We start from the raw sequence: 57,671 nt of genomic DNA on the forward strand, positions 1-57,671 counted from the left end.
AGAGCGAATAATAACCATTAGATCACAGACGATCAGTGCAATAAAGTACATTTTTCGTACAACTTGAAGTAATAAGAAAATAACGAAAAATATGCTTTTTGGAGAAATTCTACAGCCTCAACGCCCTAATAACTGGCGCGTAGGTTGGCGTTGTTTTTGCCATGTTTTTCTTTTGCAAAAACGATGACAACTGTTATGCGTCCAGTTGATTAGCTTGTTAGGCATTTTTTATAAAATCTACAACTTCTAGTAATTTTGTTGAAAATGCTAATTGCTCAGTACCGTAATATTCAATAAAAACACCACACAAATAAAGAGCAGGGTTTGCTACATTGGGTATAATCCAAAGTCCTCCACCGCTTAAGCCATTTGGCTTTATAGGAGACTCGTTCCCTGTTTTTTTTCCATAAGCACTGCAAATATGCCACTCTGATTTTTTGCTATATTTTAACCAGTTGTCAAAATCTAGTTTTATATACGATGCAAATGAATAAGACTTTGCATTAAAAACTGGCGATATCCGTAAAGCCTTACCTTGCTTATTTTTTGATGCAGGATACCCATTAACAAAACACAAATGTGAACTATTAATTTCATTTTGCATATATAAGTTTTTTTCAGGCAATGCCATTATTTTACTGGAAGTGATAATTTCATTGCCTAATTCAGTGAATGCAATGTCAAAATGCTCTCCTCCATTAGAAGAGGAGTAACACCATTCTGTATTTATTTGAACATACTTACCGTTAACATCGATTATAAACGGACTTTTTTCTTGCTGAACATCAAGTAAAACATGAGCGGCTGTAATTAAAAAGTATTTACGATCTAGTTCGATTACAACAGATGTTGCAATTAAATCAGGCTTCCCATTTTTTGCTGTAATAAATACAGGGTATGTAAACTCTTCGGCTCTCTTTTCAGCATTTGATATAAGCGCATTAATTACTTTAATGGGTAAATCCTCGATAAATAAACTTGATGCCTAACGCCGCAATAAACGGCGCGTAGGTTGGCGCTGTTTTTGCTGGCTTTTTGTTTTTAGCAAAAACCGCGACAGCCGTAATGCGTCCGATTTAATTGCCTTGTTAGCAAGATTAGCCACGAACCAATACTACTAGCGATAACTACCAACGCTCTTTCTTTTTATTAAACATTTTAGGCGCTCGAATAGCGACAATAAATGCAAACAATGAAATTACACCCATATGTAAAAATCCAGATATTGCATAAATTCCAAATGCATTACTAATGTGATGCGCAGTAAAATAGACCAACAATGCAGCTGTAATTAGGTGTTTTGTAGGGATAGTTTTCTTGACTATTAATTGCCCCATAAGAAAACCGAAGCCACCAAAAAGACCAAAAAGAGCACAACTAATGCTAAATAGTATTAAGCCAACGTCTACGCCTGCTTTATAAATTGCAAAATATCGAAATGGGCTACTAATTAAAATTATTAATAAACCAAAAATTAGTGATTGTTTTTTGAAACTCATACTGTTGCTTGATAAAGAATTTTGTCGAAGATCCATACTACCTCTTGATATTGCTAACGAGGCTGTAGAATTACTCTTGCAGCCAAATACCATTAAAAAACGAGTTCCTATAACACAGTCTAAGCTATTTAAAGTGCTTAGGTAATGCATTTGTAACTCCCAAATACGTCCTAAATTTCAAAAAAAGAGTTATTCTACAACCTCAACGCCTTAATAACTGGCGTGTAGGTTGGTGTTATTTTTGCGGTTTTTTCTTTTGCAAAAATGATGACAACCGTAATACGTCCAGTTGATTAACTTGTTAAATGTTATTAATTCGTAGCCAAACCGAAGTCATTATTAAGCTCCACCCATTTTGACATTAATACATAATACGGTATTTTCTCCTTAATTAACTCAGGAGAATATTGGTATATTATGGGAACTTTGTAACGACGGTTATTACTGATAAACATAATAATATCTTGTTTTGATGTGGCTTTATTTTTATGTTTTACGAAGCCCAATTTAGAATAAAATTTATACAATTTTTTTGTGCAACGCAGACAAATTCCAAAATCCAAATCGACTTGAGAGCATATAAACTCTTTTATAACTTTTGAACCAAATCCACAACGACGACTATTTGCATCAACTCCAAAAAATTCTAAACTTTTCTGTTCTTTATTTTTACCACCAAAAGAAATTAATCCATAAGCGTATTTACCATCTTCAATAGCGCAAAAAAAAGTTCCTTGCCCATATGAAATCAATTGTTTTATGTGAAAATAAATTAATTCTTTTTGTGATACTCCCGACGAAAACATTTCATCAGTAAATAATGAAAGCTTCAAGACAGAAGTAAAGAAAAGATCATGATTGTTATCTATATCTTTTTGACATGAAAAAAGTGAAATGTCCAAACTAGCCTCTCTAAATCGATTAATATAAATTTTACATTTAACGCCGCGTTCACCGGCGAGTATGTTGGTGCTGTTTTTGCTGCCTTTTCTCTTAGCAAAAACCGCGACAACTGTATCGAGTCCGAGTGCAACGCCTTGTTAGGCGATACTCAGATAGTTGCACGTACCTCTTTCATTGGATAAGTTTCCTAGCCCATTCTCTACGTAAATCTTGAAGATTGAACGTACCACTTCTAAAGGAATATTTAGAGATTCTGCCAACTGAATCCCGTCTATCCATACGCCAATGTTGCAGTTCTCAACAAGATCATAAAGCTCAGACATATTCGCCTGTTTTTCAAATAATCTCGCTAGATAAAGTGTAAATGAAGGATCAACTAATTCTATTCCTTGCGCATATGGGCTTCCGAGATGCATTTCTCTTTTTAAGTAACCCTTTGACTCAAATACCGCAAGTGGACGAGAATACTGTTTGTATACTTCATTACTAAGCTCAATACTGTCTAGGCATTCATATAGTGCTTTGCATAGTTGCGGTGAACTATCGCAACAAGCACTAATTGGGTCTTCTAAATTATCCAGTCGACGGTTTATTTCAATGCCGTCTAATTCAGATTGCAATTGAAGAAAAACAGCCGCCACGGGATTAAATGCACTTCCCACCCTTACAGCCCTACAGAACCAATCGACTTTACTAACCATTTAACCTCCTGTACGCCTAACGAGGCTGTAGAATTTCTCCATTTTCAGAAAAAACACACTTTCTCGAAATTTAATTTACTTTTAAAACAATAATTTAAAAAGTATAAATTTTCATAAATTTATAAAAAACGAGTTATTCTACAGCCTCAACGCCGCATTAAGCGGACTAAAATTGTTGGTTATAATGTGTAGCGAAGCGAAACCTAACCAACTGTTTTAGTTCCGTTTAAATGCCTTGTTAGCTCATTAGTTTGCTAGTACATTTAGCTCTTTAATTTTTTGAATAAATGGTGGGAATTTCGAATTTACAACTGCACCTGAATTAGATGAACCAAATGAAGATACTGAATATGTATCTATTTGCATCACTTTCATCTTCACATCATGTCCTTGTGCTACTTTAATAAAATCGGCGAGAGGCATGACTAAACGACGAGTTGACCAATCACCATATTCAGTAAATGAACTAGCTTCTTTGATGTTTTCAATGAATTGACCGTCGACATTGAAAGCAGCACCCATCACATTAGTAATACCATCCACGCCAACATCAATAAAAACAACTTCTGGAAATTTTTTGTTCCATTGAAAACCCAAGGTATGCCAAGCCTCAGACAAACTTGAAGCTGCACTAACTGGTGGTTGAATGATACTAACTGAACCATCAAATTGATTTTGTTGAATAGACAATGAGGGTGTAAGTGAATCATTGATACTGCTGCAACCTGAAATTAAATTAAAGGTTAAGATTAATAAAATTATACGGATTAACATGATTTTTCCTGATTGAAGTGAGCTAACGCCTTAATAACTGGCGTGTAGGTTGGCGTTGTTTTTGCGGTTTTTCTTTTGCAAAAACAATGACCAACCGTAATACGTCCAGTTGATTAACTTGTTAAATGGCCTAAATTTCACAATGAATTGAAGCTGCAATTCGGTGTGTCGACCATTATTGGTTTGGGTGTAGTTCCGCTCCCTCAATACTAATACGAGTGGAGCATAGCAATCATTCCATTGGCACTAAAGCGGCTAACTCAAAGGAACTGCAACCTGTGAATTTTAAATGAAGCGAGCTGATGAACGAAGCCAAACCGCGTTTCTATTTAATTTGCACGAGACGGTTTTGATCACTCAAACACGCTACCGCACTTGATGATAAATTAATGCCACAAGTAACGAACTACATTTTAGGTATTGATCTAAAAACAGATCCTAACACCTTAAAATGAAACTAATGAAACAAACTTCGCAAACTACTTTGTACAAATTAGACTTGAAAATCATAAGCCTAATAAAGTTCAACAAAAGCCACTTAACGCCTGCAATAAACGGCGTTTAGGATTGGCGGTGTTTTTGCGGCTTTTTGCAAAAACAGTGACAAGACTAAAACGTCCGATTTAATTGCTTTGTTAGTTTACTGCGATTGATTAAGGTTTTAACTTAGCCAATACGAAATAATTAATGCGTATTTGGGTTTACTTGAAACACAAACACATTGATTTTCTTAAAGATTTTAACGCGAAGTTGCTCCACTTTAAATTGAACAACTTTGCACTTTATAGCTGGACGTTCGGCAAATTAAATTAGCCCGTTTAGCACAAGGTGAATTACAAAACATCCCCTTTTAATACCGCGATTATCATTGCCAATTTGCAGTCTTTAAGCAAAGATAGATCGAAGAACAAAATACAAAAAACAACGGCTACCGCACCCTAAAACAATCAAAAAGTAAAAGAGCAGAAACTAACGCCTTGCTAAGCGGACTAAAATAGTGGGTTAAAATGTGTAGCGAAGCGAAGCGTAACCCACTGTTTTAGTTCCGTTTAAGCAACTTGTTAGGTGAATTATTTGCTAGTTTAAAAAACCAAAATCTTTTCTAGTTTCCTTAACTAATAACCCATATAGACCAAAGCCAGTGAAAAGGATGTTTATTACTCCTAGCGACAAAAAGATGAAAGACACTAAAGTTAAATAATACGCCCACCTTTTGCAATTTTTTAGCCCCTTATGGATGACATAAGCACCACCAATTTGTATGAATGCCAAAGCAATTAAGACAAAGCCACTCGATGAATCCACGTTATATGACTTTGCGTAAGAAAACGAAAATACAGCATACCCCAGCAACATTAAGGCCATAAGGATTGAAATAATCCACATTGGAACAATTGCGTATGATATTTTACTAGACTCAGTGTCCATAATTAACTCCATATTCACCTAACAGCTTTATAAGCATCACTATGCACGAAAAGCCGCGATACCTATCTCATAACAAATAATCACAACAATATCTATTTAATCTCAATAAATCAATATTTTAAGTGACAATCTAATAAATTTCACTTTGGGATAGGTGTTAACGTGCCATCTATCCCATTTCAAAAAAAAGAGCTTAACCTATTAATTTATAAACTAAATTCAGTAACCCTTAAATATAACCTGCAGGGTGATACCTATCACTGGAAAAATCTTTAAAATGGCACCCTACAAATCAACGGAATCACCCATTAATAAGTTCCGGTCATGCCGGTATGTAAGTTTCTCAGAGTGTTTTTAACTAGGTATCAGGAATGTTTCATATCATGAGCCGACAGCCGACAGCCGACAGCCGACAGCTCGCCACTCATAGCTCGCGGCTATCGCACAATGAATCTTTCAGTTTTTCCATACCCTGATCGATACTGACGATAGGTTGATAACCAAGATCCTTTTTAGCGGCGCTGATATCAAAATAATGGCTGGTGGATAGCTGCCGTGCGACAAAACGGGTAATGGGGGGCTCTTGTTCTTTATTGAGTTTTAAATAAACCCATTCCAGCGTGGCGCCAATAAGATAAGCAAGGGGGGCGGGGATGCGTGCGTTGATTGGTTTTAAACCTTGGCAGGCGAGAATTTTATTAAGCATCTCGGCCATTAATATCGGTTGATCGTTACTGACGAAATAAGCTTTTCCTGCGCAGTTTGATGTTGGCTGATTTAGGCTGACCGCTGCTAAGAGATGCGCGTAAACCGCATTATCAATATAGATGGTATCAACCAGCTTATCTGTTTTACCGACCAGTTTAAGCCGTCCCGCTTTGGCGCGTTGTAATACGCGGGGCACCAGGTGCGGATCGCCGGGCCCCCAAATAAGGTGCGGGCGAAGGGCAAGAGTTTTAAGCGTTTCTGAATTTGCAGCGAGTATTTTTTGTTCGGCAATGGCTTTGGATAAGGCATAAAAATTTAAAAAATGTGTTGCGTAGGGATGTGATTCGTCGATTGCGTTTTCATCTTTGCCCACAAAGGTCACGCTAGGGGTGCTGGTATAAACCAAGCGCCTTATATTAAGCGCCTGACAAACACTGATAATATTTTCTGTGCCGCTGACATTAGCATCAAAATAAGACGCTTTACTGCCCCAGACGCCGGCCTTAGAAGCAACATGAAAGACCAAGTCAGCGCCCTGCATGGCATCAGTAAGAGCTTGTTTATCACAGATGTCTCCCTTAACCATGAGCACGCCCATTTGCTCAAGTTCGGGGTAATCGCCACGGGCAAAACCAACCACATTAATACCAGCAGAGCATAAAAATCGGCATAGGGCTTTACCTAAAAAACCGCCTGCACCGGTCACAAATACTTTGTTAACCTGGGTCGATAAACGCCTTAAAACCAGCTGTTGTTTTTCATCTAAGTCGCTGAATGTTGGAATGCTGTTGACTGACATAACGGCTTCTACTTAATTTGTTAGTTGTGTTTGTGCCCAAACGGCCAATTTTTCACGGTATATTTTTGCATTATGGCGAATATCCATGGGGAAGCTTTTATGAATTAAAAACAGAGTGATACCCTTGGTTTGAGAATGCTTATTGGCTATTTCCCGCAAATCTGCAAATAATTTTTCAGGCGCTTGGGCGGATCTGTTGTGCAGCTCAATACATAATAAAGGGGCTGATTTTCCGTCTGTCTTGACTGTAACCAATGCGCTGCGTTTAATGGCCGAATGGGAATTAAAAATACGCTCGCAGGAAATAGAATAATATCTTTTTTCAATTTCAAGGTGGTTTGAATCAACCCGATGCGCCTTTCGACCACACATCCATAATTGTCCATCGGCGTCCAGATAACCCAAATCACCCATACGGTGGCGCGCATCTGTAACATCATCTATTTTAGCGGCAAGCGAGGCGTCGTTGCGCTGATAATAACACTGGCTTACCTGCGGGCCTTGAACCACAATCTCACCTATTTCATAGGGTGGAAGGCTAAGATCATCCTGCCATGTGCTGATAATTTTTTCGCTAATGTTAATAATAGTAACGGTCATATTATCAACCGGATAACCGACACAAATTCCGCCGCCTGCATCTGTCTGTTTGGTGGTTTTAAGTAAGGCAGAGCTGGCAATTTTACTGACCGGTAAGGCTTCTGTTGCGCCGTAGGAGGTGAGGATTTCTACACCGGAATTAAGTAAAGTCGTGAAGCGTTTAATAGAAGACAATGTTGCCGGTGCACCGGCTGAGATAACCCGCTGCAGACTCGAAAGTTTAATAGCTTTGGACTTACCGGCACGGCCTAATAACTCTATCAATGCCGGATTGGCGAAAAGATTAGTACAGTGGTATTTGTTAATAGCCGCAAAAATATAATCGGGGTTGGCTGTGATAGGTTTACTGGCATCCATTGCTGGAATGATGGAAGCCATGCCCAGCGCCGGACCAAAAAGTGAAAACAATGGAAAGGTCGCTAAATCTCGCTCGCCGTGTGCTATTTTGTAATCATTTTTTAAAACCGTGATTTGTGCTTCAAACATGCGGTGGCTATAAACAACGCCTTTCGGTGAGCCGGTACTGCCGCTGGTAAATAAAATGGCAGCCATCTGGTGTTGCGCAAGTTTCACCATGGGGTAGGGGTCTTGTCGAGGGCAATGGTCGATTATTTTATTTAAGCTAGCGCCTCCCCAAATACTGGCGCCACCGACGGTGATATTGTATTTAACGGAGTCTTTTCCCCAACCTAATAAGCGCCGGGCAATATGCGCCTTGGGAATACCGATAAAGGCGTCCGGATTTACTTCTGCGATACACTGTTTGAGGTTTTTAATGCCCATTCCGGGATCTATTAATACCGGGACTATGCCCGCTTTAAACAGAGCAAAGGTTAATGCAAAAAAGTCTAAACCGGGCTTGACCATCAGAACCGCTTTATCACCACTTTTCAGGCCAAATTGATTGAGCGCATGGGCAATTCGATCGCTGCGCTTATTGAGCGTGAAAAAATCAATTTCCTGGTAAGTCAGCTTATGGAACTGTTTTTTTTGAACAGCAACAGCCAGCGAGTCAGGGAAGTCATTTGCCGCATTGATTAAATGACGGCAAAGGTTGAAGGTTTGATGATCGGACATAAGTTAAGGATTTTCTGCCATAAATGTTTCTATCAGCGGGATCACCTGCTCGCTGGCATCTTCTAAAATATAATGACCGCAATCGGCAAATTCATTGATCTGTGCATGGGGCATTTTTTGTTTCCAGATATCCAGGAAATATTTATCGAAGATAAAATCTTTCAGTCCCCAGCAGATGATGGTGGGAATTTTCTGAAAGTGAACCAGGCTGTCGCCGATATCCGAAACCAACTGATAATTTTTATGATGCGGTAACAGCGGGATATCCTGGACGAATCTTAGCGTTGAGATGCGATTTTTCCATGAATTAAAGGGCGCGACATAAGCCTGGCGAATCTCTTTTGCCATGGGTTTACGTTTCACTCCCACGTAGGATGCGATCGATGAAAAAGCATTCAATCCGCGTATTAACACCGTACCCACAAAGGTATTGCGACAAATATATAATGGGATGGGGAAAGATTTTTTTTCAGGAAGATGAAAAGCGCCGGTATTTAAAATAACTAAACGTTTAATACGCTCGGGGTGTCGCGCCGCGTAACCCATCCCTATCATGCCGCCCCAGTCATGAACGACTAAGGTGATATTGTTTTTAATATTAAGCGAATCCAATAATGCTTCCAGGTCATCAATGCGATTTTTGAGGGTGTATTCATAATCTTTATCCGCTGGTTTATCAGATAATCCGCAGCCGATATGATCAGGGACAATACATTGATAATTGGCGCTTAAGGATTTGACTAAGTTGCGGTAATAAAAAGACCAGCTCGGGTTGCCGTGTACCATTACAACGGGCTCACCTGAACCTTCGTTGAGATAATGATACTGCTGACCGTTACGATTCAAATAATTGCGTTTAAAAGGGAATAAAGTATCTAAATTCATGTTACCACTCAAGTCCTAGCATCATGCAGTTAAGTCCGCTGCCTATGCCTAAAAAGCTTACTTTATCGCCTTTAATCAGGAAACCCTGATCATGCGCTATAGCCGCGGTCACGGGCAGTGAAACGGTGCCCATGTTGCCCAGTTTTTTGAAAGTTGGAAACTCTTTATGCGCAGGTATCTTTAAGGCGGCTAACACCTGTTTTTGATTTGCCGAACCGACCTGATGGCAAATCACTTTATCTACTTGATCGACAGACCAGCTACGCTGATCTAAAAAGTGTTGCCAGGTATTTAACGCCAGTGCCACACCTTCTTTCAGAAGCGGCACTGCATTGGTGCGCATATATTCACGGTGCAGTTTTAAACCGACCGGCTGTGAGCCCCATTTACATAAGTCATAGTGCTCGGGAGCCGAAAGATGGCTTGCACCCAGTAATTTATGTTGACGGGTATTTTTAAGCGGCAGTGATCCGTCGGTTAATAAAACCGCCACTGCACCAGAGCCACCGGTTAAGGTGGCTAATGATTGCGAAAAATTTTGAATGGTTTTATTTTCAAGCATATTTTCAATCGTTATATCAACGATATGCCGAGCTGATTCACAGGAGACCACTAATCCGGCTTTGATTTGCCCAAGCTCAATACGATTGGCAATGTCTAATATGCCCGATAACACCCCTAGGCAGGCATTACTGATATCATAGATAGCGGTGCTGCTGTTAACGCCGAGTGCGGCAGCAATGCGGCACGCCGTTGCCGGCTCGTGTTGATCCCGGCATACTCCGGTATAAATAACCGCACCCAGATCATTAATATTGACACCGGTTTCTGCGATTGTTTTGTGTGCCGCCGCTATCGCACCATCGGATAAAATATGATCCGCGGGCCACCAGCGTCGTTCTTCGATACCGGTTAAAGCCGCAAGTTGTCCCATGGGTATACGCAGCTTTTGGTACAAAGGCGCAAGGCGCGATTCTAATTCAAAGCTTGAAATGACCTGGGGAGCCAATTCGTAAGATAAACTATTGATAAAAACGTTAGAGTATTTCATTAATGTGCTTTATTTTTCATAATTTTACATAAAAAGAGTCAATATCGACCAATCTAGCCATACTGTCAAATCGAGCGCGTAGATTACCGTAAATTGTTAACAGTTACAAAGTTCTATAAAGAAGCGAGCAGCACTTTTTAGGTTTTTTGCTTTGCTAACAATCAAATTAGTAACGCAGTGGCTTTCCTTTTTTTAGATAGTTTATCCACTGCCTGTTAACCTGCAGCGCATTTAAGACTTCCTGCCCAAAGGGTAAAGGCTCTTTATTTATCTGGCTCGCTAACATTTCAGCTAACAGCGGAGCTGTGCATAAACCCCTCGAGCCTAATCCGGTCAACAGGTATAAATTAGGGTGAAAAGGGGCATTGCCCGGGTTAAGCTTTTTAGCTGCATTTTTATAAAAAATCTTAGTGGCCTGATAATCGGCCATGGCTCCCGCGTAGGGGAAGTGATCTCGTGTGGTGCAGCGCAAACCCACATGCGCATCCTGATGATCGATCTTTATCTGCTCTGTCCATGCCTGTCCGGGAATACATTTTTCTAATTTATCTTTGTTGTCGCGTTGTTCCTGCGGAGAAAAATCCTGGTTAAGGTCATGGCGTTTGAAGGTTGCCCCCATGCAGTGTTGTTGATTATTCGCCGGGGTTAAATATCCCTCATGACAAAGTGTTATTCGTAACGGCTTAATTTCTGGGTTGGTCGGAATATGGGTGACTTGACCGCGAGCTGCGGAAAGTGGCAGCGCTTCACATTGTTTAAAATTAAGGGTGTTATTAGCCGTTGTCAGTACCAGCAGTGAATGTTTTACGCTGTGCTCGGCGAAATGTAAATTCCAACCGTTTATCGACTGTGCCGTATTTAGTCCCGGATTGTCTGACGGGCTTTGCTCAAAGGTTAATAATTCTTCATTTAGGTAAACGCTTAGGTCGCCTTCATTTTTTGCCTGCTCGAAGATTGCCTCCACCAGTTGCTTGGGACTTAACCAGCCGCCTAGGGGATAATGTAATGATTTTTGTGCAATTGACAGCTGCGCAATGTTATCTGTTTCAGTTTCGCTTAATTGCTCCACTAATGCTTCGGGAAGACCTGCCTGTAAAATTTTGTCGAGTTTTTTGGCGGCAGTTGGATCGTAGTAGAGCTGCAGTAATCCTGAAAAGTCATGATCAAGCGGCTGTGTTTGATCTAACTGTTTAATGTAATTTCGACTGTATAAAAATGCATTAGCGAAAAATTGACTTAAGGAGTCGTGCTGTTTGTTCAGAAGAGGGTATAAAGCGCCTTGCTGGTTACCCGATGCGCCAAAGGCGAGGGTCGACTCTTTGCAGTATAAGCTGACTTTATAACCGCGGCGGATCAGGGCTAATGATAAACAAGCACTGGCAATCCCTCCGCCGATAATTGCAACATCGGTTATTTTGTGTCCGGGATTGTCGAATTTTGCAGGGCGGTAATGTTGTCCATGTTGTTTAAGTTTATTGTCAGCGTTTGCGTTGGCATCGACATGAGCGACTAACATCTCTCTTTTTTTACCGTATCCTTTTTGTTTCCCCACTTCAAAACCCGCTTTAATTAATCCTTTGCGGACAAAGCTGGCCGCAGTAAATGTCGCGAGGGTGGCATTTGCTTTACAGGATAAACGGATTAATTGAAACAGTTCGTCGCTCCACATGGCCGGATTTTTACTGGGCGTGAATCCGTCCAGATACCAGCAGTCAAAAAGTCCGGAATCATAAATATGTAATGACGGTAGCGTTTCTGCTATATCGCCAAGCCATAAATCCAGAGTAATATTAAACTCATTTAATGCTATACGATGGCATCCCGTTAGAGCAAGCGGGTACTGCTCCAAAAGGGGAGTTATAAATGCGCTTAATTGCGGCCATTGCTGTAATGCAGTGATTAAATCCGACTTGGTTAAGGGGTATTTTTCAAAACTGCTAAAATGTAACTCTTTGAGGGGACTATCGGGATTTAATTGACTAAATTCAGCAAATTTATGGCAGGTAAGTAGAAAATTCAAGCCGCTACCAAAACCCGTTTCGGCTATTGAAAAGTGTTGTTCTGAATAATTTACCCAGCGTTTTGCTAAATTATTTCCTTCAAAAAACACATGATTTGCTTCATTAATTCCTTGCTCTGTGTTGAAATAGACATCATCAAATTGTCTTGAAAAAGGTTCTAACTGATCAGACCAGTGTATTTGGGCATGCTTAATTAACTTGTATTTAGCGTCAGACAATATATATTTCCCATTAAATGCGATAATTTAGTTTAATTTATTAGAGTTTAATTGATCTATTGTACCCCTTAGATCCATCATATAATTAGTCCCTCTAGCAATAAAGGCTTAAAAATGAAAAGAGCAGTAATTACAGGTATTGGTATTGTTTCTAGTATTGGTAACAACAAAGAAGAAGTTTTAGCGTCCCTTAAAAGCGGAAAATCAGGCATCACCTTCTCGGAGCAATTTGCCGAGATGAAAATGCGCAGTCAAGTTTGGGGCGATCTGAAAATCGTACCTAAAGATCATATTGACCGCAAAATTATGCGTTTTATGGGTGATGCTGCAGCTTATGCTTATCTTTCTATGGAACAAGCTATTGCCGATGCGCAGTTGACCGATGAAATGGTTTCTGATGAACGTACTGGTTTAGTGGCCGGATCCGGCGGTGGTTCTTCAAAAAACCAGGTTGAAGCCTGCAAACTTATGGTCGAAAAAGGTGTGCGACGTGTCGGTCCTTACATGGTTCCCCGTACTATGGCGAGCACCACATCTGCCTGTCTCGCAACACCGTTCAAAATTAAAGGTATTAACTATTCAATGAGCAGCGCCTGTGCGACAAGTTCTCACTGTATTGGTAATGCACTGGAACAAATTCAATTAGGTAAACAGGATATTGTGTTTGCTGGTGGCGGTGAAGAATTAGACTGGACTATGGCATGTGAATTTGATGCGATGGGCGCACTATCAAGCAAATTTAATGACACCCCTGCAAGTGCTTCGCGCACTTATGATAGCAAGCGTGATGGTTTTGTTATCTCCGGCGGTGGTGGTATTGTTGTCGTTGAAGAGCTTGAGCATGCTTTAGCGCGTGGCGCTAAGATTTATGCTGAGATCGTCGGTTACGGCGCAACATCTGACGGTTATGATATGGTTGCACCATCGGGTGAAGGTGCTGTTCGCTGTATGCGTCAAGCACTGGCAACCGTTGACGGTGACGTTGATTACTTAAATACCCATGGAACTTCTACCCCCGTTGGGGACACCAAAGAATTAGAAGCGATTAATATCGTATTCCCTGAGAACGCACCAAAAATCAGTGCAACTAAATCTCAAACGGGTCATTCTCTTGGCGCCGCGGGTGTTCATGAAACTATCTACAGCTTGCTGATGATGGAAAATGATTTCATCTCACCTTCTATCAATATCGAAGAAATAGATGAACAAGCGGTGAATCTGCCAATCGTGGCCAATAAGGCTATTGATGCAAAACTTAACATTGTTATGTCAAACAGTTTTGGTTTTGGTGGTACAAACGCAACATTGGTCTTTAAACGCTTCTCTAAATAGTTTAAAGCTGATTAAATAGATAAAGGAGCTTATAGCTCCTTTTTTTGTCGCTATTTATTCTGTTATATTATTATACCAAAAGAGTAAAACGGGAGATCACCCTTGCCGGGTAAGATTATCCCTAACTGTGTTGTGAATTATATTGAAAGCATTCTATTCTTCACCACTTGCTGGTCAGTTAACACTGTTCAAAATCGTTTCATCGGATTTTGTTGAGAATAAGGTTCGAATGCGATTCTCGCCTTGTTAGTGTTACTTTATCCCTGCAATCATTAATATCTTAATTAATCTTTTTGGTATCAGGAAAAAAATGAATATATATATTGATGAAAATATTCCCTACGCGCGGGATTTTTTTACTGACCATGGCAATCTGCATCTTTTCTCGGGTCGCAAGGTCAGCGCCGAACAGCTCATTGATGCTGATGTTTTACTGGTTCGTTCTATTACTCAGGTTAATGAAAAGCTACTCAGATTAAATAAAAACCTTAAATTTGTTGGCACTGCGACCATTGGTACCGATCATATTGATCAGACTTACCTGAAAAAAAGAGGTGTTGCCTTCAGCAGCGCACCGGGCTGTAACAAAGTATCTGTCGCAGAATATATTTTAAGCAGTTTACTGGTACTGGCAGAGCAGAAACAATTTATTTTAAACGATAAAAGTATCGCGATAGTCGGCGCCGGCAATACCGGCAGCGCGGTATACCAACGTTTAAATGCATTGGGAATGAACTGTAAACTTTACGATCCGCCGTTAGAACTGGCGGGTGATAAAAGGCAATTTTGTACCTTTAAAGAGGTACTTGAAGCGGATATTATCAGTTTACATGTGCCGAAGGTTGTAGGGGGAGAATTTCCAACGGTACATTTGTTTGATCAGCAAGTCTTAAGTCAGCTTAGTCCCCGGCAGATATTATTAAATGCTTCCCGCGGTGATGTCATTGACAATCAGGCTTTATTAACACTTGCCGAGCAGGGCTTAACGCCGATTTTAGTGCTTGACGTGTGGGAAAATGAGCCGCAGATTAATCAACAATTATTACCCTATGTGACCATTGCAACACCGCACATTGCAGGATACAGCCTCGATGGCCGATTACGCGGTACTGAAATGTTATACCAGGCACTGTGCGATTTTTTGCAGCTCAAGGTAAAACATACAACGTCCGATTTTGTTCATCGTGCAGCCATCAATAGGGTTTCTATTTCCCAAAAAGTCGATCAACCATTACTGAAATCATTAATACATCTGATCTTTGATGTGCGCCGGGATGATGCCCTTTTCAGAGAAATGATTGAACAAGTTGATGGTTTTGATACCATGCGCAAAACATACCAAGAACGCCGCGAACTATCGACTTTAACGGTTGATTCAAGCGCTGAACAAAATACATTATTACAGTTGTTAGGTTTTTCTACCAACGTACAAAATGAGACAAAGGAAACACATGAAATCTGAATATAATATCGCACTGGTGGGTGAATTAAACGGTTGTATCGAAACAACATTGGAAGTTCTGGCTCAACGTGACTTTCCCGTTGGTAAAGTATTTCCTTTAGTCAATGCTGGCGATATATTCAAAACCAACAGTAGCTCGCCATCCGATGAAGATTTTGAAGAAAATGAAAATGAAAACGAATTTGAATCGAATATTAATTCAGTGATGTTTTCGGGAAAAACCGTTGATGTGATTGATATTGAAACTTTTGATTGGCAGCAGGTTGATATTGCTTTTTTCTTAACCGATATTGAAACAACAAAAAAATGGGCGACTGTCGCAAGTGAATTTTGTGTTGTTATTGATAACAGCGGGACCTTTTTAGAAGATGAAAATGTTCCTTTGCTGCAGGTTGATGTGAATGAAGAAAGTTTAGCCCGTTACACCGAGAAAAATATTATCTCGATTCCGAGCAGTGAATCTGCACAATTAAGCCTTGCTATTAAACAGATTCAGCAAGAGGTTGGGTTAGTGCGTATAAACGTGTGCAGTTACCATTCGGTTTCCGTTGCCGGTAAACCAGGAGTGACAACACTGGCCGGTGAAACGGCGCGTTTATTAAATGCAAAAACCGTTGAAACGTCTACTTTCCCGCAACAAACTGCATTTAATGTATTCCCGCAGGTAGGTGAATTAAATGAGGAAGGTGTTAGTTTCGGTGAGTTACGATTGGTAAATGAGATACGTTCATTATTAAATGATCCTTCGATTATCGTTTCATCCACTCAGGTTGTAGTGCCGATGTTTTACGGTTGTGCACAAGCTGTCCATTTACAGACACATTACCCCCTTGATTTAGAAGAAGTTGCCCATGCTTTACATCATACTGAAGGGCTAAGTTTAGCCGATTCCGTATGTGATTATCCGAATATGATCGATAATGTTGTGGGTAATGCTGACGTTAAAATAGGCCGTTTACGCAAAGATGTATGTGATGCCAGTGGTATAAATCTTTGGGTGTGTGCGGATAATGTTTATTTTGGAGTGGCGACTAATGCTATCAAAGTTGCTGAAAAACTGATTCAAACATACATTTAAGCTATTGTTATTATTGTTTAAGTGGGCTAGATCTCAATTCTAGCCTTACTCTTTTTTTTTTACATAATAGTGGGTCCCGTTGGTTTATTATTGATTTTTATATTAGAATTCAAAGTGCATTCGGATATAACCCGTTAGATTGCTTTTATCAAGGAATGACAATGAAGCGTTTACTATTAATTATTACCTGCTGCTCCCCCTTGATTTTATCTCCTGCTAGTAGTTTCGCACTTGATTCAACCATTGTCACAGCAGCAGAAAATATTGTTTATAAAAAATACGGCCCAATTCGCTATTATGAATCTCTCTGGTCGGTATCAAAAAAATTGCGCCCCAGTAACCTGGTCAGTATTCAACAGACACTCGTTGCCATTTATAAATTGAACCCGAATGTTTTTTTAGCAGGTGATATTAATCTTCTTATTGAAGATTCGGTGATTAAGGTACCGACAGAGTCTTTTATAAAAAAACAAAGTAATCAGGATGCAATTAACCTGATTAACAAGTATTCAGACAAGCAGAAAGTGCCAAGCAACACAGTGGTTGCAGAAACAGCTGTCTCAGAAACAGTGGCCGCAGAAAAAAACGCAGATGCTCTGCGAGCAACCTCTGGCTCTCTTTCTAAGTCGCAAGCGCTGGAAGTTAGCGATCAATCATTAACTGCTTCGTTAATCGATGAAAAATATTTACCGGCCCCAAACTCAGCGGTTAGTCAGTCTTTAATAAAAATACAAACGCTGCAAACAGAATTAAACATGGTTAATGAGCAATTAGCCGCGACAACAAAAATAAATCAGGAATTTAAATCAAAACTGCAGCTGTTAATCGATGAAATAGATCTTCTGAAAGATAAAATCGAAGGTGAAAGTGCAGCTCAACTGTCGCTTTTAGAACTCGTTGAACAATATAAATCTGAGTCCATTTCAGCCCCACAGCCGGTTATTAATCATGCACAAGTACAGGGACAAAATGGATCATGGATATCAGGATCATTAAGCAATGTATTGCTTATTGCAGGCTTCGGATTATTGTTTATGACTTTCATTTTTTCACTGCTATTTCGTCGTAAGGCAAAATACTTATTGGATGAAAAACCAAAATGCATTAACGGACCGGATAAATCTTTTGTTGCTTCCCCTGAACCAAGCTATGACGAGCAGAAACCACAACAACCTATGCCTGCAGATATTAAATCCGGCACTCCCTTTGATAAGGGGCCGGATGAAGTTGAGCAATTACAAGACGCTGCCGCCCAAGCCGAACAAAACCACAAAAAGGCTAAGGAGCCTGTGGAAAAAGAGCAACTCACAGAGGCTATTAACTTAAAAAATGCTGAAGCCTATATTGATATTGAAACAATATTAAAAAACAGTGAAAAAGACAGCCCGGATGATATTTATACTGAGTTTGATTTTGATCTCGGCCTAGATGAATTCCCTGATATGTTAGGAGAACATAGCGCAATTGATATTGATGATGATGAGTACGGTATTAGTGCTCACCTGGATTTGGCCCGTGCTTATTTGGAGATAGATGATAAGATAAGTGCCAGGAAAATATTGATGGCTGCGATAAAAAACAGCAATGTGGAACAGCGTCTAGAAATCAATAAATTACTCACTCTCCTTTAAGGGGCTGCCCCCTTTGATGATAAAAGCGTGATTGATAGGTTGTTCCCATCACCTCAGTATCAAATCAACACTATTAGAAACCGCAACGTGCGGTTTTATGCTGATCTTTACGCAGATATTTAAGAGACCATTTTATGAAACCAGTTATCCTTGATGTTCAAGGTTATGAATTAGATTCGGAAGAGAAAGAAATCTTAACGCATCCTTTGGTTGCCGGGGTGATACTGTTTACGCGTAATTATCACGACCTCAAACAATTAAAAGCGCTGGTAAAAGCGATTCGTCGGTATGCTAAAAATGAACTTATTATTGCGGTTGACCATGAGGGGGGGAGGGTACAACGATTTAGAGAGGGTTTTACCCGGTTACCGTCAGCGGGTTCATTAATTGAAAATAATGATCTGAAAACGGCCTGCGAGTTAGCCTTTAGCAGCGCATGGATAATGGCCAGTGAATTGATCGCCTGTGATATTGACTTAAGTTTTGCCCCTGTTTTAGATTTAAACGGTATTTCAGACGTTATTCAAAATAGAGCCTTTTCATCCTCGATAACAGAAACGGTGACTATTGCCGAGGCTTATATTAATGGAATGAGAGCTGCCGGTATGGCCTCCACGGGCAAACATTTTCCCGGCCATGGCAGTGTTAAAGCTGATTCTCATAAGGCTTTAGCGGTTGATTCACGCAGCGAACTGGAAATATTCACTAACGATATTAAACCTTTTGAAACTCTGATTAAAAAAGGGGCGCTAGATGCGGTAATGCCATCACATGTTGTTTATTCTCAATGTGACTTGCAACCTGCAGGTTTTTCATCCTACTGGCTGAGTGATGTTTTAAGGACTCGATTAGCCTTCAAAGGGGTGGTTATCAGTGATGATTTATCGATGCACGGCGCCAGTTTTGCAGGAGATCATTTAAGCCGCGCAGAAATGGCAATACAGGCAGGATGTGATTTAATATTAGCCTGTAACGATAGACCTGGTGCTGTTTCTATTCTGGATAATCTTAAGGTAAAACAGACGGCTGAATATCATGCTGTTAATCAATTACGCTGTCTTAAAAATAAATTTACATTACCTTTAAATAAAAATCCTATTTGGATCAAAAACCAGCAAATGTTAATGCCGCTTAGCGAGCAGTTCTAATAAGTGAAGTGCAATGCTTGCACTCTGCGTTAATTTCAATAAACTTGTTGAATAATTAAAATAAGAAGGTTGGGAGACTACAATGATCATTTACATACACGGTTTTGATGCAACGAGTCCGGGAAACCATGAAAAGGTGATGCAGTTAAAGTTTATTGATGATGATGTGCGTTTTGTTCATTACAGCACTATTCATCCTAAGCATGATATGAGCCATATTTTAAAAGAAGTGCACAAACATATTCAAAGCAGTGACGATAAAGCACCTTTAATTTGTGGTGTTGGACTGGGCGGGTTTTGGTGTGAACGAATTGGTTTTCTTTGCGGTATTAAACAAGTTATCTTTAATCCTAATTTGCATCCTGAAGATAACATGGTTGGAAAAATAGAGTGGCCGGAAGAATATTTAGATATTGAAACTAAATGCGTCAGTGATTTCCGTGCTAAAAACAAAGATAATTGTTTATGCATTCTTTCCCGAACCGATGACGTTATTGATTCAACCGAAAGTGATTATGAGTTGACAAAATTCTATCAAATAATATTTGATGAAAAGCAGGGACATAAATTTCAAGATATATCGCATCATCTGCAGACAATCAAGAAGTTCAAAGAACAATAAATCTCAGCAAATGGCAGTCATCATTGCCATTTTTTATCTTTTTTTTGTCTCATCCTCTTTACTTAATTTTTTAATCTAGCGATAATCACCTCACATATTTGATCTGGATCACTATCAGCAAAGATCCTCATTCTATTACCTTAATACACTAAAATTGATAACCATCATGAGCTTGTTTCTTCGGAGTATGGGGGATGATTTTAATGCCCTTTTAGCAAGGTCATTGTTATTGAGTAGTGCAGTAATGTAATCGAATCTGACTGGCTAAATATAATAAATTTAGACTATTAACAAAACTTGAGGTGTATATGGATAAAATAGTGATCGTTGGGGGAGGAGCAGGTGGCCTTGAATTAGCGACGGAACTGGGTCATAAGCTGGGACGGAAAAAAAAGGCTCATATTACGCTCGTCGATAAAAACAGAACTCACTTATGGAAACCTTTATTGCATGAAGTTGCAGCCGGCTCCCTTGATGATGGAATTGATGCCTTAAGTTATCGTGCGCATGCAAAAAATCACGGTTTTAGTTTTCAACTTGGCGCGCTGTCTGATATCGATCGGGACAATAAAGAAATACAGCTAGCTGAACTGTTAGATAATGACGGTATCAAGATTTTACCTGAATGCCGCATTAGTTATGACACTTTAGTGATTGCCCTTGGCAGCGTCAGTAATGATTTTAATACGAAGGGCGTGCGCGATCATTGCATCTTCCTGGACAGTCCGCAACAGGCAAAAAAATTCCATCACCGTATGTTGAATAAATATTTACAACTTGCCGTGCATGAAACTAAGAAAGTAAGTGTCGCTATTGTCGGAGCAGGAGCAACGGGTGTTGAATTGTCCGCTGAGCTTTATAACTCTTTAGAACAAGTGACCAGCTATGGTTTTGAAGATATTAAAACCTCGGATCTTAAAGTCAGCCTTGTTGAAGCGGGTGATAAAATTTTACCGGCGCTGCCTGAAAGAATTTCCAGTTCAGCACACCAGGAACTTTTAAAATTAGGTGTTTCTGTGCGTACCAATACCATGGTTGTCGAAGCAACTGCAGGCGGATTGCTCACTAAAGACGGTGAATTAATCGAAGCTGATTTAATTGTTTGGGCCGCCGGAATCAAAGCGCCTGATTTTATGAAGGAGATAGCCGGATTAGAAACGAACAGGGTAAATCAACTGGCGGTTAAGCCAACATTGCAAACTACTTTAGATGATAGCATTTATGCAATAGGCGACTGTGCGAGCTGTCCTTTGCCAAGTGGCGGTTTTGTGCCTCCTCGTGCTCAATCGGCGCATCAAATGGCTTCTTTAGTGGCTAAAAACATTAGAGCATCACTTAAGAATAAACCCTTATCTCCCTATAAATACACGGATTATGGTTCATTAGTGTCATTAAGTAATTACAGTACCGTGGGCAGTTTAATGGGGAATTTAACTAAGGGATCGATGAAGGTCGAAGGGGCTCTCGCCCGCTTAGTATATATTTCACTGTATCGTATGCACCAGGTTGCGCTTCATGGTTATATTCGTACGGGTTTAATTACGCTGGTCCAAAGTATTAATAAAATATTACGTCCGCGTTTAAAATTACACTAAATTACACTATAAATGTAAAACGTCTGAGAATGTAATAAAAAAACGGGGATTAATCCCCGTTTTTTATTATAACCAAACCGCTTTCCCACTTTCTAATTTATCCATGTTCAAGCCTTTCAGCTATGGCTGCTGCGTTTAAAACAGTCTTTAAGCTGTTTGCTGCGCAGGCAATATAAAAGTACCCAAATGGCAAAAACCAGCTGCACAGAGGCGATAAAAGAATACTGGAAATGTTTGCCCGACAAATAATACAACTGCAGTGCCAAGTCACTCACCACCCCTACCAATAATAACGGATAACTACTCTGCCACAATATTGAGAAGTATCGATGTTTATCATGATCCCTGCCCGATAAAAAAAACAACAACAGGGCGATACAACCCGAGGCTAAACCTAAATAAAAATGGATTTTGTTTGGATAAAATAGCAGTAACAATGGATTGCCAGAATCGCGTAAAACCACTGAAATAATAAAGACTGTCCAGGTTCGCGCCAGAAACAGCAATACCAGATAGAAAAATTTTGGCGGTTTTAAATTACCAGAAGGGCTGTAACAGTCCAGAGGGTAAAGTCTGATATTCATGAACACATCATTTTCAAAACACCGTTCATCTTGTCTTCCTGCTATATTAAAAATAAAGAGACGTCTGAAAAAGTCAGAAGTCTCTTTATGCTATGTTTGTTTATACCACGCCTCTTAATAAGAGGGCTATTTTATTCAGCCGAAATACACATAGGGCAATAAGCATAATGTCCCTGCGGATCATTAAAGCGGGTTAATATCGCGGTTTGAGATTCCAGGGTACTCAGGGTTTTGTATAAAGCTGAGTTGATATGCAAACTCTGGGGCATGATTTTGACTGCACTTACCAACAGTTCATTAATGAGCTGTTGTTTGGTTGACAGTACAGGTTGAATAAGCTTCACGTCGTAATCCTGTAGCTTGGCCAGGCTGGCAGCTTTATAGATAGCATCTTGTAAAGTACCCAATTCATCTACCAAACCAAGTTCTTTTGCATCAACACCGGTCCAGACGCGACCCTGCGCTATTTTATCGACTTCCTTAAGTGTCATGTTACGGCCCTGCGCAACAACCTTTAAAAACTGTTGGTAGCCACTTTCTATTCCTAATTGGATAATCTCACCAAGTTCAGGGTTGAGCGCACGTGTTGGGTTCAAACTGGACAATTCAGTGGTGCCAATGCCATCATTAAATATACCAAAATTATTTAATGCTTTGTCGGCGCTTGCATACATACCAAAGATGCCTATTGATCCTGTTAAGGTGGTTGGGGTGGCAACGATATAATCTGCAGCCGATGCTATCCAGTAACCACCCGATGCGGCTACACTGGCCATTGAGACCACCACTTTTTTATCTGCTTTTTTTAATGCCAAAATTTGTTGACGAATTTTTTCCGATGCAAAGGCGCTGCCCCCGGGACTGTCAATACGAATAACAACGGCTTTAATATTGTCATCATTCAGTGCACTTTCCAATAATTGACTAAAACTGTCTCCGCCAATGACATTGGAAGGCTGCGTTCCCGATAAAATTTCACCCGTTGCATGAACAAGCGCAATTTGATTTTTTGCTCCGCTTTCTTGATACATCTCTGACAGAGTGGATAGATAATTCGCATAACTGAGCAAATTAAGTCCATGACCCGCTGTTTCCGCCTGATTGCTTAATTCGTCGATCACGTCATGACGACTTTTAAGCGCATCCACCAAGCCTGTTTGTAAAGCATAGAGCGCGGTATTGCCAGACGCCTTTATGAGAGATGATTTTAATTGCGCTAAAGAAGGTGAAATAGATTGTACTGATATATCACTGATATCTTTACGCTGCATAATCACGGTATCGATATAATTTTCCCAGAGTTGATTTAACCAATGTTTATTGGCAAGTTTACTGGCTTCCGACATTTTATTTTCGGTAAAAGGTTCAACAAAAGATTTGTAAGTACCAACCTTAAATATATGAGGTGTAATGAGTAAGTTGTCTAATGCCTCTTTAAAATACAAACGGTACACCGAGTAACCGGGCAGTAAAACCATGCCCTGCGGGTTGAGATAAATTTTATCCGCGTAACTTGCCAACATATACTGTGTCTGGGAGTAATTATCTGCCACGGCAGTAACCGATTTTCCGGTTGATTTAAAATCATTTAATGCCTTGCCGATATCTGCAATGTGATTAATTGCTGCACCGCTTAATCCGTCAAGATCTAATAAAATCGCGCTAATTTTGGGATCCTGCTCGGCATGACGAATGGTATTTAAAACCGCATCAATTTGATATTCGTTGCTTTGATTTCCAGCGGATGACGTCATCTGCTTGGACATTTCACTGGCAAAATCGGCAGGGGCTGACTGCTCGACGATATTACCGGTAAAATTTAATTGCAGGGTTGAGTTCTCAGCAATGATTAAAGCGGGTCGATCGAGGTTGATAACAAAAATAATGGCTGCCAGAATTGCAAAAAAAAGCACATTGATAATAAGTAGACGCATTACATTGAGGGTTTTTGCCATGCTCTTAAGCAGTGAATATATTGATTTCATTTTCAACCTTAAATTTTAGGGTGGAAGATAAAAATAAAGCACTGATATTCTCATATACAGTGCTTTATTTGATTTTAGTACGTTTTAGTGAGATTAGAAACTTGAGGTATCAACAAACAGACCGACTTTAAGATCTTCTGCTGTGTAGATAACTTTACCATCCACTTCAACAACACCGTCGGCAATACCCATAACAAGTTTGCGCATAATCAGGCGTTTGATGGTGATCCGGTAAGTCACTTTTTTAGAAGTCGGTAAAATTTGTCCGGTAAATTTAACACTACCGACGCCCAGTGCGCGACCTTTCCCCGGACCGCCACTCCAACCAAGGAAGAAGCCGACTAATTGCCACATGGCATCAAGGCCTAAACAACCGGGCATAACCGGGTCGCCAGGGAAATGGCATTCAAAAAACCATAATGCTTTATCGATATCTAATTCTGCAATCAATTCGCCTTTACCAAATTCACCACCGGTTTCGGTAATGGAGATGATTCGGTCCAGCATTAGCATTTTATCTACAGGTAGTTGGCAATTTCCTTTTCCAAATAACTCACCTTGACCACATTTTATTAATTCTTCTTTTGTATAAGAGTTTTTACCCATCTCTTTTTGGGATACGATTTTAGTCATAATTCACTTATCAGTCATGATTACAATGGTGAGGTATTCCATCATCTAAACAGAAATACCCTAGAAAATTTTGAGCACACTTTATATGACAGATAAATAACAATCAACTTTATTCATAAATAGTTGTTATAAATCATAAAGCATACACAAAATGAATTAATGGAACTTGGAAAGAAAACGGCTTAATAAACTATGTTCAGCCTCTTCATGTACTTCTTTTTGTAATAATTCAACACGTTTATTGATTAATGAGACAACGTCATAAAATGAGGCGTTTAATGCAAAGGGGAATGCCTCCTGGCAGTGATTAATCCCGAATATATTAATTTTTTTGTCTTTCACCAATTGCATGCTTTGTGCGTCTAGCGTCAAGTTAATCTGATTCGCTGCGGGAATTAATATGGTAATAGGGTCACTTAATAACCCGACCGAAAATAAACGTGTCACCGACTGTATTTTCTGATTAATCCCGCCTATTGCCAAGACGTTCCCATGTTGGTCTAATGCCCCGGTCACAAATAAATTTTGTTGTACGGGGGCCTGCGCATAACATGACGTTACTGCCAACAATATAGCCAATGCAGCGCTATCACCGTCACTTTCCTGATAAGACTGTTCAAAAACCACATTACAAGAAAGCGGGAAATTATGCACATGAGTAAAAAGATGATTTAAATAACCTTGTACTATTAAGGTACTTTTAGCATGTATATTACCGGCCATTTCGACTTTTCTTTCAACGTCAACAATCTCACCGTCACCTATCATATCACTTGCGGATACTCTAAATATTTCACCAAACTCAGTGGGGTAACCTATTAATTCAACCACGGACAAACCATTTATTTGTCCTGTTTCTTTACCTTTTAACTGTATTTTCAACTGTTTTTCAAGCAAAGCCTGGTCACTGAAATTTTGTGCTAATGATTGCGCCTGAGATTGTAATTCAATGACTTTTTGTAAATCAGCGGCTTCAAGCTGCTCTGCCTCAGGGCTGAACAACTGCGCATAACGAAGCATTTTTTCAATAATTTCAGGTGAAAAAACCAGTCTTTTCTGGTGTTCGCACAAACTTGACAGATGATGGAACAATAAAGACAGGGCATCTGCAGATAACGGGATTAAATTATTTTTGGTTATCAACTGCATACAGAAAGCTTGTAGACTGTTTATATTATCATCCGTTGCATCTATCTGTGCCGACAATTCCGTAAACAGTGAACCGACTTGAGTATATTCCGGATCAATTTGCGATAATTCATCCAGCTGGTAACGACTTGCCACCAGTATTATTTTAGTGTCGAGCTGATCCAAAGGTTGTTTGGGGTGTTTTTCCTTAAATTTTTCACCGTTTACCGCTGACGTTGCAGGCAGGGTGCGCGTAATTAAAAAAGATTTAATTAAAAACCACAAGGCCGGATTAACTAAAAGCGGGCTGACATGTAAGATTAAACAGCCATGATTGTAATTGAAAATTTCACCCTGTTCAAAATGAATGGTTTTTTCTTTCTGCTGAGTGAGCCGTCCAAATAAGGTTTCCTGATTGTAATTAAGCAGCGCCAAAAGTGGATAATCAGGCGCACTACATTCAAAAATCACAGTGGTGGCCGCTTGCCAATAAACAGAATTAAAGACCAGCAAAGGCTGTGGTAACTTTGCAAAATGCGTGATGATTTGAGAAACAACCGGATACATGGACAACCAACTGTTTTCATTATTCTTATGCTTTGACAATTGGACACTGAAATCCGCTGAACACTGTTCTGCAGCAAGCGGTTTTAATTGGTTTGTATCGGCGCAGTCCGGCTGAGCTTCAGGGTGGATATTTGGATTTATAATAGGCAAATTAGCAACTCTAAATTTGCCTATTATAAGTAGCGAATGTCAATGTTGCAATGAGTAAGTTAAATACTCATTAGTTGTTTTCTCAGTTTATAATTTGTACTGATTATATTTTTGCTTTTGATATTTTTTTTCACAAATAACGCAGCGTTTAGCTGTGACATCCGTTTCCAATCTTTGTATTGCGATTTCAGCCTCACAATCGGAACAAATACCGTATAAACCCAATTCAATATCATTTAACGAAGCATCAATACTTTTAATCTCGTTTGTCTTATGAGCAAGCGAAGAGATATCAAGTTTTGAGGTTAACTCAACTAATTGATCATTTGATAATTTTTGCAATTGTTTAGCCGCCAGCTTATGTCCGACATGACTTGAACTCAGAAGCATATCAGAAACATCATTACGTAACTTTTCGAGAGACGATAGGAGTTGTGTTTGGAAGATCTTTAATTTTGTATCGTCAATATGTTCCATTATAATTGCCTGTTTACTATTCATGGAGGACATACTAGAGCCAAATTAATTGTAAACTTATGATTTATGTCAATTTGTATCAATTTTATTTGTGAATTTAAAGTGAACTAAACAACTTTTGACATGGATCACTTTTCACGTCGACAACTGCGATAGTGAACTCGGTTTTAAATTCGTCAGTTTCCGGCACTGTGGCATAACTAGTTCTATACCTTTGATGGGACTCTGTTAGAATAAAATAGAATATCAAATCTAAAACATCTTTCTATAACCAATGGCTTTTATATGAAATTACAACAATTACGTTATATCGTCGAAGTTTTAAACAATAATCTGAATGTATCTGCAACGGCTGAGAATTTGTACACTTCGCAGCCCGGGATAAGCAAGCAAGTCCGCATGCTCGAAGATGAGTTGGGGATTCAAGTGTTTGAAAGAAGCGGAAAACATTTAACCAAGGTTACTCCCGCGGGAAAAGAGATCATTCGTTATGCCTCGCAGATATTAGGTAAAGTTGAAAGTATCAAAGCCATTGCCTGCCAATATACTCAGCCGGATCAGGGCTCCTTAAATATTGCTACTACGCATACTCAAGCGCGTTATGCTTTACCGGATGTTATTCAAGGTTTTATTAAACGCTATCCAAAAGTGTCGCTGCATATGCACCAGGGAACACCGACGCAAATAAGTGAATCGGTCGCTAAAGGGAAAACCGATTTTGCAATTGCAACTGAAGCACTGCATCTTTATCACGATTTGATTATGTTGCCTTGTTACCATTGGAATCGTTCGGTGATTGTGCCTAAAGATCACCCTCTGGCAAATATTAAAGAGATTAGCATTGCAGACATTGCCAAGTACCCGATTGTGACTTACGTTTTTGGTTTTACCGGACGTTCCGAGTTAGATGAAGCATTTAATTCTGCGGGATTTAAACCTAATGTTGTGTTTACGGCAACCGATGCCGATGTGATTAAAACTTATGTGCGTTTGGGCTTGGGGGTTGGGGTGGTTGCGAGCATGGCTATCAATAAAGATGATGATGATTTTTGCGTGATTGATGCCCGTCATATTTTCAAATCAAGCACCACCAGCATTGGTTTCAGAAAGGGCTCTTTTTTACGTGATTATATGTATGATTTTATGGTTCGCTTTGCGCCACATTTGAATCGTCCGCTGGTTGAAAAAGCAATCCAATTAAAATATAACGCTGAAGTCAGTGAATTATTTAAGGACATTGAATTACCTGTTCGCTGATAGAAAAATCGATACAGTTAGAAAATATAACGCTGAAGTCAGTGAATTATTTAAGGACATTGAATTACCTGTTCGCTGATAGAAAAAGCGATACAGTTAAAAAATATAACGCTGAAGTCAGTGAATTATTTAAGGACATTGAATTACCTGTTCGCTGATAGAAAAAGCGATACAGTTAGAAAATATAACGCTGAAGTCAGTGAATTATTTAAAGACATTGAACTGCCTGTGCGATGATCGAAGGCTCGAAGCTAGAAAGCTGTAAGCCTTAAAGCTATAAAGCCTTAACGTTTTAGAGCTTTGTCGGTATGATTCATTTGTTCAACATTTCCAGACAAGGTAAAATTTTACTTACCTTGTCAAAACACTCTTGATATTCCGCATCAACATTTGAATCAGCAATTAAACCACCTCCTGCCCAACAGTAAATATTGCCTTGATGACAGAGCAGCGTTCTAATGGCTATATTGGTATCTGTTTGTCCATTGCCATTGATATAACCAATGCTGCCGCAATAAACCTGTCTGTTATGCGGCTCTAATTCGGCTATTATTTCCATCGCGCGGATTTTTGGCGCACCGGTAATTGAACCGCCGGGAAAGCAGGCGCGTAATAAATCTTCACTGCTATGAATGCTGTCTAATTGTCCGATGACTGTGCTCACTAGATGGTGCACCGCCGGAAAACTTTCAATTTCGAACAGCTTAGGCACAGCGACACTGCCGGGTGTACAGACTCGGCCAATGTCGTTGCGCAAAAGATCCACAATCATCAAGTTTTCCGAGCGATCTTTTTGTGAGTCTAACAATGTTTGTTTGCTTTTTTGATCGCTTAAAAAATCATTAAAACGCGGTGTGGTGCCTTTGATTGGTTTAGTTTCAACAATATTATGCTGCAATTTTATAAAACGTTCCGGGGACAGCGATATAATTGCCTGTGCAGGTAAACGAATAAAAGCAGCAAAAGGCGGACGGTTTTCTGCCAGCAGAGCCTGGTAAGCTTGATATTCATCCCCCTGGTAAGTTGCTCGAAAGCGTTGCGCCAGATTCACCTGATAGCAATCGCCTGCGACTATGTATTCCTGTATTTGAGCAAATTTCTCTGCGTATTGTAATTTGCTCATATTCGCCTGCCAGGACGATGATAATGTAAAATTTTCATTGTTTGTTTTTAAGTTTTGCGCTTTTAACCAATCAAATCTTTGTTGCCATATTGACTGAATACTTGCACTGCTCCGTTTGATTTTATGGACAACTAAATAATGCTGTTGATTTTTATTATCAATGAGCAACGCCCAGTCATAAAAACCCACCGCCATGTCAGGCAGTTCCAGTGCTAGCGGTTTACTGGCATTTTTGATCTCTTCAAAATAACAGCCCAGCCCATAGGAATAATAACCTAACACGCCACCGGTAAAGGGAATATCCGTGTCCGCTTTACTGTCGTGGAATAATTTTTGGCGCAGATTTTGTTGTAAGGCCAGCGGATCAGAACAATCGCTGATAGTTTTGTCACCCTGTGTTATGGTGCTAATGCCTTGATATGTGACTATATTAGCAACAGGCTGGGCGCTAATAATAGACCACCTGCTATCAACATGATCGATGCCGCCTGATTCAAGAAAAATCGTCCAATCCAAGCCCGACAACTGCGTTTTAATATTGGAAAGTTCATTAACGGTTAATGCAACAGGCTGTATTAATATAGTGGAATTGGTATTAATCATATTTTTTAGAATTCAGTCAACAGTTTTGTAACAAATGTTTTGGTGGATAGGGTGTTACAGATTAACATTCTCTGTGTTAGATATCTGCCCTTTATAACCTTCTTTTATATTAACGGAGTTTTACATGACTATTATTAAGCAACAAGATTTTGTTAACAGCGTTGCGAATGCATTACAGTTTATCTCTTATTATCATCCTCTTGATTTTATACAAGCCATGCATAAGGCGTATCAGGCGGAGCAAAATCCGGCTGCAAAAGATGCGATTGCGCAGATCCTTATTAATTCTCGAATGTCAGCTGAAGGTAAGCGCCCGATTTGTCAAGACACGGGTATTGTCACTGTGTTTGTCAAAATTGGTATGAAGGTTCAATTTGAAGGGGAGCTGACAGTACAAGAGTTGGTCGATGCCGGTGTGAGAAAGGCTTATACGGATCCGAGTAATCCGCTGCGCGCTTCCATTGTTGCAGATCCTGCCGGCGCACGTAAAAATACCAAGGATAATACCCCTTCAGTTGTTCATATTGAGATGGTGACGGGTAATAAAGTAGAAGTGATGGTCGCCGCAAAAGGCGGAGGTTCTGAAAATAAATCCAAAATGGTGATGTTAAATCCGTCGGATTCCATTGCTGACTGGGTAGAAAAAACCGTGCCCAGCATGGGAGCCGGTTGGTGTCCGCCGGGGATGCTGGGTATCGGCATCGGCGGAACGGCAGAAAAAGCGGCGGTTATGGCCAAAGAGTCATTAATGGAATCTGTGGATATCTTTGATCTGCATGAAAAGGCTAAAAATAATCCCGATCAGTTAAATGCCGATGAAAAACTGCGCTTAGAAATTATGCAGCGTGTTAATGCGCTGGGTATTGGCGCGCAGGGTTTAGGTGGTTTAACCACTGTACTTGATATTAAAATTAAAAGTTGCCCGACGCATGCTGCATCTCTGCCGGTGGTAATGATTCCCAATTGCGCCGCAACCAGACATGCGCATTTTACCCTTGATGGTAGCGGGGAAGCTGAATTAGTCGCTCCAAAATTAAGTGACTGGCCTGAAATTACTCGGGAAGAGGGTGAGAATGTTCATCGTGTTAACGTCAATAACCTCACTAAAGCCGAGATGGCTTCCTGGAAAAGTGGCGATTCTCTTCTTTTGTCAGGTAAAATATTAACTGGACGAGATGCCGCGCACAAACGTATTCATTCGCTGTTAAGTTCCGGAGAAGGTTTGCCAGAAGGCGTTGATTTTAATGGCAGATTTATTTATTACGTTGGACCAGTTGATGCAGTAAGGGATGAAGTGGTCGGCCCTGCCGGACCCACAACAGCCACAAGAATGGATAAATATACCGACTTTATGCTCGAAGAAACCGGGTTACTGGGTATGATTGGAAAATCGGAACGCGGACAGCAGACCGTGGACTCCATCGCCAAACATAAGTCTGTTTATTTAATGGCTGTTGGCGGTGCTGCTTATTTAGTTTCTAAGGCAATAAAAAAATCCCGAGTGGTGGCTTTTGCTGATTTAGGCATGGAAGCTATTTATGAATTTGACGTCGAAGATATGCCTGTTACCGTGGCTGTTGATAGTAAAGGGAATAATGTACATGAGCAGGGACCTGCCATCTGGAAAGTTAAAATAGAAGAGATTGCTAATAAATTAACGTAATAATTACGTTTTTTATTGCTTGAAAAGGCAGTGATGGTATAACACGATATACAAAGATAACGTTAAGTATAGTTAAGGAACAATTATGTTTGAACAAGTGAGTATGGCGCCGGCAGATCCCATCTTAGGATTAACGGATGCGTTTAAAAAAGATCCACGCAGTGAAAAAATTAATTTGGGTGTTGGCATTTATAAAAATGAAAGTGGACAGACCCCCATTTTAGCGACCGTTAAAGAAGCAGAAAAACGCCTGCTAGCGACCGAATCTACAAAAAGTTATTTAAGCATCGAAGGGCTTGCCGCTTACGGTGTTGCTGTTCAAAAATTGTTATTTGGCCAGGATTCTGAGATTATACAATCAAATCGGGCACGTACTGCACAGGTTCCCGGTGGAACTGGCGCACTGCGCACCGCCGCTGATTTTGCTGTCAAAAAATTGGGCATAAAAAAAATATGGGTGAGTAATCCAACCTGGGCAAATCATGGCAATGTTTTCAAAACCGCAGGTCTTGCTGTCGCCAGCTATGACTATTACGACGCAGCAACAAAAGACTTAGATTTCGATGCCATGCTGGAATCATTAGAGGCTGTTGAAGCGGGTGATTTAGTGCTTTTTCATGGCTGCTGCCATAATCCTACCGGTATCGATCCAACTTTGGAGCAGTGGGAGATTTTAGCTAAATTGATGGCTGACTTAGGTGCTATTCCATTTTTTGACTTTGCTTACCAGGGTTTTGCAAAAGGCATTGAAGAAGATGCTCAGGGACTGCGTATTTTTGCCGAATATAATAAAGAGCTGTTAGTTGCCAACTCATTTTCTAAAAACTTCGGTTTGTATAATGAACGGGTTGGTGGCCTCACTTTGGTAGCCGAAGATAGTGAGATTGCGGAGTCTGCATTTAGTCAAATTAAATCAGGAATACGTTCAAATTACTCTAATCCTCCGGTCCATGGCGCTGCTATTGTAACCACTATTCTGAGCGATCCTGAACTTTATCAACAATGGGATAAAGAAGTTGCAGATATGCGTGATCGTATTAAAGAGATGCGTGAATTGTTTGTACGCTCATTGAAAGAGAGGGGGGTTACAAAAGATTACAGCTTTATCAGCCGTCAGAATGGTATGTTCTCATTCTCCGGTTTGTCCGTTGAACAGGTAAATCGTTTAAAAGAAGAGTTCGCTGTGTACATTGTAGGTTCAGGGCGTATTTCGGTCGCAGGTATGACTAAAGACAATATGCAACCTTTATGTGATGCGCTAGTTAAAGTAATCTAACCTGAATTGGTCAATATGAAGAAAGGTTGTTTAGGCAGCCTTATCTTGTTTTTTTCCAACATATCAGGGTTTGAAAAATCATGAGTAGTCGAATGATAGAAAGTTTATTATTTCTTAATAATCTTAAAAAAATTCCGCTTGCAGTAGAGGACGTTGATTGTCTTTTTACTACTAAATCATTTAAAACTGAATTGTTGAAACAGATAAGCTGCGCTAAAAATCGTATTTATCTGGCAGCTCTTTATCTTGAAGATGATCTGGCGGGCGAAGAAATTCTATTAGCTTTGTATCAAGCTAAAAAAGAGAGACCATCATTAGATGTGGTTGTGTGTGTTGATTTTCATCGTGCACAGCGTGGTTTAATAGGATCGGATAAAGCCGCGTCAACCAATGCAATCTGGTATCAAAAAGTGGCTAAAGCAGAAGGCGTGGGTGTCAAAATTATTGGCATTCCGGTTAAACGTAAGGAACTGTTCGGTGTACAGCATTTAAAAGGTTTTATTTTTGATCACCAGGTACTCTACAGCGGTGCAAGTTTAAATAATATCTATTTGCATAATCTGGATAAATACCGACTGGATCGTTATTGGTTAATACACAATAAAGCATTAACCGACTCTCTGGTCAGTTTTTTAGAAGATCAATTTTTAACCTCAAATGCGGTGGCAACACTCAACACCGAGAGCATCGCGGATTTCCAATCTCTAAAATTGGCGCATAAAACATTAACCCAAAACTTGAAAACGGCAAGTTATCAGTATGAGGGGCAAGTGTCGACGGATCAATTAGCGGTTTCTCCGTTATTTGGATTAGGTGCCCGTAAAAATAATATCAATAAAACGATTCGCACAATATTTCAAAGCAGTAAACAGAAGGTGATTATATTTACCCCCTATTTTAACCTGCCAAATGCTATTGCACGGGACATCAATGCGTTATTATCGCGCGGCGTACAGCTTACGATTGTAGTCGGTGATAAAACTGCAAATGACTTTTATATTCCGGAGGATAAACCCTTTAAAACTATCGGTACTTTACCTTACCTTTATGAGAGTAATATTAAAAAGTTTGCGACAAAACATCAGCAGTCAATCGATAAAGGGTTATTGAAAATTCATCTTTGGGAAGATCAACATAACAGTTTTCATCTTAAAGGGCTCTATGCCGATAATCGTTTTGTTTTGTTAACCGGGCATAATTTAAATCCGCGGGCATGGCGTTTAGACCTGGAAAATGCGCTTTTAATTGACGATCCCAAACAACAGATTAAAGGGTTGCTGGATAAGGAACTGTCCGGAATATTGGACAACACTCGGAAAATAAATCACTTCAGCGAAATTGAAGATATTAGTGATTATCCCGAAAATGTTAAAAAACTGCTTATTCGTATGCGCAGGTTCAAAGCGGATAGATTGGTAAAGGGTCTGCTTTAGTTATTATTACTTTGCTTCCGGCAAGCCTCTTCTTTAGGCTTGGCTGGAGTAAATCAACTAAAAGTTCAGACTAAGCCAATTAAATTAAGTTGAACGTGTAATTATTAGGCAGTCGATCTTAATTTGTTAAATAGCGGTTGTAATCTGTGTTTCATTAAGTATAATTCGGTTCATCAAGTCGTTACCTAAACACTTGATAACAGTAACAATGGTAGGCTTCTTGGTTCCTCGCATTGAGAACTTGTTAACCTGGTCAGAGTCGGAAGGCAGCAGCCATAGCAAGCGATTCAAGTGCCGAGGGTTAGCTGGGGAGTCTACCACCAATCTTCCTCCTATAATCATTCTTAGTGTCTTAAAGGTCTAATGATGACTCAATATCAATCCAGATTTGATACTTCCTTGAAAAAACAGCATTTTCTTCCAAAATATTGGGGAACATGGTTATTGCTTGGTTTATTATTCCTATTCAGTTATTTTCCAATTAAATGGCGAGATCGCTTTGCTGCGTTCATTGCTAATAAATTATATGATGCCAAATTCCTTAATAAACGCAAAAAAATTGCATTTATAAATCTGGGATTGTGTTACCCCGAATATACTCAGCTTGAAAAAGATACGCTGATGCGGGAAAACTTCCGCTCGGTTGCGCAAATCTTATTATCACTTGGTGAAATTGCTTTTCGCAGTCAGGATTTTTTAATTAAGCGCGTCAATTTTATTGGTGAGCATTACATTAAAGAAGCTGAAGCACAGGGTAAAGCAATAATTTTTTTGGCGCCGCATTGTTATGGTGTCGATTTCGCCGGAGCCGCGGCTATTTCGGCAAGAGGTTACCCCCTATCAAGCATGTTTAAAGATTATGGTAATCCGATCTTTGACTGGTTTGTAACCGGTTACCGCACTCGTTTTACCAAGCTTGCTGGAAAGGGGACTTTGTACCATCGTTCCGAGGGGTTAAAGCCTGCGATTAAAAGTTTACGTGACAAAGCGCATTTTTATTATTTACCCGATGAGGATCATGGCCGCGAAAATAGTATTTTCAGCGATTTTTATGCCACTAAAAAAGCGACTCTGCCGGTTATCGGGCGGTTGGCTAAGCTCGGGCGTGCTGTGGTCATTCCGGTTTATACTTCATACAACGCAAACACCTCCAAAATTGACGTGATTTGTCATGCACCGCTGCAAAACCTCCTCGTGGGTGATGAACAGCAGCAGACTGAGATAATGAACCGTGCCATTGAAAAACTGATAGATGAGAACAGAGCGCAGTATATGTGGACACTTAAGCTCTTAAAAACCCGCCCTGAGGAAGGACTGAAGATCTACAAATAATTTATTTTGGGGGCAGTGCAAAATTTCCCCCTTTTATATCTTTTTAGGGATCTAAACCGTCATTAACAGACTTTCACAGACTATCTTTTAGCAGACTGTAAATTATATTACTGCGCATTGACTCGCTGACCAGTCACACCTTTACTGTCATCACTTAATAAGTACAAATAGCTGGGCATGATATCTTCTGTACTTTTTAATAGAGAGCTGTCTTCTGCCGGGTAAGCTGTGGCGCGCATTGTGGTGCGTGTAGCGCCGGGATTAATGGCGTTAAAACGTAATGAACTATTTTCATATTCATCGGCTAAAACCTGCATCATACCTTCGCTGGCAAATTTAGAAATACTATAAGCCCCCCAGTACGCACGGCCTTTATGACCAACGCTTGAGGTGGTAAAAATAACCGATGCCTGCGGGGCGAGATTTAATACTGGAATGAGTGCTTTGGTTAATAAAAATTGAGCGGTGACATTGGTGTGCATTACCTCATCCCAGGCCGACTTTTCAATTTGATCAAAAGGGCCCAATACACCCAACTGACTGGCGTTATGCACCAGTGCATCAAGTTTGCCATATTCACGTTTTATGGTATCTGCCAAGTCAATATAATGTTCTTCGGTAGCGCCATTTAAATCAACGGGCAAAATTGCAGCTTGTTGTTTATCCATTAATTCTATCTGATCGTAAACCGCTGCTAATTTTTTGACTGTTTTTCCTAATAAGATGACTTTTGCACCTAGGTTTGCACACTGTAAAGCAAGCGCCTTACCAATGCCCGCACCAGCCCCGGTAATTAGAATGGTTTTTCCGCTTAAGGAGTCAGGTTGTGCTTTAAATTCATTCATATTGTCTCGCATCTTGTTAAATAAGCACCAATTTTAACTTTATTTTAATAAAAGACTCAATCTCTTTTGTACCTGAGCGTGCTTTTTGTCATTATACGGCAAATAAAATTAACAATAGGAATGAAATTTTGGAATTTTTAATCGAATATGGTTTGTTTTTCGCAAAAATAGCGACTTTTGCTATTGCTATCATTGCCGTCGTCGCTACTGTTATCGCGCTCGCCAGTAAACAAAAAAACAAGAAAGGGGACTTACAACTGATCGACCTGTCTGAGCAATTAAATGAAACAAAAAAAGCTATTGAAGAAAAATTGCTTACTCATCAGCAGTTAAAAGCGCGTCATAAAAAAGACAAAAAAAGTCAAAAAGTGGCAGACAAAGCGGCAAAAAAAGCAGCCAAAGCAGGGCACGATGAAAAAGCATTAGCGCAACTTTATGTGATTGATTTTAAAGGTAGTATTGATGCTAAAGAAGTGACCTCTCTGCGTGAGGAAATAACCGCTGTTTTAGGGGTGGCAACGGAGCAGGATGAGGTCTTTGTCCGTTTGGAAAGCGGCGGCGGTATGGTGCATGGTTACGGTCTCGCTGCTTCGCAACTGCAACGCTTAAGAGATCATAATATTCCCTTAACAATATCGGTTGATAAAGTCGCTGCCAGTGGCGGTTATATGATGGCCTGTGTTGCAAATAAAATCATTGCCGCGCCCTTTGCGATTTTGGGATCAATTGGTGTTATTGCCCAGATTCCCAACTTTAATAAATTGTTAGAAAAGCACGACATAGAATTTGAGCAATTAACCGCGGGTGAATACAAACGCACATTAACTATGTTTGGCAAAAATGACCAGGCAGGACGTGACAAGTTTAAGCAGGAATTAGAGGAAACACACGATCTCTTTAAACAATTTGTCACCCAACAGCGCAGCCAAATTGATATCGATAAAGTAGCAACCGGTGAACATTGGTACGGGCTGCAAGCAATTGAACGCAATTTAATTGATCAAATTTCGACCAGTGATGATTATTTATTATCTCAGCTTGATAACCGCCATATTATTCAAATCAAGTACACTCAACGCAAGAAATTTGCGGACAAACTTGGCAAGGCTGTCGCTGTTGCTTTGGAAAGTAGCCTGTTAAAACTATTTCAAATGCAGTCTAATCAATTATTTAAGTAATAGTGTTTTTTTTAAACGAATATAAAAGCGAACTTCAATAAAGCAGCCTTATTTGTCCAAAACAGTGCGTTTTTGAAAAAATAGGTTGCTATTCGATTAAAGTTTGGATTATATAAAAAGGAAATTCACTAGACGAATATAAATTTAAATTTCTTTTTCTCGATTATGACTATTTAGGTATGTAAGTATTATGAGCAAATTTCTTGTTATTGTGGAGTCTCCGGCAAAAGCAAAAACCATCAATAAATATCTGGGTAAAGATTTTATTGTAAAATCAAGCGTAGGTCATATTCGGGATCTTCCAACCAGCGGCAGTGCAAAGAAAAAAATAGAGGCTAAAGGTGCTAAATCTTTGGCAGGTATGACGGTCGCGAAAAAAGAGAAAGAAAAAGCTAAACGAACACAAAGTGCTTTGGTCGCTAGAATGGGCATTGATCCCAATGATCATTGGAAAGCAAATTATGAAATTTTGCCCGGCAAAGAAAAAGTTGTCGCAGAATTACAAAAACTTGCAAAAGATGCCCCCATTATCTATCTCGCAACGGATTTGGATAGAGAGGGTGAAGCGATTGCCTGGCACTTAAGAGAAGTACTTGGTGGCGAACATCAGAAATATAAACGAGTCGTTTTTAATGAAATTACTGAAACGGCTATACAGGAAGCTTTTGAGCATCCAACCGAGTTAAATATTGATGGTGTTAACGCGCAGCAAACTCGCCGTTTTTTAGACCGGGTTGTCGGTTTTATGGTTTCCCCATTACTCTGGAAGAAAGTCGCCCGAGGATTATCCGCCGGCCGGGTGCAATCCGTTGCGGTGCGTTTGGTTGTCGAACGTGAACGTTTAATTAAAGTGTTTAACCCCGTTGAGTTCTGGGATTTGCATGCAGATGTGCAGAATAAGACCAAATCTGATTTGCGTTTAGAAGTCTTTAAGGAAAAAGGTAAATTTTTTAAACCGGTGACTGAAGCTGACACACTAAATGCGGTTAAGCATCTTGAATCAGCCGAATATAAAGTACTTTCACGTGAAGACAAACCAACCACAAGTAAACCGAGTGCACCTTTTATAACTTCTACTTTGCAGCAGGCTGCAAGTACCCGTTTAAGCTTCGGTGTTAAAAAGACCATGATGCTGGCGCAACGTCTTTATGAAGCCGGTTATATCACCTACATGCGTACCGATTCGACCAACCTCAGTAAAGAGGCTGTCGGCAGTGCGCGAGACTTTATCGGTGATGAATTTGGTAAAAATTATCTTCCCGCAGAGCCGGTGATTTACAGTAGTAAATCTGGCGCGCAGGAAGCCCATGAAGCCATTCGTCCGTCCGATGTCGGTCAATTGGCCGCTTTACTGGTTGGCGTCGACCGTGATGCACAACGTTTGTATGAGCTCATTTGGCGTCAATTTTTAGCCTGCCAAATGCTTCCGGCTTTATATGATGCCACCACGCTGGTTGTACAGGCAGGGGATTATCAGTTGCGTGCCAAGGGACGTACACTGCGCTTTGCCGGCTGGACAAAAGTGCAACCCGTGGCTAAAACTCAGGTTGATGAAGTGCAGTTTCCTGAGCTTGCCATTGGCGAGACGCTGCAGTTAATTGAGCTTGATCCCAAGCAGCATTTTACCAAACCGCCGGCGCGTTTCACTGAAGCGGCTTTAGTAAAAGAGCTTGAGAAACAAGGTATCGGTCGGCCATCGACCTATGCCAGTATTATTTCAACCATTCAGGATCGCGGTTATGTAAAAGTCGATAAACGGCGCTTTTATGCGGTTAAAATGGGGGAGATTGTTAGCGATCGCCTCAGCGAAAATTTTGTTGAATTGATGAGTTATGATTTTACCGCGCAAATGGAACGTAATCTTGATGCCATTGCAGAAGGTAAAGCTAATTGGACTGAACAATTAGATGATTTTTATCAGGATCTCACTACACTTTTAGAAAAAGCCGAACGCGATCCTGAAGAAGGCGGTATGCGTCTTAACGAACCGGTCATTATCAAAGAAATACATTGTCCTACCTGTGATCGTGAAATGGGCATCAGAACGGCTTCAACGGGGGTCTTTTTAGGTTGTTCCGGATATGCGCTTCCGCCGAAAGAGCGTTGTAAAACAACTATCAATTTAGTCGATGGTGAAGAGGTTGTTGATCTTTTATCAAGTGAAGATTTAGAGACCGCCGCATTAATGGCTAAACAGCGTTGTCCTAAGTGCGACATGGCCATGGACAGCTATCTGGTTGATGAGAAAAGAAAACTGCATGTCTGTGGTAATAACCCTCTGTGTGATGGTCATCTTGTTGAATACGGTGAATTCAAAATAAAAGGGTATGACGGTCCGGTTGTTGAATGTGACAAGTGCGGCAATGATATGCAGTTAAAAGACGGCCGTTTTGGTAAATACATGGGTTGTACTAATGAAGAGTGCAAAAATACCCGTAAAATTTTACGCAGTGGTGAGGTGGCTCCTCCTAAGGAAGATCCTGTTGATCTGCCGGAACTCGAATGCGAACAAAGTGATGCCCATTTTATTCTCAGAGATGGCGCTTCTGGCATTTTCTTAGCCGCTAATACTTTTCCTCGTTCGCGAGAAACACGTGCGCCTAAAGTAGCCGAACTGGTGCTTTTCAAAGATCGTATTTCGCCAAAATTTTATTATTTGACCGAAGCGCCGGAAAAAGATCCTCAGGGTAATTTAGCGGTTGTCCGTTATAGTCGTAAAAACAAAGAACAGTATGTAATGACTGAAATTGAGAAGAAAGCGACCGGTTGGACCGCAAAGTACATTGATGGCAAATGGGTTGAAGAACAGACTAAAAAACGGGTTGTTAAAGCTAAGAAATAAAGACGCTTTGCGCTGATTTTTTACTTCATTAGCCATTAACTAAGATAGTTAATAAATTTATATTGTTACCTGGAAGCTTTATCGCGTTTGAGTCTCATTCTCGATCAAGCGCCTGACTCACAAACTATAAATTGTTTTAGAGATATTTTATAGTTTGTGAGCAAACCTCAAAAAAGCTATTTTAACCCATCCCTTTCTTTGATTTTATTCAAATTAAATGATCTGCGCAGTTTCATTGCTTGAAATATGATTTATCTTATAAGTAAAGCACCATAGTAAAAGCTAATTAAACACCCTTGTCTGTTATCCGTACTCACCCATTAAGGAGTAGTATTTATGTTGCAGTACTCATTAATAAGTGAGTTAGAACGCAAAGTTATCTTGTTTAATTATGAAAAAAGAGGCCAGAAACACAGTTTATTATCCTTTGCCAGATTAAGTGATGATGATCGTTCATTCATCTCCACAGAAGGTGATTTTATTCTCTGGGAGATGGGTAAAAGAAAATTATTGGCGGATGAAGTTATTTCGCATTCATGGATCATCATGTCCAAGCAAAACATGCCATTGGTTTTACAATTCCAAGAAAATAATTACCTGAAGGTGGGGAGTTTATTTGAGGAGACCATTTTTGATGGCGTCTGGAGCTTAGATCGCGGCATTCTACGAATTTGTTTTAGATATGAACAGCGCAGCTATGATATAGACATCATCGCTAATAATAAGCGTTGCATCCATTCTGCTCTGCAAATTACCGATGATCACAATGTTGAGCTTCTAAAAGTCATTCCACTGTGCAATGCAAAATATGGTACATCCTTAATTGATTGATTTTTTTACCATTAATAAAATCACCTTAAACTGCCCAAGGAATCTGCATTTAAACCGCTGTAAATACAATTCATTTTTAAAAGCACAAATACATAGTATATACTGTGCAATTTGAATTTTAGGATGGATGATTAATGCGAATTGCGCTGGGAATTGAATATGATGGGGCTGCTTATTATGGTTGGCAGCGCCAAAAAGAGGTTACCTCAGTGCAACAGGAAGTAGAAAAAGCACTGTCAATCGTCGCTAATCATACTGTCACGGTTCATTGTGCGGGACGAACCGATTCAGGCGTGCACGGCACCGGTCAGGTTGTTCATTTTGAAACCGAGGCTATTCGTAAAGACGTTGCCTGGACACTGGGTGTTAATGCTAACCTACCCAAAGATATTGCAGTACGTTGGGTGAAACAGGTGGATTCATCATTCCATGCCCGCTTCAGTGCAACGGCGCGCCGTTATCGTTATATTATTTATAATGGTGCATTTCGTCCGGGCATTTTAGGAACTGGCTTGAGCCATTATCATATGGATTTAGACGTCCCAAAAATGCATTTAGCTGGACAGATGCTCCTTGGCGAGCAGGACTTTACTTCTTTCCGTGCGCTACATTGTCAGGCCAAGAGCCCGGTTAGGTGCATTGAATATTTAAACATTAGCCAGCGCAGTCAATTCATCATTATCGATATTAAAGCCAATGCTTTTTTACACCATATGGTCAGAAATATTGCCGGCAGCTTAATTGATATTGGACGCGGTAAGCAACCCGTCGACTGGTTAAAAACCCTACTCTCATATAAAGACAGATCTAAAGCCGGAGCAACAGCGAAACCCGGAGGATTATATTTAGTTGAAGTTGACTATCCCGCGCAGTATGATTTACCCCGTCCGCCCTGTGGGCCACTATTTTTAGAATTATAAATAAGAGTCAAATATGCATAATGTGAGTCCTCAAACACTGCCACAATGGTTGGCCTATGTTGAAAAATTACATCCCAACGTTATCGAATTAGGTTTATTACGTATTGGTAAGGTCGCAAAAGATCTGCAGGTAATCAATTTTGATGCGCAAGTGATCACCGTTGCAGGGACTAATGGCAAGGGTACAACCTGTGCTTTTCTTGAAGAGATTTTGCTTCAAGCGGGTTATAAGGTCGGGGTTTACAGCTCACCACATATCCAGAGATATACCGAGCGCCTGCGTATCAATAAACAGGAATTATCCGAACAAGCCCATTGTGATGCTTTTGCGGCAATAGAAAACATTCGGGAAGAGACCTCATTAAGTTATTTTGAGTATGTCACATTGGCTTGTTTGACTTTATTAAAACAAGCCGAGTGTGATTATATCTTACTGGAAGTAGGGTTGGGAGGGCGTTTAGATGCAACCAATGTTGTTGAATCCGACGTCACCGTGATCACCACCATAGGTATTGACCATGTTGACTGGTTAGGCAGCGACCGTGAAAAAATTGGTTTTGAAAAAGCCGGTGTTTTTCGTGCCAATAAACCGGTCATTTGTGGCGAATTTGATCCGCCATTATCTCTGCAAGCTCATGCTAAAAATCTTAATTGCCAAATAAAATACGCGGGTAAAGATTTTTCCTATCAAATAACCGGAAAACAATGGCATTGGTCAGGAAAACAAAAAATCAAGGATATTCATTTACCGTTATTACCTGTTCAAAATGCGTCAACGGCACTGGCGGTTATTGAAGCGCTGCAGGTCAATATAAATCCTGCTGACCTTAAAAATGCCATTGAAAATGCAAGTTTAGCCGGTCGCCTGCAAAAAATAAGCACAACCTCTGCCTGTGATCTATATTTAGACGTTGCTCATAATCCCCAATCGGCAAAATACCTTGCAAGTCAGTTACGGCTAATGAAGGCGGATAAACCGGAACAATGTAAAGTACATGCTATTATCGGCATGTTAGCCGATAAAGATATGATCGGGACTTTTGATCAAATAAACGCAGAAATTGATTTTTGTAATCTTGTTTCTTTGGATTGTTATCGCGGTGTAACAGCCGACTTACTTTTACAAAACTATAAAAAATCAAAAAATGCGCAAACCACAGCTGTTTGTTTCGAAAATGTTAATAAGGCTTATGAAACAGTACTTAATAAAGTAGATCCATCTGATATAATTATCATCTTTGGCTCCTTTCATACTGTTTCTGATTTTTTACAAGGATAATTTGTGGCTTCTCAGTTTAAAAATCGTTTAGTAGGGGTAACTATTTTAGTTGCATCTGTTGTTATTTTTTTGCCAACTATTATTGATGGTAAAAAAACGTCTTATGAAGATGAGTTTACAGCAACACCGATCCAACCGGAGATGAAAAAACATAGCCTCTTGAGCAGTACTGATCAGGTTGATCAAAGCGAATCAGATTTATCAACCGACACAAATCAAGTGGCAAACGATAAAGCGCAGGAAATGCCGCTCACTAAAAATGCTGATTGGGAGATTGAAGAAGTTGCAAAATCAGTCACGGTTTCCAAAGAGCCGCTAAAAAGTGTACAGAAAAAGTCCTTTACCGATCCTGCCTGGACAATTCAGTTAGGCGCATTTCGAAGCGCAGAAAATATAAATGCATTATTAAATCAGCTACAAAAAGCGGGCTTTCAAGTTCATACTGTCCCTCGAGAGGTTACCGATGGAGTATTAACACGCGTCTTTGTCGGGCCTGACGTTTCAGAAAAACGCTTAAAAGAGCAATTACCCCGGTTAAAGAAATTAACTCAATTAGAAGGTAAAATATTACCCTTTAAAGCAACAAATCCATAGATTATTTACAGTAATTGCTGCACTTCTCTGGTAAACTGCGGCGGTTTTCAATTTAATATTTAAGGACAGCAATGAGTTGGTTTGATATCGCCATTCTTGGCATTATAGCAGTTTCATCTCTGATCAGTTTATTACGCGGTTTTACCAAAGAAGCGGTCTCTTTAGCGACTTGGTTCTGCGCTTTTTTCATTGCCAGTAATTTCTATCTTGAAGTGGCTGTCTATTTAACACAATTAGAAGATCAATTAATTCGCAACTCGGTCGCCATTGCTATTTTATTTATAGCGGTGTTATTACTTGGCGCCTTAATCAACTATATTATTAGCCGCTTGGTTGCCGTCACCGGATTGTCCGGTACGGACAGACTACTGGGCATTGTCTTTGGTGCTATTCGTGGTGTTTTAATTATCAGTGCGCTGCTGTTTTTTATTGATTCATTCACTAATTTAAACCAAACCGACTGGTGGAAGGAATCAACTTTGGTACCTGAGTTTGGTGTCATTATTGAGTGGTTCTTTCAACATATTGAAAACTCCTCCAGTTTTTTGAAGCAAATATCTGCCTGATTTAATAACATGCGGTTAGTTTGCTGAATAATATACGCTCATTTAAAATGTACAATCAATATCATTTGTATTAAATAATCTGTTATTTAGTATGACTGATAGAACTTATTTTTCTAATAATTAAGGCCTTATTTATGTGTGGAATCGTTGGTATTGTTGGATCAACTCCCGTTAATCAAAGTATCTATGATGCTTTGACCGTACTGCAACACCGAGGGCAAGATGCCGCCGGCATCGTCACTATTTCGGATAATAATTTTAAACAGCGTAAAGCCAATGGCATGGTTAAAGATGTTTTTGATGCTAAACATATGCAACGTTTAAAAGGTAATACTGGTATTGGCCATGTTCGCTATCCCACTGCAGGCAGTTCCAGTGCAGCAGAAGCTCAACCATTTTATGTTAACTCTCCCTGGGGAATTTCTCTTGCACATAACGGCAATTTAACCAACGCTCAAAGTTTACGTGAGTCATTAGTTAAGTCCCGCCGTCATATCAATACAACCTCCGATTCTGAAGTCCTGTTAAATATTTTTGCAGCAGAACTTGATAAAGTCGAAAATGATCAATTGTCTCCAGATGACGTGTTTTCAGCTATCAGAGAGCTTCATAAAACCGTTATGGGCGCCTACGCTGTTGTATCATTGATCATTGGCCACGGTATGGTTGCATTTCGAGACCCCAATGGTATCCGCCCGTTAGTATTAGGCTCTCGCAAGACAGACGAGGGTGATTTAGAATATATTGTTGCTTCGGAAAGTGTGGGTCTTGATACTATCGGTTTTGAAGTGATCCGTGATGTTGAACCCGGTGAAGCTGTTTATATCACCGAAGACCGACAGTTATTTACTCAACAATGTGCTGAAAATCCGCGTTTAACGCCTTGTATTTTCGAATATGTTTATTTAGCACGTCCCGATTCCACATTAAGTGGTATTTCTGTTTATGAAGCGCGTTTAGAAATGGGCCGTAAATTAGGTGCAAAAATAAAGCGTGAATGGGCTGATTTAGAAATTGATGTGGTCATGCCCATCCCGGAAACGTCGAATGATATTGCACTGGAAATATCCTTAGAAATGGGTTTGCCTTACCGTCAGGGTTTTGTTAAAAATCGTTACATTGGTAGAACCTTTATTATGCCGGGGCAAACACAGCGCCGTAATGCTGTTCGCCGTAAATTGAATCCAATTTCAGCCGAGTTTAAAGGTAAATCGGTTTTATTGGTGGATGACTCAATAGTACGCGGTACCACGTCGGAGCAGATTATAGAAATGGTGCGCGATGCGGGTGCTAAAAAAGTGTACCTTGCTTCAGCCGCGCCACAAGTTTGTCATCCAAATGTATATGGCATTGATATGCCAACAGCAAATGAATTGATTGCTTATAACCGCACGGTCGAACAGATCAGTGATTGTATCGGTACTGACAGGCTTATTTACCAAGATCTTGATGATCTTAAAGATGCGCTTCGTAAACAAAATCCGAATACCGATGGTTTTGAGTGTTCAGTTTTTGACGGTATCTATGTGACCGGTGATATAGACGAAAACTACTTTGAATATGTTGAAAGTTTACGCAGTGAAGATGCTAAAATAATTCAAGAACAGAAAGAAGAGATTGCAAGTCTCGAGATGTATAACGAATCTTAAATTTATTTTATCCTGTTAAAAAACCACAAACTTGTTTGTGGTTTTTTTGTTTGCCCCAGTAGAGAGGATGAACCTGAACAGTAAAAGATAGCGTCAATTTTTTCTCTAACAATTTCATAAATACTCATTTTTTTTCATGAACAGTGGTTCTTATCCTCTACTTTTGACTTAAATCTGATAAATAACCAGAAATTAAAATCGATTTGGAAAAGAGTTTTATTTTGATTGATTTAAATTACTGATTGAATCCTAAAGATTTTATTTACATTTACATTTACATTTACATTTACACTTTTAACTATTAAACATTACAGGAAATTCCATGCTTAACAAATATTCTCTGGCAGTTGCTCTTGCTGCCATTCTAACGGGCTGCGAATCTTCATCTTCGAATAGACCTACACCTGCTTTGGATAGCACAACTTATACCGTTATCGATGGATATTTAAGTGCAGCAGAAGTTTATGTTATTTCACCAACCGATAATATTAAAACGCTAATTGGTGAGACAGATGCTAATGGTCAAATACAGATCTCTGATGAATATAAAGAATATGCAGTGATAGCGAAGATCATAGCAGGGCACACCACTGACAGTGATCACGCTGGATTTGTGACAAAAAATTATGAAATGCGTGGTACAGCAAACTCGGTAGTGGTGACCCCTTTTACAACCCTGGCTTATATGAATCAAATATCAATATCAGAGCTTGCAGTTGTGCTGCAGCTCGACGAAGCAGATGTCGGCGGGGATTATGTCAAAACAGCGGATGGTAAAGCATATTTAGTGGCTCGCACGCTGGCCACACAATTCGATGCCGACAGCAGTAATGATGCTGCTGATGTTGATGCTTTACAAACATTAGCAAGTGATGCGGCTTCTTATATCGACAGTTTTTTACCGGTAATGGGTGACGATCTTAACAATATTGAACTGAAAATTGACACAAATGATCATTCGCTGTCCTATCAATTACGTGTTAGCAGTCCTACGATTTGAGCAACACTAAAAGTTAACTTGCGAGTTTTAACAACATATTTATTAAAAAAATTGTTTTGTTTTTGTGAGTGCTCCTTCGTATTGTGCTAAAAGATCACAATACAAAGGATCAGGAACTTGGTGATCAGAAGCAGTGGACAGGCAATTATTTTGAAACACTATTACAAGCAAATGAAGTGTCACGATAAGCAAACAGGAAACTAGCCTAAAAGAATTTATATCAAAAAAGGTTTATTCCATCGACTTCTTACTTTCTTTTCGAGGGGGAATGTCAACGACACTCAAGATCATAAGCACGCTGCTCTTGTGTATGCAGATGACGGCGGTCTGCGATAATAATAGCGTATCACTGACTGATTTATTTTCACTCGCAAGGTGAAAATAACTGCCACCCAGCATGGCGAAATAGATCACCGCATCGATACGAATTATATTCAATATCAGCACAAAAGATAACCTTTCAGCAGCCGATAAAATCGGGTCTTCCATAAAGTCGAATAAACAAGTCTAGCTGCAGAGAATAGCAATAATGTCTTCAAACCATTACATCCATCTAAGATCCGAATATCAAAACCGTTATCCAAATGAACGTATTACCTAACATTTTGACCGGGATTTCAAACAAATCAATCCAGCCAGCAGTCAAATTAATAGTTAAAATAAAAAAGCGAAAAAGAGTTAATAAAAAACAGCAGATAAAGAAGTGTAAGGCAAACAATATAGCGTGAAAAGAAGCATAATATTTGTATCACAGTTCGAGTCAAATAATGCCGTTTACAATTAAACGGACACTAATTTTTTACTTATTTTCTGCTAAGCAACCACCAAGACCAAAGAAAGCCAATATGTTGATGGCCTATATCAGTATATACGTTGCTCTGTCTGAGCATCAAAAAAGACCACTTTTGACATATCTAGCAGCAGTGGCATCAATACATCTAATTTGCATTCGCTAGTTGGGTGAATCCGGCAAACCGTTTTTATACCATTGATTCGAACCGTAATCAGCGTGTCTGGTCCAGTCGGCTCAATAATTTCTACGCTGCAATTGAGCATGGCGCTATCAACTTTTTCTTCACCCTGCTGAGTGATTTGTTCCGGACGAATACCAAAAATAACGGTTTGTCCTGCATAGCTCTCCAGGCCTGCGATAGTTTGTTTAATCGGCAATTGCTGTTTTACACCACCACTTTCCAGACTTATCTGCATAACACCATCCACTTTCTCAATCTGGCAAGGAATAAAATTCATTGAGGGACTGCCCATAAAACCCGCGATAAATTGATTGCGTGGATTGTCATAGATCTCTTGCGGTGAGCCCATTTGTTGTATTTCACCTTCTTTCATCACCGCAATCACATCACCGAGGGTCATGGCTTCAATCTGGTCATGGGTGACGTACACTATGGTCGTTCCAACACGCTGGTGTAATTCCTTGATTTCACTGCGCATCTCAACACGTAATTTGGCATCCAGATTTGATAGGGGTTCGTCAAATAAGAATATCGAGGGATCGCGTGCTAAGGCTCTTCCCATGGCCACGCGCTGGCGTTGTCCGCCCGATAGTTGCTTTGGTTTGCGATCCAGCAAGGGTTCGATCTGCAGTAACTTTGATACTTTATCAACAATCGCATTCTGCTCAGTTTTTTCAACTTTGCGTATGGTTAATCCAAAGGAAATATTCTGGCGAACGGTCATATTCGGGTAAAGCGCATAGGATTGAAATACCATCGCAATATCACGGTCTTTCGGATCCAAATCCGTGACATCCCGATCGCCAATGAAAATCTGACCATTACTCACGGGTTCTAAACCTGCGATCATATTTAACAGGGTTGATTTACCACAGCCTGATGGGCCAACTAAAATTAAAAATTGACCCGGTTCTATTTCTAAATCTATGCCCTTGAGGACCTTCACTTTGCCATAGGTTTTTTCAATATTCTGTATTTTTAAAGCGTGCATAATAGTGCTCCTTATCCTTTGACAGCGCCCGCTGTGAGACCCTTAACGAAATACTTCCCGGCGACCACATACACAAGCAGGGTTGGTAGTGCAGCAATAACCGCCGCGGCCATATCAACGTTATATTCTTTGACACCGGTACTGGTGTTGACCAGATTATTCAGTGCAACGGTGATTGGCTGCGCATCACCGGAGGAGTAAACCACGCCAAACAAGAAGTCATTCCAGATTTGAGTGAACTGCCAGATCACCGACACGACTATGATGGGTATTGATACAGGCACAATAATCCGCAAGAAAATCATCCAAAAACCAGCACCATCAATGCGTGCTGCATTGACCAATTCTGAGGGGATACTGATGTAATAGTTGCGGAAAAAAAGAGTGGTAAATGCCAGACCGTAAATGGTATGCACCATGATAAGCCCCGAAGTGGTGCCCGCCAGACCAAGGAAACCAAGCGTGCGTGCCATCGGTAAGAGGATCACCTGAAACGGAATCATAGTGCCGATCAGCAACATGCCAAAAAACAGATCACTGCCTCTGAATTTCCATTTAGTCAATACGTAACCATTTAATGCGCCTAATACCGTTGAAATCATAACCGCGGGTACGACGATCAGTACCGAATTCCAGAAGTAGCCTTTTAACCCTTCACAGCTAACTCCGGTACAGGCGGTTCCCCAGGCTTTACTCCAAGCGTCAAAATTTAGTGACTGCGGCAACGATAACAGGGTGCCTGAACGGATCTCATCCAAGTCCTTGAGGGAGGTGATGAGCATCACAACGAGCGGCATTAAATATAAAAGTGCTACAAAGGTCAGTAAACTATAAATCAATATTCTATTAACGCTCATCATTCTTCTCCCTTAGTTCCGAATACAAATAAGGCACAATAATGGCCGCGACTGCCATTAACATCATCATCGAGGCGGCGGAACCAAGACCGATTTGTCCGCGAGTGAAAGAATAGGTATACATAAAGGTAGCAGGGACATCGGTTGCGAAGCCGGGGCCGCCTCCCGTTAAGGCAATAATCAAATCAAAGCTTTTGATGGCAATATGCGTCAGTACAATCAGGGCACTGAAAAACACCGGGCGTAGTCCGGGAATAATTATTTTTCGGTAGATGAGCGGCATAGATGCCCCATCAACCCTGGCGGCTTTGATAATATTATCATCGACTCCCCGTAATCCCGCGAGGCACAGTGCCATCACAAACCCTGATGATTGCCAGACCCCGGCGATAACCACCGTATAAATCGCCATCTCGGTATTGACCAGCCAGTCAAAGGTGAATGATTCAAAGCCCATTTCACGTACCAAACGCTGAATGCCCAGTTCGGGATTGAGGATCCATTTCCAGGCGGTACCGGTAACAATAAAGGAGAGTGCCATCGGGTATAAATAGATGGTGCGAATCGCCCCTTCAGTGCGAATTTTCTGATCCAGAAAAATTGCCAGAAATAATCCCAGTAGTAAACAGATTCCAATGAACAAAGCACCAAATAGCAGAAGATTTTCAGCGGCAACCCACCAGCGATCATTGGCAAACAGTTTTTCGTATTGTATGGTGCCGGCCCAATCATACTTTGGCAACATGCGCGATGAGCTAAAGGATAACCAGGCATTTAAGAGCATAAAGCCGTAGATAAAAACCACGGCAGCGACAAAAGTAGGTGCCACTACTAGTTTAGGTATAAAGTCCCCAAGCGATTGACGGGGTGCACCGGATATCTTCATGACTAGATTAATCCTTGTGGGCAGCGAGAAGGAAGAGCTGGATCTCAGCTGCAATGCCTGAGATCCGAAAGGTCTGAAAGCTTAGAACTTATTTAGCTGCTGCGACTGCTTTTACAAGCTTGGCAGCGGCTTCTTCTGCAGTGATGGAATCTGAGTTGTAGAACTCAGTCACGGTGTCGAAGATAGCACCTTGAGTCGATGAGAATGTTGACATACCGTGCGCCATACTTGGCAACAGAGTGTCTGCTTCAGCTGTACTGACAAAATCTTTTGCCGACAGCTTTGCACAATCATCAAACTTATCCATAGGCATATTCAAGCGAGCTGGAATAGAGCCTTTGTTGAGGTTAAATATTTCCTGGAAAGCGGGGCTAAGGATAGTACTGGCCAAGTCATTTTGACCTTTCTGCAGTTCTTTGTCCTGCAGATCAAACATAACAAAACTGTCTATGTTAAAGGTGAAATCGCCTGCTGTACCCGGTGCGGCGGTACAGATGTAGTCTTTACCCGCCACTTTGCCGGCGGCGGTGAATTCTCCTTTTGCCCAGTCACCCATGAACTGCATGCCGGCTTCACCATTGATAACCATCGCTGTTGCCAGGTTCCAGTCACGTCCTGGTGAGCCGACGTCAGTGTAATCCTTTATTTTATGAAAGGTTTTCAGAGCGTCAATCATGGTTGCGCTGTTTAAAGCTTCAGGGTCTAAGGCAACAAAGGCTTGCTTATAAAATTCAGCGCCACCAACACCTAGAACAACGGATTCAAACATCGTTGCATCTTGCCAAGGCTGTCCGCCATGGGCAACGGGTATCATGCCCGCCGCTTTAATTTTATCAGCAGCGACAAAGAATTCCTTCCAGGTTGTTGGCACGGTTGCGCCTGCTTTATTGAAGACTTCCGGGTTTACCCACATCCAGTTTACCCGGTGTACGTTAACCGGCACGGCGACATATTTGCCCTCATATTTCATAACGTCGGCAACAACAACGGGCAGTAATTTATCCCAACCTTCTGCATTAGCGATAACGTCAAGGTTAGCCAATACACCTTCGTCTCCCCATTCCTGAATGCTTGGTCCTTTGATCTGCGCCGCTGCTGGTGGATTACCTGAAACAACACGCGTTTTTAGTACGGTCATGGCACTTTCACCGCCACCGCCTGCCACCGCGAAGTCTTTCCATTCATGCCCTTTCGCTTCTAACATTTTTTTCAGCTCTGCAACTGATTTTGCTTCACCACCTGAAGTCCACCAGTGCAATACTTCTATTTCTGCAGCTTGAGCTGCCGCAGAAAGGCCTAATGCTAATGAAACACTTAAAACTAGTTTTGAAATTTTCATGTAATTTTCCCTTGTCAAAAATGATCTGAGAGCCGAGCAGCTGTTCAGACTAGAACTTACCGAAGAGCCATTTTTTGTCGGTAAACGATTAATTTACTTTGAAAAATAACTTCTGTAGAAATCCCTTTTTGGAAAAAAGAGTCCTTTAATTAATACAATATAGACGATCAATAGAAAGTTGGGCGCGCAGTAATGAAATTTGTCACTTAATCAAAGTCCGTGTTAAAAAAGTGAGCAATAGGGCTTATATTTTTGCTTCGTGAAATTCCCGTATTCAGAGCTCCTGCGATGATCAAATCTAAAATCGTTGCCAGTTTAAGTTGCTCACTTGAGTTGATTTTTTGTCTCAACATCTGTTATAAGTATCTGAAATAAAGATTTCATTTTTTCATTAGTGTAAATTTAGGCTGATGCTCTGTAAAATAAAAGGAACCCAAAACGTGTCCCCTCGTTCAATGACAGCCATCGTAACCACCGGTAATGGTGGTTACGACCAATTAGTCTGCAAACAAATGCCAATCCCTGTGATAAGCCATGGAGAAGTGCTGGTTAAAGTGTTAGCCGCCGGCGTTAACAACACCGAGATCAATACGAGACTGGGATGGTATTCTTCTTCCGTTCACGGCTCCACTAACGACACTTCTGCCGTAAAGCCTGAGCTGCCAAAAGTTGACGGTGGTTGGAATAAGCAAACAGCTTTTCCGTTTATTCAAGGTACCGATTGCTGTGGGATGGTAATGAGTGTGGCAAGCGACGTAGACACTGGCCTTATGGGCAAACGGGTACTGATCCGCCCGTGTATTCGCGAACACGGTTTTGACTCTTTGGATAATATCTGGATGGGCTCCGATTTTGATGGTGCATTTGCTCAATATGTAAAAATTCGAGCAAGCGAGGTGTTCCCGGTAGAGTGTGACTGGACTGATGCTGAACTTGGCACTGTTCCTTGTGCCTATGGTACATCGGAGAACATGCTTCACCGGGCTAATTTAAGATCTGCTGAAACTGTTTTGGTAATGGGGGCTTCCGGAGGTGTTGGCTGTGCTGTTGTGCAGCTTGCAAAGCGCAGGGGCGCAAAGGTTATTGCTATTGCCGGGGAGGAAAAACATGACCAGATGACGCAGCTTGGTGCCGACATTCTACTTGGAAGATCCGTTGATTTGATAGCTGAATTAGGAGAGCAATCTGTCGATCTTGTGGTTGATAATGTGGCCGGAAGCGGTTTTCCTACTATGCTTAAACTATTAAAACGTGGCGGGCGGTTTGTCTCATCCGGTGCGATTGCAGGACCTATTGTTGAGCTTGATATGCGTGATATGTACCTGAAAGACATTACCCTAATGGGAACAACGGCTTGGGACGAAACGGTTTTTCCTAATATTGTACGATATATCGAGCAGGGGGAAATTAAGCCGGTTTTAGCAAAGACCTTTCCTCTGACTTCGATAGCCGAAGCCCAAAAAGAGTTTGTTGAGAAAAAACATGTCGGTAAATTTGTCCTGATCCCCTAGCGCGAGTAATAATCTGATCGGGTAATTGAAGGTTTTAGAGCGTTTTAGGATGGAGTTTTTAGAAGAATATTCCATACTTAGCCAAGCTGCAAAAACGATTAATAGGGCTCTACAGTTGTTTACACTAATCAAGCACAATAAAGGATGTATGAATATGAAGCTTAGATATGCGGCATTGTTTTTATTCAGTGGTTTTGCTCAGGCAGACGAGGGATGCGGCAGAGTAACTATTGCAGACATGAACTGGAGTTCGGCAACGCTGTTAGCCCATGTTGACCAGTTTATTTTAAAAAATGGATATGGCTGTGACGCTGAGTTAGTACCCGGTGATACCATGCCGACGACTTTCTCGATGGTCGAAAAGGGCGAGCCGGATATTGCCCCTGAACTTTGGACTAACTCCGGTAAAGAGGCCCTCGAGCGCGGGGTTGCTGAGCATCGTATTCGCTTTGCCGGACGTTCTCTTTCCGATGGCGGTGAAGAAGGTTTTTGGGTTCCTAAATATCTCGTTGATAAATATCCAGAACTTGCCACCATTGAAGGTGTTAAACAACACGCAGATCTCTTCCCTCATCCGGAAAGCAATGAATTAGCCGGATTTTATGGTTGTCCTGCAGGCTGGAACTGTCAAATTGCGGCAGGTAACTTGTTTAAGGCGCTTAAACTGGAAGAATCCGGTTTCGAGCTTATCGATCCGGGATCCGGTGCTGGTTTGTCGGGGTCAATCGCCAAAGCTTTTGCGCGTGAGCAGGGCTGGTTTGGTTATTACTGGTCACCCACGCCCGTATTAGGTAAATACAAAATGGTCAAGGTTGATTTCGGTAGCGGTATTAACGAACAAGAGTTTTTGAACTGTACCACTCAGGAGAACTGCGCCAATCCTAAAGTCACTATGTACCCGCCATCGGCTGTGCATTCGGTGACCACTGAAATTTTTGCCAGCAAAGCGCCTAAAGCTTACGAATACATTACTAAGCGTTCATTTACCAATGCGCAAATGAATATTTTGCTCGCCTGGATGGAAGATAATCAAGCTGACGGTGATACCGCTATGTATCACTTCTTGACGGAAAATCCTGATACTTGGAAGGCCTGGGTCGCGCCTGAAGTTGCTGTTAAAATTAGCCAAGCACTGGACAGTATGTAACACGCCGTATTCAACCAATGTGTCATTTAGCGTTATAAGGCCAGTCTTAAGCTGGCCTTTTTTTATTTATATAAGGAGGTGATTTTTATGGCTGATTCGTCGTGGCTGGAAACTTTTCCGCAAATGAGCCGAGCCGATCTCACCAATATTCGTAAGACACTGGACGGGGTTTACTTAAGTTTTTCTCGTGAATATGGCGAAGCTATCGAGTCGTTTTTCGATCCTTTATTGCAGTTTTTAGTGTGGTTTGAAAAATTACTTATCACCACCCCGTGGTGGTTGGTTCTAATGGTGTGTGCGACCTTAGTCTATCTCGCCAGCCGCTCTTGGACGTTGGTGATAGGCACGCTAGTGTCATTGTTGCTGGTGGGCTATTTTGGGATGTGGGAAGATACCATGCGCACCATGAGTATTATTACGGTTTGCACAATTTTGGCAATAACATTAGGCATTCCCATTGGCATCTTCATGGGACGGTCGAATCGTGCCCAAGCCATTATTACGCCACTGCTTGATGTCATGCAGACGTTGCCGGCCTTTGTTTATCTTATACCGGTGGTGATGCTGCTTGGTATCGGTAAAATTCCCGGGGTTATCGCCGTGGTTATTTATGGTATTCCTCCGGTGATCCGTTTAACCAATTTAGGAATCCGCCTGGTTGATAAAGAAGTACTGGAGGCCGCTACGGCCTATGGCGCTAGTGAAACACAACGTTTATTAGGGGTACAAATTCCACTGGCAATGCCCACCATTATGGCCGGTATCAACCAAACCATTATGATGGCTTTATCGATGGTGGTTATTGCATCCATGATCGGCGTCAAAGGGTTAGGCCAGCCGGTACTTAAATCTATTACTAATCAGTATTTTACTCTGGGTTTGTTAAATGGGTTAGCGATTGTGGCCCTTGCAATTATTTTTGACCGGGTCTCACAGGCCTACGCCAAACGCACTCAAGCACATTTGCAAGGACTCAAACATGACTAAGTCGCTGATTAAAATAGAAGGCTTGTATAAGCTCTTTGGTCGTAACCCTTCAAAAGTGATGGCAATGGTCGAGGCGGGAAAATCTAAGGAGCAAATTCTCACCGAAACAGGGCATACCTTAGGTTTAAAGAATATTAATCTGGATATTAAACGGGGCGAGGTCTTTGTAATAATGGGGCTTTCCGGTTCCGGTAAGTCTACGCTTATTCGCCATTTCAACCGCTTAATCGACCCGACTAAAGGAGTGATCAGCATTGAAGGCACAGACATCATAAAGTTAAGTCCAAAACAGCTGCAGAATTTCCGCCGTCATAAGATGTCTATGGTATTTCAAAATTTTGGTTTAATGCCGCACCGCAGTGTGATTGAAAATGTGGCCTACGGCTTAAAGGTACAAGGCGTCGCAAAAGTGCAACGCCTGGCTAAAGCGCAAGAATGGTTAGACAGGGTCGGACTGGGTGGCTATGAGCAACAGTATCCTTCGCAACTGTCCGGCGGTGAGCAGCAGCGCATAGGGCTGGCGCGCGCATTGTGCACCGATGCCGAAATTCTGCTGATGGATGAAGCCTTTTCGGCTTTAGACCCTTTGATCCGCAGTGAGATGCAGGATCAACTGATTGAATTACAACAGAGTTTACATAAAACCATTATCTTTATTACCCATGACTTAGATGAAGCTTTACGCCTTGGTGATAGGATTGCGATCTTGAAGGATGGCGAGGTCGTACAACAGGGCTCTGCAGATGATATTTTACTGCATCCTGGCAGTACTTACGTTGAATCCTTTGTTAAAAATGTCAATCGTGCTCGAGTATTAACGGTGGCAACTGTGATGCAGCCGGCAGCCCGCCTGATCAACGCCGATAACATTAACCTGGCTTTAGAGCAGATGAAACAGTTAAAATGGAATGATGCTTATCATGTTACTGGCGAGGGTTATCAAGGTCTGCTGACTCAAGATTCTCTTGAAGCTGCCGCAAAAATCCATGGGACTCAATCCTTAGCATCGAGCGACTATCAATATTTACCCACGGTTTCGCCCGCAGCTACTATTGAGAGCATCCTTAGTACTTCACTGGCAACAAACTTCTCTCTGCCTGTTGTGGATCAGGCTGGTAACTTGATAGGGGAGTTAACCCGAAATGCTGTAGCTGAGGTATTTGCCGAGTCTAAGACCAAAACCTTAACACCTTAATCTCAAATGACTTTATCAACAGACCCTAGCGCCGTTTGCCTGCCGAACGGTTATTTTTCGTCTCTCTCTTATTGGTAAATGCACGCTTCAGCTTGATAAAATAAACCACAGTTTTGTTATGGTTAAAGTCAAAATTAATATGTATTGACCGCTATATTTGCGATAATGATTTTCTAATGGTATTGAATTTGTGGGGAGATTAAATGATAAAACTTATTGCAACGGATATGGACGGCACCTTACTGAATGATCAAGGGCAATTACCCGAGGACTTTGCCGCCACATTCGCGCGCTTAAAAGAGAAAAAGATTATATTTGTCGCAGCATCGGGCAGGCA

49 protein-coding genes and 1 other RNA gene (1 of these 50 running past the window's edge) are annotated in these 57,671 nt (G+C 40.7%); 27 read left to right on the top strand and 23 right to left on the bottom strand.

The window, feature by feature from the left end; genetic code table 11:
- Positions 1–217: 217 nt before the first annotated feature.
- The 11 genes from ACJAZP_RS11515 to mnmC form a co-directional block, all read right to left on the bottom strand.
- Positions 218–631: a hypothetical protein gene (locus ACJAZP_RS11515; RefSeq protein ID WP_415230889.1), complete on the bottom strand. Its 414-nt coding sequence runs from the start codon at positions 629–631 to the stop codon at positions 218–220.
- A 496-nt stretch (positions 632–1,127) separates the two neighbouring features.
- A complete protein-coding gene (locus ACJAZP_RS11520; RefSeq protein WP_415230890.1) occupies positions 1,128–1,649 on the bottom strand; it encodes a hypothetical protein in 522 nt (173 codons plus the stop codon).
- Positions 1,650–1,810: 161 nt separating this feature from the next.
- Positions 1,811–2,401, bottom strand: coding sequence for a GNAT family N-acetyltransferase (locus ACJAZP_RS11525; protein WP_415230891.1), 591 nt, complete (start codon positions 2,399–2,401; stop codon positions 1,811–1,813).
- Between the two features lie 138 nt (positions 2,402–2,539).
- Positions 2,540–3,103: a hypothetical protein gene (locus ACJAZP_RS11530; RefSeq protein WP_415230892.1), complete on the bottom strand. Its 564-nt coding sequence runs from the start codon at positions 3,101–3,103 to the stop codon at positions 2,540–2,542.
- Positions 3,104–3,349: 246 nt separating this feature from the next.
- A complete protein-coding gene (locus ACJAZP_RS11535) occupies positions 3,350–3,877 on the bottom strand; it encodes a hypothetical protein (protein WP_415230893.1) in 528 nt (175 codons plus the stop codon).
- A gap of 1,077 nt (positions 3,878–4,954) precedes the next feature.
- Positions 4,955–5,305: a hypothetical protein gene (locus tag ACJAZP_RS11540; protein ID WP_415230894.1), complete on the bottom strand. Its 351-nt coding sequence runs from the start codon at positions 5,303–5,305 to the stop codon at positions 4,955–4,957.
- 424 nt (positions 5,306–5,729) lie between these two features.
- A complete protein-coding gene (oleD, locus tag ACJAZP_RS11545; protein ID WP_415230895.1) occupies positions 5,730–6,812 on the bottom strand; it encodes a 2-alkyl-3-oxoalkanoate reductase in 1,083 nt (360 codons plus the stop codon).
- A gap of 12 nt (positions 6,813–6,824) precedes the next feature.
- Complete coding sequence (gene oleC, locus ACJAZP_RS11550; RefSeq protein WP_415230896.1) at positions 6,825–8,489, bottom strand: olefin beta-lactone synthetase; 1,665 nt, start codon at positions 8,487–8,489, stop codon at positions 6,825–6,827.
- Between the two features lie 3 nt (positions 8,490–8,492).
- Positions 8,493–9,374 carry an alpha/beta fold hydrolase gene (locus ACJAZP_RS11555; RefSeq protein WP_415230897.1) on the bottom strand — a complete coding sequence of 294 codons (882 nt, stop codon included), beginning with the start codon at positions 9,372–9,374 and terminating at the stop codon, positions 8,493–8,495.
- 1 nt (position 9,375) lies between these two features.
- Entirely contained in the window at positions 9,376–10,425 is a 1,050-nt protein-coding gene (locus ACJAZP_RS11560) for a 3-oxoacyl-ACP synthase III (RefSeq protein WP_415230898.1), read from the bottom strand.
- Between the two features lie 166 nt (positions 10,426–10,591).
- The gene (gene mnmC, locus ACJAZP_RS11565; protein WP_415230899.1) at positions 10,592–12,664 is read right to left on the bottom strand and encodes a bifunctional tRNA (5-methylaminomethyl-2-thiouridine)(34)-methyltransferase MnmD/FAD-dependent 5-carboxymethylaminomethyl-2-thiouridine(34) oxidoreductase MnmC; all 2,073 of its coding nucleotides are present in this window, start codon (positions 12,662–12,664) and stop codon (positions 10,592–10,594) included.
- 114 nt (positions 12,665–12,778) lie between these two features.
- Here mnmC and fabB point away from each other — a divergent pair, with 114 nt between their 5' ends.
- From fabB to ACJAZP_RS11600, 7 genes are all read left to right on the top strand, one after another.
- A complete protein-coding gene (gene fabB, locus ACJAZP_RS11570) occupies positions 12,779–13,996 on the top strand; it encodes a beta-ketoacyl-ACP synthase I (RefSeq protein WP_415230900.1) in 1,218 nt (405 codons plus the stop codon).
- 310 nt (positions 13,997–14,306) lie between these two features.
- Positions 14,307–15,458, top strand: a complete 1,152-nt coding sequence (locus tag ACJAZP_RS11575) for a 4-phosphoerythronate dehydrogenase (protein WP_415230901.1) — start codon at positions 14,307–14,309, stop codon at positions 15,456–15,458.
- Complete coding sequence (locus tag ACJAZP_RS11580) at positions 15,448–16,536, top strand: aspartate-semialdehyde dehydrogenase (protein ID WP_415230902.1); 1,089 nt, start codon at positions 15,448–15,450, stop codon at positions 16,534–16,536. Before ACJAZP_RS11575 ends, ACJAZP_RS11580 begins: the two co-directional genes overlap by 11 nt.
- Positions 16,537–16,697: 161 nt before the next feature.
- Positions 16,698–18,167, top strand: coding sequence for a FimV/HubP family polar landmark protein (locus ACJAZP_RS11585; RefSeq protein WP_415230903.1), 1,470 nt, complete (start codon positions 16,698–16,700; stop codon positions 18,165–18,167).
- Between the two features lie 134 nt (positions 18,168–18,301).
- Positions 18,302–19,315 (top strand): beta-N-acetylhexosaminidase, encoded by a 1,014-nt coding sequence (nagZ, locus tag ACJAZP_RS11590; RefSeq protein WP_415230904.1) that lies wholly within the window; start codon positions 18,302–18,304, stop codon positions 19,313–19,315.
- 82 nt (positions 19,316–19,397) lie between these two features.
- A complete protein-coding gene (gene ycfP, locus ACJAZP_RS11595) occupies positions 19,398–19,937 on the top strand; it encodes an alpha/beta hydrolase YcfP (RefSeq protein ID WP_415230905.1) in 540 nt (179 codons plus the stop codon).
- A gap of 308 nt (positions 19,938–20,245) precedes the next feature.
- A complete protein-coding gene (locus tag ACJAZP_RS11600; protein ID WP_415230906.1) occupies positions 20,246–21,532 on the top strand; it encodes an NAD(P)/FAD-dependent oxidoreductase in 1,287 nt (428 codons plus the stop codon).
- A gap of 116 nt (positions 21,533–21,648) precedes the next feature.
- On the opposite strand, the gene ACJAZP_RS11605 is transcribed toward ACJAZP_RS11600, so the two are convergent.
- From ACJAZP_RS11605 to ACJAZP_RS11625, 5 genes are all read right to left on the bottom strand, one after another.
- Complete coding sequence (locus ACJAZP_RS11605; RefSeq protein WP_415230907.1) at positions 21,649–22,116, bottom strand: DUF2919 domain-containing protein; 468 nt, start codon at positions 22,114–22,116, stop codon at positions 21,649–21,651.
- 131 nt (positions 22,117–22,247) lie between these two features.
- Positions 22,248–24,101, bottom strand: a complete 1,854-nt coding sequence (gene sppA, locus ACJAZP_RS11610) for a signal peptide peptidase SppA (protein ID WP_415230908.1) — start codon at positions 24,099–24,101, stop codon at positions 22,248–22,250.
- 93 nt (positions 24,102–24,194) lie between these two features.
- Positions 24,195–24,734, bottom strand: coding sequence for a bifunctional 3-hydroxydecanoyl-ACP dehydratase/trans-2-decenoyl-ACP isomerase (fabA, locus tag ACJAZP_RS11615; protein ID WP_415230909.1), 540 nt, complete (start codon positions 24,732–24,734; stop codon positions 24,195–24,197).
- 156 nt (positions 24,735–24,890) lie between these two features.
- Positions 24,891–26,579 carry an AAA family ATPase gene (locus ACJAZP_RS11620; RefSeq protein WP_415230910.1) on the bottom strand — a complete coding sequence of 563 codons (1,689 nt, stop codon included), beginning with the start codon at positions 26,577–26,579 and terminating at the stop codon, positions 24,891–24,893.
- An 87-nt stretch (positions 26,580–26,666) separates the two neighbouring features.
- Entirely contained in the window at positions 26,667–27,056 is a 390-nt protein-coding gene (locus ACJAZP_RS11625) for a TraR/DksA family transcriptional regulator (RefSeq protein ID WP_415230911.1), read from the bottom strand.
- A gap of 285 nt (positions 27,057–27,341) precedes the next feature.
- Between ACJAZP_RS11625 and cysB the strand changes: the two genes are divergently transcribed.
- Entirely contained in the window at positions 27,342–28,313 is a 972-nt protein-coding gene (gene cysB, locus ACJAZP_RS11630; protein WP_415230912.1) for an HTH-type transcriptional regulator CysB, read from the top strand.
- A 313-nt stretch (positions 28,314–28,626) separates the two neighbouring features.
- Here the strand turns inward: cysB and pabB are convergent, their stop codons facing one another.
- Entirely contained in the window at positions 28,627–30,039 is a 1,413-nt protein-coding gene (gene pabB / locus ACJAZP_RS11635) for an aminodeoxychorismate synthase component I (RefSeq protein WP_415230913.1), read from the bottom strand.
- Positions 30,040–30,163: 124 nt separating this feature from the next.
- Between pabB and ACJAZP_RS11640 the strand changes: the two genes are divergently transcribed.
- The 5 genes from ACJAZP_RS11640 (at position 30,164) to lpxM (ending at position 35,743) form a co-directional block, all read left to right on the top strand.
- A complete protein-coding gene (locus ACJAZP_RS11640; RefSeq protein WP_415230914.1) occupies positions 30,164–31,702 on the top strand; it encodes a fumarate hydratase in 1,539 nt (512 codons plus the stop codon).
- An 85-nt stretch (positions 31,703–31,787) separates the two neighbouring features.
- On the top strand, positions 31,788–32,978 hold the full coding sequence (locus ACJAZP_RS11645) for an amino acid aminotransferase (protein WP_415230915.1): 1,191 nt from the start codon (positions 31,788–31,790) through the stop codon (positions 32,976–32,978).
- A gap of 80 nt (positions 32,979–33,058) precedes the next feature.
- Entirely contained in the window at positions 33,059–34,411 is a 1,353-nt protein-coding gene (gene pssA / locus ACJAZP_RS11650; protein ID WP_415230916.1) for a CDP-diacylglycerol--serine O-phosphatidyltransferase, read from the top strand.
- Between the two features lie 217 nt (positions 34,412–34,628).
- Positions 34,629–34,726: signal recognition particle sRNA small type (gene ffs / locus ACJAZP_RS11655), an RNA gene on the top strand.
- Between the two features lie 51 nt (positions 34,727–34,777).
- Positions 34,778–35,743, top strand: a complete 966-nt coding sequence (gene lpxM / locus ACJAZP_RS11660; protein WP_415230917.1) for a lauroyl-Kdo(2)-lipid IV(A) myristoyltransferase — start codon at positions 34,778–34,780, stop codon at positions 35,741–35,743.
- A 107-nt stretch (positions 35,744–35,850) separates the two neighbouring features.
- Here lpxM and ACJAZP_RS11665 read toward each other — a convergent pair whose 3' ends face one another.
- Entirely contained in the window at positions 35,851–36,588 is a 738-nt protein-coding gene (locus ACJAZP_RS11665) for a YciK family oxidoreductase (protein WP_415230918.1), read from the bottom strand.
- 128 nt (positions 36,589–36,716) lie between these two features.
- Here ACJAZP_RS11665 and sohB point away from each other — a divergent pair, with 128 nt between their 5' ends.
- The 9 genes from sohB (at position 36,717) to ACJAZP_RS11710 (ending at position 47,447) form a co-directional block, all read left to right on the top strand.
- Entirely contained in the window at positions 36,717–37,766 is a 1,050-nt protein-coding gene (gene sohB / locus ACJAZP_RS11670) for a protease SohB (protein ID WP_415230919.1), read from the top strand.
- Positions 37,767–37,956: 190 nt separating this feature from the next.
- Complete coding sequence (gene topA / locus ACJAZP_RS11675; protein WP_415230920.1) at positions 37,957–40,608, top strand: type I DNA topoisomerase; 2,652 nt, start codon at positions 37,957–37,959, stop codon at positions 40,606–40,608.
- 336 nt (positions 40,609–40,944) lie between these two features.
- The gene (locus ACJAZP_RS11680; RefSeq protein WP_415230921.1) at positions 40,945–41,439 is read left to right on the top strand and encodes a hypothetical protein; all 495 of its coding nucleotides are present in this window, start codon (positions 40,945–40,947) and stop codon (positions 41,437–41,439) included.
- A gap of 134 nt (positions 41,440–41,573) precedes the next feature.
- Positions 41,574–42,359: a tRNA pseudouridine(38-40) synthase TruA gene (truA, locus tag ACJAZP_RS11685; protein ID WP_415230922.1), complete on the top strand. Its 786-nt coding sequence runs from the start codon at positions 41,574–41,576 to the stop codon at positions 42,357–42,359.
- A gap of 13 nt (positions 42,360–42,372) precedes the next feature.
- Entirely contained in the window at positions 42,373–43,638 is a 1,266-nt protein-coding gene (gene folC, locus ACJAZP_RS11690; protein ID WP_415230923.1) for a bifunctional tetrahydrofolate synthase/dihydrofolate synthase, read from the top strand.
- Positions 43,639–43,641: 3 nt separating this feature from the next.
- Positions 43,642–44,232, top strand: coding sequence for an SPOR domain-containing protein (locus ACJAZP_RS11695; protein WP_415230924.1), 591 nt, complete (start codon positions 43,642–43,644; stop codon positions 44,230–44,232).
- Positions 44,233–44,303: 71 nt separating this feature from the next.
- A complete protein-coding gene (locus ACJAZP_RS11700; RefSeq protein ID WP_415230925.1) occupies positions 44,304–44,798 on the top strand; it encodes a CvpA family protein in 495 nt (164 codons plus the stop codon).
- A gap of 134 nt (positions 44,799–44,932) precedes the next feature.
- A complete protein-coding gene (purF, locus tag ACJAZP_RS11705) occupies positions 44,933–46,447 on the top strand; it encodes an amidophosphoribosyltransferase (RefSeq protein WP_415230926.1) in 1,515 nt (504 codons plus the stop codon).
- Positions 46,448–46,769: 322 nt separating this feature from the next.
- Positions 46,770–47,447: a hypothetical protein gene (locus tag ACJAZP_RS11710; protein ID WP_415230927.1), complete on the top strand. Its 678-nt coding sequence runs from the start codon at positions 46,770–46,772 to the stop codon at positions 47,445–47,447.
- Between the two features lie 231 nt (positions 47,448–47,678).
- Here the strand turns inward: ACJAZP_RS11710 and ACJAZP_RS11715 are convergent, their stop codons facing one another.
- The 5 genes from ACJAZP_RS11715 to ACJAZP_RS11735 form a co-directional block, all read right to left on the bottom strand.
- Positions 47,679–47,894: a hypothetical protein gene (locus tag ACJAZP_RS11715; RefSeq protein ID WP_415230928.1), complete on the bottom strand. Its 216-nt coding sequence runs from the start codon at positions 47,892–47,894 to the stop codon at positions 47,679–47,681.
- Positions 47,895–48,308: 414 nt separating this feature from the next.
- Positions 48,309–49,412, bottom strand: a complete 1,104-nt coding sequence (locus ACJAZP_RS11720; RefSeq protein ID WP_415230929.1) for an ABC transporter ATP-binding protein — start codon at positions 49,410–49,412, stop codon at positions 48,309–48,311.
- Between the two features lie 11 nt (positions 49,413–49,423).
- A complete protein-coding gene (locus ACJAZP_RS11725) occupies positions 49,424–50,269 on the bottom strand; it encodes a carbohydrate ABC transporter permease (protein WP_415230930.1) in 846 nt (281 codons plus the stop codon).
- Positions 50,259–51,155 (bottom strand): carbohydrate ABC transporter permease, encoded by an 897-nt coding sequence (locus tag ACJAZP_RS11730; protein WP_415230931.1) that lies wholly within the window; start codon positions 51,153–51,155, stop codon positions 50,259–50,261. The genes ACJAZP_RS11725 and ACJAZP_RS11730 overlap by 11 nt, the downstream gene beginning before the upstream one ends.
- Before the next feature lie 88 nt (positions 51,156–51,243).
- Positions 51,244–52,494, bottom strand: a complete 1,251-nt coding sequence (locus tag ACJAZP_RS11735) for an ABC transporter substrate-binding protein (protein WP_415230932.1) — start codon at positions 52,492–52,494, stop codon at positions 51,244–51,246.
- Positions 52,495–52,934: 440 nt separating this feature from the next.
- Between ACJAZP_RS11735 and ACJAZP_RS11740 the strand changes: the two genes are divergently transcribed.
- From ACJAZP_RS11740 to ACJAZP_RS11760, 5 genes are all read left to right on the top strand, one after another.
- A complete protein-coding gene (locus tag ACJAZP_RS11740; protein ID WP_415230933.1) occupies positions 52,935–54,005 on the top strand; it encodes an alcohol dehydrogenase family protein in 1,071 nt (356 codons plus the stop codon).
- 154 nt (positions 54,006–54,159) lie between these two features.
- A complete protein-coding gene (locus ACJAZP_RS11745) occupies positions 54,160–55,152 on the top strand; it encodes an ABC transporter substrate-binding protein (protein ID WP_415230934.1) in 993 nt (330 codons plus the stop codon).
- A gap of 87 nt (positions 55,153–55,239) precedes the next feature.
- The gene (locus ACJAZP_RS11750; protein ID WP_415230935.1) at positions 55,240–56,139 is read left to right on the top strand and encodes an ABC transporter permease; all 900 of its coding nucleotides are present in this window, start codon (positions 55,240–55,242) and stop codon (positions 56,137–56,139) included.
- Positions 56,132–57,334 carry a quaternary amine ABC transporter ATP-binding protein gene (locus ACJAZP_RS11755; protein ID WP_415230936.1) on the top strand — a complete coding sequence of 401 codons (1,203 nt, stop codon included), beginning with the start codon at positions 56,132–56,134 and terminating at the stop codon, positions 57,332–57,334. The genes ACJAZP_RS11750 and ACJAZP_RS11755 overlap by 8 nt, the downstream gene beginning before the upstream one ends.
- 203 nt (positions 57,335–57,537) lie before the next feature.
- On the top strand, positions 57,538–57,671 hold the beginning of the coding sequence (locus ACJAZP_RS11760) for a Cof-type HAD-IIB family hydrolase (RefSeq protein WP_415230937.1). The gene runs 649 nt beyond the window's last position; 134 of the gene's 783 nt are visible here — the first part of the coding sequence; the start codon lies at positions 57,538–57,540; the stop codon falls past the right edge of the window.

Source organism: Psychromonas sp., assembly GCF_047632955.1.
Lineage (GTDB): Bacteria > Pseudomonadota > Gammaproteobacteria > Enterobacterales > Psychromonadaceae > Psychromonas.

What these genes read in the sequence shown, in the direction of transcription:
- ACJAZP_RS11515 (WP_415230889.1), bottom strand. Translation starts at nt 631, where the DNA reads ATGGCATTGCCTGAAAAAAACTTATATATGCAAAATGAAATTAATAGT.
- ACJAZP_RS11520 (WP_415230890.1), bottom strand. Translation starts at nt 1,649, where the DNA reads ATGCATTACCTAAGCACTTTAAATAGCTTAGACTGTGTTATAGGAACT.
- ACJAZP_RS11530 (WP_415230892.1), bottom strand. Translation starts at nt 3,103, where the DNA reads ATGGTTAGTAAAGTCGATTGGTTCTGTAGGGCTGTAAGGGTGGGAAGT.
- ACJAZP_RS11535 (WP_415230893.1), bottom strand. Translation starts at nt 3,877, where the DNA reads ATGTTAATCCGTATAATTTTATTAATCTTAACCTTTAATTTAATTTCA.
- ACJAZP_RS11540 (WP_415230894.1), bottom strand. Translation starts at nt 5,305, where the DNA reads ATGGACACTGAGTCTAGTAAAATATCATACGCAATTGTTCCAATGTGG.
- oleD (WP_415230895.1), bottom strand. Translation starts at nt 6,812, where the DNA reads ATGTCAGTCAACAGCATTCCAACATTCAGCGACTTAGATGAAAAACAA.
- oleC (WP_415230896.1), bottom strand. Translation starts at nt 8,489, where the DNA reads ATGTCCGATCATCAAACCTTCAACCTTTGCCGTCATTTAATCAATGCG.
- ACJAZP_RS11555 (WP_415230897.1), bottom strand. Translation starts at nt 9,374, where the DNA reads ATGAATTTAGATACTTTATTCCCTTTTAAACGCAATTATTTGAATCGT.
- ACJAZP_RS11560 (WP_415230898.1), bottom strand. Translation starts at nt 10,425, where the DNA reads ATGAAATACTCTAACGTTTTTATCAATAGTTTATCTTACGAATTGGCT.
- fabB (WP_415230900.1), top strand. Translation starts at nt 12,779, where the DNA reads ATGAAAAGAGCAGTAATTACAGGTATTGGTATTGTTTCTAGTATTGGT.
- ACJAZP_RS11575 (WP_415230901.1), top strand. Translation starts at nt 14,307, where the DNA reads ATGAATATATATATTGATGAAAATATTCCCTACGCGCGGGATTTTTTT.
- ACJAZP_RS11580 (WP_415230902.1), top strand. Translation starts at nt 15,448, where the DNA reads ATGAAATCTGAATATAATATCGCACTGGTGGGTGAATTAAACGGTTGT.
- ACJAZP_RS11585 (WP_415230903.1), top strand. Translation starts at nt 16,698, where the DNA reads ATGAAGCGTTTACTATTAATTATTACCTGCTGCTCCCCCTTGATTTTA.
- nagZ (WP_415230904.1), top strand. Translation starts at nt 18,302, where the DNA reads ATGAAACCAGTTATCCTTGATGTTCAAGGTTATGAATTAGATTCGGAA.
- ycfP (WP_415230905.1), top strand. Translation starts at nt 19,398, where the DNA reads ATGATCATTTACATACACGGTTTTGATGCAACGAGTCCGGGAAACCAT.
- ACJAZP_RS11600 (WP_415230906.1), top strand. Translation starts at nt 20,246, where the DNA reads ATGGATAAAATAGTGATCGTTGGGGGAGGAGCAGGTGGCCTTGAATTA.
- ACJAZP_RS11605 (WP_415230907.1), bottom strand. Translation starts at nt 22,116, where the DNA reads ATGAATATCAGACTTTACCCTCTGGACTGTTACAGCCCTTCTGGTAAT.
- sppA (WP_415230908.1), bottom strand. Translation starts at nt 24,101, where the DNA reads ATGAAATCAATATATTCACTGCTTAAGAGCATGGCAAAAACCCTCAAT.
- fabA (WP_415230909.1), bottom strand. Translation starts at nt 24,734, where the DNA reads ATGACTAAAATCGTATCCCAAAAAGAGATGGGTAAAAACTCTTATACA.
- ACJAZP_RS11625 (WP_415230911.1), bottom strand. Translation starts at nt 27,056, where the DNA reads ATGGAACATATTGACGATACAAAATTAAAGATCTTCCAAACACAACTC.
- cysB (WP_415230912.1), top strand. Translation starts at nt 27,342, where the DNA reads ATGAAATTACAACAATTACGTTATATCGTCGAAGTTTTAAACAATAAT.
- pabB (WP_415230913.1), bottom strand. Translation starts at nt 30,039, where the DNA reads ATGATTAATACCAATTCCACTATATTAATACAGCCTGTTGCATTAACC.
- ACJAZP_RS11640 (WP_415230914.1), top strand. Translation starts at nt 30,164, where the DNA reads ATGACTATTATTAAGCAACAAGATTTTGTTAACAGCGTTGCGAATGCA.
- ACJAZP_RS11645 (WP_415230915.1), top strand. Translation starts at nt 31,788, where the DNA reads ATGTTTGAACAAGTGAGTATGGCGCCGGCAGATCCCATCTTAGGATTA.
- pssA (WP_415230916.1), top strand. Translation starts at nt 33,059, where the DNA reads ATGAGTAGTCGAATGATAGAAAGTTTATTATTTCTTAATAATCTTAAA.
- lpxM (WP_415230917.1), top strand. Translation starts at nt 34,778, where the DNA reads ATGACTCAATATCAATCCAGATTTGATACTTCCTTGAAAAAACAGCAT.
- ACJAZP_RS11665 (WP_415230918.1), bottom strand. Translation starts at nt 36,588, where the DNA reads ATGAATGAATTTAAAGCACAACCTGACTCCTTAAGCGGAAAAACCATT.
- topA (WP_415230920.1), top strand. Translation starts at nt 37,957, where the DNA reads ATGAGCAAATTTCTTGTTATTGTGGAGTCTCCGGCAAAAGCAAAAACC.
- ACJAZP_RS11680 (WP_415230921.1), top strand. Translation starts at nt 40,945, where the DNA reads ATGTTGCAGTACTCATTAATAAGTGAGTTAGAACGCAAAGTTATCTTG.
- truA (WP_415230922.1), top strand. Translation starts at nt 41,574, where the DNA reads ATGCGAATTGCGCTGGGAATTGAATATGATGGGGCTGCTTATTATGGT.
- folC (WP_415230923.1), top strand. Translation starts at nt 42,373, where the DNA reads ATGCATAATGTGAGTCCTCAAACACTGCCACAATGGTTGGCCTATGTT.
- ACJAZP_RS11700 (WP_415230925.1), top strand. Translation starts at nt 44,304, where the DNA reads ATGAGTTGGTTTGATATCGCCATTCTTGGCATTATAGCAGTTTCATCT.
- purF (WP_415230926.1), top strand. Translation starts at nt 44,933, where the DNA reads ATGTGTGGAATCGTTGGTATTGTTGGATCAACTCCCGTTAATCAAAGT.
- ACJAZP_RS11710 (WP_415230927.1), top strand. Translation starts at nt 46,770, where the DNA reads ATGCTTAACAAATATTCTCTGGCAGTTGCTCTTGCTGCCATTCTAACG.
- ACJAZP_RS11720 (WP_415230929.1), bottom strand. Translation starts at nt 49,412, where the DNA reads ATGCACGCTTTAAAAATACAGAATATTGAAAAAACCTATGGCAAAGTG.
- ACJAZP_RS11725 (WP_415230930.1), bottom strand. Translation starts at nt 50,269, where the DNA reads ATGAGCGTTAATAGAATATTGATTTATAGTTTACTGACCTTTGTAGCA.
- ACJAZP_RS11730 (WP_415230931.1), bottom strand. Translation starts at nt 51,155, where the DNA reads ATGAAGATATCCGGTGCACCCCGTCAATCGCTTGGGGACTTTATACCT.
- ACJAZP_RS11735 (WP_415230932.1), bottom strand. Translation starts at nt 52,494, where the DNA reads ATGAAAATTTCAAAACTAGTTTTAAGTGTTTCATTAGCATTAGGCCTT.
- ACJAZP_RS11745 (WP_415230934.1), top strand. Translation starts at nt 54,160, where the DNA reads ATGAAGCTTAGATATGCGGCATTGTTTTTATTCAGTGGTTTTGCTCAG.
- ACJAZP_RS11750 (WP_415230935.1), top strand. Translation starts at nt 55,240, where the DNA reads ATGGCTGATTCGTCGTGGCTGGAAACTTTTCCGCAAATGAGCCGAGCC.
- ACJAZP_RS11755 (WP_415230936.1), top strand. Translation starts at nt 56,132, where the DNA reads ATGACTAAGTCGCTGATTAAAATAGAAGGCTTGTATAAGCTCTTTGGT.